The 57,671-nt window shown below is 62.0% G+C and carries 49 protein-coding genes (1 of these 49 only partly in view); 16 read left to right on the top strand and 33 right to left on the bottom strand.

Annotated elements, in window-relative coordinates; genetic code table 11:
• Nucleotides 1-8: 8 nt before the first annotated feature.
• Together BCY88_RS15200 and BCY88_RS15205 are read right to left on the bottom strand one after the other, a co-directional pair.
• Entirely contained in the window at nt 9-353 is a 345-nt protein-coding gene (locus BCY88_RS15200) for a DUF1488 family protein (RefSeq protein WP_120345079.1), read from the bottom strand.
• A complete protein-coding gene (locus BCY88_RS15205; protein ID WP_120345080.1) occupies nt 350-913 on the bottom strand; it encodes a DUF4142 domain-containing protein in 564 nt (187 codons plus the stop codon). The genes BCY88_RS15200 and BCY88_RS15205 overlap by 4 nt, the downstream gene beginning before the upstream one ends.
• A gap of 308 nt (nt 914-1,221) precedes the next feature.
• Between BCY88_RS15205 and BCY88_RS15210 the strand changes: the two genes are divergently transcribed.
• Nucleotides 1,222-1,791, top strand: coding sequence for an FUSC family protein (locus BCY88_RS15210; protein ID WP_120345155.1), 570 nt, complete (start codon nt 1,222-1,224; stop codon nt 1,789-1,791).
• On the opposite strand, the gene BCY88_RS15215 is transcribed toward BCY88_RS15210, so the two are convergent.
• A complete protein-coding gene (locus BCY88_RS15215; protein WP_120345081.1) occupies nt 1,788-2,849 on the bottom strand; it encodes an AraC family transcriptional regulator in 1,062 nt (353 codons plus the stop codon). The genes BCY88_RS15210 and BCY88_RS15215 overlap by 4 nt on opposite strands.
• A gap of 117 nt (nt 2,850-2,966) precedes the next feature.
• Here BCY88_RS15215 and BCY88_RS15220 point away from each other — a divergent pair, with 117 nt between their 5' ends.
• Entirely contained in the window at nt 2,967-3,323 is a 357-nt protein-coding gene (locus BCY88_RS15220; RefSeq protein ID WP_120345082.1) for a carboxymuconolactone decarboxylase family protein, read from the top strand.
• A 30-nt stretch (nt 3,324-3,353) separates the two neighbouring features.
• Here BCY88_RS15220 and BCY88_RS15225 read toward each other — a convergent pair whose 3' ends face one another.
• On the bottom strand, nt 3,354-4,403 hold the full coding sequence (locus BCY88_RS15225) for an aldo/keto reductase (RefSeq protein WP_120345083.1): 1,050 nt from the start codon (nt 4,401-4,403) through the stop codon (nt 3,354-3,356).
• A gap of 339 nt (nt 4,404-4,742) precedes the next feature.
• Here BCY88_RS15225 and BCY88_RS15230 point away from each other — a divergent pair, with 339 nt between their 5' ends.
• The 3 genes from BCY88_RS15230 to pdeR all read left to right on the top strand — a co-directional run bounded on the left by BCY88_RS15230 (nt 4,743) and on the right by pdeR (nt 14,975).
• Nucleotides 4,743-8,063, top strand: coding sequence for an autotransporter outer membrane beta-barrel domain-containing protein (locus BCY88_RS15230; protein ID WP_120345084.1), 3,321 nt, complete (start codon nt 4,743-4,745; stop codon nt 8,061-8,063).
• Nucleotides 8,064-8,262: 199 nt separating this feature from the next.
• On the top strand, nt 8,263-12,741 hold the full coding sequence (locus BCY88_RS15235; protein ID WP_404935694.1) for a DEAD/DEAH box helicase: 4,479 nt from the start codon (nt 8,263-8,265) through the stop codon (nt 12,739-12,741).
• A gap of 230 nt (nt 12,742-12,971) precedes the next feature.
• Nucleotides 12,972-14,975 carry a cyclic di-GMP phosphodiesterase gene (gene pdeR / locus BCY88_RS15240; protein ID WP_120345156.1) on the top strand — a complete coding sequence of 668 codons (2,004 nt, stop codon included), beginning with the start codon at nt 12,972-12,974 and terminating at the stop codon, nt 14,973-14,975.
• A gap of 114 nt (nt 14,976-15,089) precedes the next feature.
• Here pdeR and BCY88_RS15245 read toward each other — a convergent pair whose 3' ends face one another.
• The gene (locus BCY88_RS15245; RefSeq protein WP_120345086.1) at nt 15,090-15,977 is read right to left on the bottom strand and encodes a crotonase/enoyl-CoA hydratase family protein; all 888 of its coding nucleotides are present in this window, start codon (nt 15,975-15,977) and stop codon (nt 15,090-15,092) included.
• 454 nt (nt 15,978-16,431) lie between these two features.
• On the bottom strand, nt 16,432-17,895 hold the full coding sequence (locus BCY88_RS15250) for a M20 family metallopeptidase (RefSeq protein ID WP_120345087.1): 1,464 nt from the start codon (nt 17,893-17,895) through the stop codon (nt 16,432-16,434).
• Nucleotides 17,896-18,082: 187 nt separating this feature from the next.
• Here BCY88_RS15250 and BCY88_RS15255 point away from each other — a divergent pair, with 187 nt between their 5' ends.
• Nucleotides 18,083-18,403, top strand: a complete 321-nt coding sequence (locus BCY88_RS15255; RefSeq protein ID WP_120345157.1) for a superinfection immunity protein — start codon at nt 18,083-18,085, stop codon at nt 18,401-18,403.
• Nucleotides 18,404-18,444: 41 nt separating this feature from the next.
• On the opposite strand, the gene BCY88_RS15260 is transcribed toward BCY88_RS15255, so the two are convergent.
• Nucleotides 18,445-18,864: a winged helix-turn-helix transcriptional regulator gene (locus tag BCY88_RS15260; RefSeq protein WP_120345088.1), complete on the bottom strand. Its 420-nt coding sequence runs from the start codon at nt 18,862-18,864 to the stop codon at nt 18,445-18,447.
• 85 nt (nt 18,865-18,949) lie between these two features.
• On the opposite strand from BCY88_RS15260, the gene BCY88_RS15265 reads away from it, so the two are divergent.
• Nucleotides 18,950-19,267 carry a DMT family transporter gene (locus BCY88_RS15265; RefSeq protein ID WP_120345089.1) on the top strand — a complete coding sequence of 106 codons (318 nt, stop codon included), beginning with the start codon at nt 18,950-18,952 and terminating at the stop codon, nt 19,265-19,267.
• Between the two features lie 40 nt (nt 19,268-19,307).
• Here BCY88_RS15265 and BCY88_RS15270 read toward each other — a convergent pair whose 3' ends face one another.
• From BCY88_RS15270 to gltA, 11 genes are all read right to left on the bottom strand, one after another.
• Nucleotides 19,308-19,580, bottom strand: coding sequence for a YodC family protein (locus BCY88_RS15270; RefSeq protein WP_120345090.1), 273 nt, complete (start codon nt 19,578-19,580; stop codon nt 19,308-19,310).
• A 479-nt stretch (nt 19,581-20,059) separates the two neighbouring features.
• A complete protein-coding gene (locus BCY88_RS15275; RefSeq protein ID WP_120345091.1) occupies nt 20,060-21,604 on the bottom strand; it encodes an MFS transporter in 1,545 nt (514 codons plus the stop codon).
• A 30-nt stretch (nt 21,605-21,634) separates the two neighbouring features.
• Nucleotides 21,635-22,270: a TetR/AcrR family transcriptional regulator gene (locus tag BCY88_RS15280; RefSeq protein ID WP_120345092.1), complete on the bottom strand. Its 636-nt coding sequence runs from the start codon at nt 22,268-22,270 to the stop codon at nt 21,635-21,637.
• A 164-nt stretch (nt 22,271-22,434) separates the two neighbouring features.
• Complete coding sequence (locus tag BCY88_RS15285) at nt 22,435-23,289, bottom strand: isocitrate lyase/PEP mutase family protein (RefSeq protein ID WP_120345158.1); 855 nt, start codon at nt 23,287-23,289, stop codon at nt 22,435-22,437.
• Between the two features lie 190 nt (nt 23,290-23,479).
• Complete coding sequence (locus BCY88_RS15290; protein ID WP_120345093.1) at nt 23,480-23,905, bottom strand: OsmC family protein; 426 nt, start codon at nt 23,903-23,905, stop codon at nt 23,480-23,482.
• Nucleotides 23,906-24,285: 380 nt separating this feature from the next.
• Entirely contained in the window at nt 24,286-24,840 is a 555-nt protein-coding gene (locus tag BCY88_RS15295; RefSeq protein WP_120345094.1) for a carboxymuconolactone decarboxylase family protein, read from the bottom strand.
• Nucleotides 24,841-24,868: 28 nt separating this feature from the next.
• Nucleotides 24,869-26,197 (bottom strand): aspartate aminotransferase family protein, encoded by a 1,329-nt coding sequence (locus BCY88_RS15300; RefSeq protein WP_120345095.1) that lies wholly within the window; start codon nt 26,195-26,197, stop codon nt 24,869-24,871.
• Nucleotides 26,198-26,230: 33 nt separating this feature from the next.
• Nucleotides 26,231-27,286 carry a C45 family autoproteolytic acyltransferase/hydrolase gene (locus tag BCY88_RS15305; RefSeq protein WP_120345096.1) on the bottom strand — a complete coding sequence of 352 codons (1,056 nt, stop codon included), beginning with the start codon at nt 27,284-27,286 and terminating at the stop codon, nt 26,231-26,233.
• Between the two features lie 137 nt (nt 27,287-27,423).
• Nucleotides 27,424-28,278: a MurR/RpiR family transcriptional regulator gene (locus BCY88_RS15310; protein ID WP_120345097.1), complete on the bottom strand. Its 855-nt coding sequence runs from the start codon at nt 28,276-28,278 to the stop codon at nt 27,424-27,426.
• A gap of 110 nt (nt 28,279-28,388) precedes the next feature.
• A complete protein-coding gene (locus BCY88_RS15315; RefSeq protein WP_120345098.1) occupies nt 28,389-30,668 on the bottom strand; it encodes an amylo-alpha-1,6-glucosidase in 2,280 nt (759 codons plus the stop codon).
• A gap of 1,118 nt (nt 30,669-31,786) precedes the next feature.
• Nucleotides 31,787-33,085, bottom strand: a complete 1,299-nt coding sequence (gene gltA / locus BCY88_RS15320) for a citrate synthase (RefSeq protein WP_120345099.1) — start codon at nt 33,083-33,085, stop codon at nt 31,787-31,789.
• 444 nt (nt 33,086-33,529) lie between these two features.
• On the opposite strand from gltA, the gene BCY88_RS15325 reads away from it, so the two are divergent.
• Nucleotides 33,530-33,931 (top strand): hypothetical protein, encoded by a 402-nt coding sequence (locus tag BCY88_RS15325; protein WP_120345100.1) that lies wholly within the window; start codon nt 33,530-33,532, stop codon nt 33,929-33,931.
• Between the two features lie 69 nt (nt 33,932-34,000).
• Here the strand turns inward: BCY88_RS15325 and BCY88_RS15330 are convergent, their stop codons facing one another.
• The 3 genes from BCY88_RS15330 to BCY88_RS15340 form a co-directional block, all read right to left on the bottom strand.
• Entirely contained in the window at nt 34,001-34,786 is a 786-nt protein-coding gene (locus BCY88_RS15330; RefSeq protein WP_120345101.1) for an alpha/beta fold hydrolase, read from the bottom strand.
• A 253-nt stretch (nt 34,787-35,039) separates the two neighbouring features.
• On the bottom strand, nt 35,040-36,092 hold the full coding sequence (gene mreB / locus BCY88_RS15335) for a rod shape-determining protein (RefSeq protein WP_120345102.1): 1,053 nt from the start codon (nt 36,090-36,092) through the stop codon (nt 35,040-35,042).
• Between the two features lie 190 nt (nt 36,093-36,282).
• Nucleotides 36,283-36,942: an alpha/beta hydrolase gene (locus tag BCY88_RS15340; protein ID WP_120345103.1), complete on the bottom strand. Its 660-nt coding sequence runs from the start codon at nt 36,940-36,942 to the stop codon at nt 36,283-36,285.
• Nucleotides 36,943-37,212: 270 nt separating this feature from the next.
• Here BCY88_RS15340 and BCY88_RS15345 point away from each other — a divergent pair, with 270 nt between their 5' ends.
• The gene (locus BCY88_RS15345; RefSeq protein WP_120345104.1) at nt 37,213-38,790 is read left to right on the top strand and encodes a DHA2 family efflux MFS transporter permease subunit; all 1,578 of its coding nucleotides are present in this window, start codon (nt 37,213-37,215) and stop codon (nt 38,788-38,790) included.
• A gap of 100 nt (nt 38,791-38,890) precedes the next feature.
• Nucleotides 38,891-39,805, top strand: a complete 915-nt coding sequence (locus BCY88_RS15350) for a glutaminase (RefSeq protein ID WP_120345105.1) — start codon at nt 38,891-38,893, stop codon at nt 39,803-39,805.
• Nucleotides 39,806-40,219: 414 nt separating this feature from the next.
• On the opposite strand, the gene BCY88_RS15355 is transcribed toward BCY88_RS15350, so the two are convergent.
• The 6 genes from BCY88_RS15355 to BCY88_RS40345 form a co-directional block, all read right to left on the bottom strand.
• Nucleotides 40,220-40,963: a putative type VI secretion system effector gene (locus tag BCY88_RS15355; protein WP_120345106.1), complete on the bottom strand. Its 744-nt coding sequence runs from the start codon at nt 40,961-40,963 to the stop codon at nt 40,220-40,222.
• Nucleotides 40,960-41,151: a hypothetical protein gene (locus BCY88_RS15360; RefSeq protein ID WP_259461408.1), complete on the bottom strand. Its 192-nt coding sequence runs from the start codon at nt 41,149-41,151 to the stop codon at nt 40,960-40,962. The genes BCY88_RS15355 and BCY88_RS15360 overlap by 4 nt, the downstream gene beginning before the upstream one ends.
• A gap of 867 nt (nt 41,152-42,018) precedes the next feature.
• Nucleotides 42,019-42,243 carry a hypothetical protein gene (locus BCY88_RS15370; RefSeq protein ID WP_120345109.1) on the bottom strand — a complete coding sequence of 75 codons (225 nt, stop codon included), beginning with the start codon at nt 42,241-42,243 and terminating at the stop codon, nt 42,019-42,021.
• Nucleotides 42,243-42,503 (bottom strand): hypothetical protein, encoded by a 261-nt coding sequence (locus BCY88_RS15375; protein WP_120345110.1) that lies wholly within the window; start codon nt 42,501-42,503, stop codon nt 42,243-42,245. The genes BCY88_RS15370 and BCY88_RS15375 overlap by 1 nt, the downstream gene beginning before the upstream one ends.
• Before the next feature lie 156 nt (nt 42,504-42,659).
• Nucleotides 42,660-43,562 carry a LysR family transcriptional regulator gene (locus tag BCY88_RS15380; RefSeq protein WP_120345111.1) on the bottom strand — a complete coding sequence of 301 codons (903 nt, stop codon included), beginning with the start codon at nt 43,560-43,562 and terminating at the stop codon, nt 42,660-42,662.
• A gap of 211 nt (nt 43,563-43,773) precedes the next feature.
• Entirely contained in the window at nt 43,774-44,367 is a 594-nt protein-coding gene (locus tag BCY88_RS40345) for a hypothetical protein (protein ID WP_259461409.1), read from the bottom strand.
• Nucleotides 44,368-44,379: 12 nt separating this feature from the next.
• Here BCY88_RS40345 and BCY88_RS15385 point away from each other — a divergent pair, with 12 nt between their 5' ends.
• The 6 genes from BCY88_RS15385 (at nt 44,380) to BCY88_RS15415 (ending at nt 51,615) form a co-directional block, all read left to right on the top strand.
• On the top strand, nt 44,380-45,573 hold the full coding sequence (locus BCY88_RS15385; protein ID WP_259461410.1) for an adenine deaminase C-terminal domain-containing protein: 1,194 nt from the start codon (nt 44,380-44,382) through the stop codon (nt 45,571-45,573).
• Nucleotides 45,574-45,699: 126 nt separating this feature from the next.
• Nucleotides 45,700-46,467, top strand: coding sequence for a YczE/YyaS/YitT family protein (locus tag BCY88_RS15390; RefSeq protein WP_259461411.1), 768 nt, complete (start codon nt 45,700-45,702; stop codon nt 46,465-46,467).
• A gap of 186 nt (nt 46,468-46,653) precedes the next feature.
• On the top strand, nt 46,654-47,730 hold the full coding sequence (locus BCY88_RS15395) for a porin (protein WP_120345113.1): 1,077 nt from the start codon (nt 46,654-46,656) through the stop codon (nt 47,728-47,730).
• Between the two features lie 496 nt (nt 47,731-48,226).
• Nucleotides 48,227-49,237 (top strand): PadR family transcriptional regulator, encoded by a 1,011-nt coding sequence (locus BCY88_RS40350; RefSeq protein ID WP_259461412.1) that lies wholly within the window; start codon nt 48,227-48,229, stop codon nt 49,235-49,237.
• 81 nt (nt 49,238-49,318) lie between these two features.
• The gene (locus BCY88_RS15410) at nt 49,319-50,146 is read left to right on the top strand and encodes a siderophore-interacting protein (protein WP_120345116.1); all 828 of its coding nucleotides are present in this window, start codon (nt 49,319-49,321) and stop codon (nt 50,144-50,146) included.
• Between the two features lie 212 nt (nt 50,147-50,358).
• Nucleotides 50,359-51,615, top strand: coding sequence for an MFS transporter (locus BCY88_RS15415; RefSeq protein WP_120345117.1), 1,257 nt, complete (start codon nt 50,359-50,361; stop codon nt 51,613-51,615).
• A 345-nt stretch (nt 51,616-51,960) separates the two neighbouring features.
• On the opposite strand, the gene BCY88_RS15420 is transcribed toward BCY88_RS15415, so the two are convergent.
• From BCY88_RS15420 to BCY88_RS15445, 6 genes are all read right to left on the bottom strand, one after another.
• Nucleotides 51,961-53,061 (bottom strand): AI-2E family transporter, encoded by a 1,101-nt coding sequence (locus tag BCY88_RS15420; RefSeq protein WP_120345118.1) that lies wholly within the window; start codon nt 53,059-53,061, stop codon nt 51,961-51,963.
• Nucleotides 53,062-53,196: 135 nt separating this feature from the next.
• Nucleotides 53,197-53,442, bottom strand: coding sequence for a CsbD family protein (locus tag BCY88_RS15425; RefSeq protein ID WP_259461413.1), 246 nt, complete (start codon nt 53,440-53,442; stop codon nt 53,197-53,199).
• Nucleotides 53,443-53,509: 67 nt separating this feature from the next.
• Nucleotides 53,510-53,692, bottom strand: coding sequence for a CsbD family protein (locus BCY88_RS15430; protein WP_028194685.1), 183 nt, complete (start codon nt 53,690-53,692; stop codon nt 53,510-53,512).
• Nucleotides 53,693-53,987: 295 nt separating this feature from the next.
• Nucleotides 53,988-55,568, bottom strand: coding sequence for a helix-turn-helix transcriptional regulator (locus BCY88_RS15435; protein WP_120345120.1), 1,581 nt, complete (start codon nt 55,566-55,568; stop codon nt 53,988-53,990).
• Between the two features lie 192 nt (nt 55,569-55,760).
• On the bottom strand, nt 55,761-56,909 hold the full coding sequence (locus BCY88_RS15440; protein WP_120345121.1) for an enoyl-CoA hydratase/isomerase family protein: 1,149 nt from the start codon (nt 56,907-56,909) through the stop codon (nt 55,761-55,763).
• Nucleotides 56,906-57,671, bottom strand: partial view of an enoyl-CoA hydratase gene (locus tag BCY88_RS15445; RefSeq protein WP_120345122.1) — the 3' portion only. Its footprint extends 62 nt past the window's final position; only the last 766 of its 828 coding nucleotides appear in the window; its start codon lies beyond the right edge, outside the window — the gene reads right to left on this strand; it ends in the stop codon at nt 56,906-56,908. Before BCY88_RS15445 ends, BCY88_RS15440 begins: the two co-directional genes overlap by 4 nt.

Raw genomic sequence — 57,671 nt, forward strand, 5'->3', positions numbered from 1 at the left:
CACCCGAATTACGCGGCGCCACCGCGATCGGGTTCCATGCCTTCCACTCTGAACAGTCCACTATGCAACACTACGCCTTCTGCGCCGTTCCGGTCGAGTGCTTCCGCGCAAACTGAACAGATGCGGTTACGCCCCTTGTCGAAGGCCGCCATCAGCGTGGCTTCGAGCGCGGAATCGGCACCGAAATGGTCTTCCAGCGCCTCGGCGGTGATCGCGCACACAACCGCTTCGCCGTCCACCCGCGCCATGAACCGCACGGTCAGATTCGCGCCGTCGAAGACCGGCTGGTCGTCGGGAAAAGTAATGTGCATGCGGGAATCCTCATAGGCCGGCCGCGGCAGGGTCGCGCTCATGACGCCCCCTTCATTGAGCCGGCGAGTTGCTGCGCCATCGCGAGGTGATGCCTGATGGTCGGCAATGCATGCGCGGCCGCCGCTTTCAACTGCGAATCGGTACCGCTCTGGCTCTCCTGCTGGAACAGGTCGACCGCCCGCTGGTGCGCCTCCACTCCGATCTGTTCGACATAAGCCTGATCGAATTCGCGGCCTTTGAGCGTCTGCAGCTTGCCGACCAGTGCCGAATCGGCGGACGGCGTCACGTTGAGCCCTTTCTTCGCAACAAGAGCGGTCATGCCGTGCGAGAGCTTCGTATGGTCGACGATCATTTGCTGTGCGAATTTCTTGACGTGCGAATCGCGCGAATTCGTGAGCGCAACTCTGCTTGCCGCGATTTCCGTGGCGTCGGCCTGCGAGGCATCCTGCACGAACTGCTGATCCGCCGGCGAAAGCTGCGTGCTGCTCATCGGCGCGTCGCTCGCCGGAGCGTCGCTGGCTTGCGCGTATACCGCGCCGGCCGACGCTGCGCCAAACCCGAGCGCAATCGTCATCACTTGTAGGGAATACCGGAATTTCATGCATTTTCTCCCTGATCAACCTATCCATCGAAGCGGGCCGGCGCACCTGGCGGCTAATCGCGCGCTGCCGTCCACGGTGCGGCCCACGTCGTCGTCGACGCTGTCATCGAAGTACATGGCGAAGTACACAGCAAGGCTTATGCCTTGTTGCGCATCTCTTCCTCGCATTTGCTCCTGAAACAATCGAACGATCGATGGAACACCGGTTGCGCAGTCCTCCACACATCGAACCGGTAAAGGAGAAACATCATGGCCAACCTGAATCGCTAGAATACGAGTCCTTCATGCTGCAACAGGCTCCCCATTCGATGACCGCTCCCGACGATTCAAGACGCGCAGCACGGACGAATGCCGCCAATTCGCTATTTGCTTTTCTCAAGTCGCTGCCGCTCGGCGACCGGCTGGCCGAAGGCGGCGTGATGGCCGCGCAGGCGGTGGCCGGCGCAAGCCTCGCTTTCGCGATCGGCCGCTGGCTGCATACCGAGCAGGCCTTCTGGGCCGCGATTACGGCGATCGCGGTGAGCCAGCATAGTTATATCGACACCCGCAACCTGTCGCGCGATCAATTCATTGGCGCGATGGTCGGTGGTGTTTGCGGGCTTGCCGGCGCAACGCTCGGCGGTGGCAATCTCGCGGCTTACGCGGCCACGGTCGCGGTGGCAATCGTCACTTGCTGGGTCGTGAACGTGGGAAGCGCCGCGCGCCTGGGCGGCATTACCGCGACCATCATGCTGTTGGTGCCGGGCACCGGCTCACCGTGGGACAAGGCCCTGCTTCGCCTCGGCGAAGTCACGCTGGGCACCGTCTGCGCACTGCTGGTGACCTGGATCATGTCGTGGATCGAGAAGCGCTGGTTCGGCCGACCCGAAAAGGCCTAGATGCCTTTCTGACCGCTCTCCTGCGGTTGACGCCGGTAACGTCCCGGCGTTACGCCCACGCTCTGCTGAAACGCCTTGCCGAACGCCGCTTCCGATTGATAGCCCACCGCCTCGCCGATCTCCGCGGCGCTACGCTGCGTGCGCCGCAGCAAATCGCAGGCGATGGTCATGCGAATCTGCGTGAGAAATTCCATCACTGTCATGCCCGCGCATTCGTTGAAGTGACGCGCGTACGTGGCACGAGACATCGCGGCCATCTCACCGAGCGTTGCGATTGTCCACGCCTGGTCGGGCGCGCTCAGCATGCCCTGCACGGACGCACCCAGACGCGCATCGGCCAGCAGCGCCAGCACGCCCGAGCCGGATGCATGCCGCTCGCCATGCACGCGCAAGGCCATTGCGAAGAGCGCGAGGCTCAATGCGGTGACGATCGCAAGCGCGCCGGGTTGACGGTGTTCGGCTTCGGCGCGCATCAGCGTAATCACGGTCTGCAACGCGCCGAGCGTTTGCACGCCGCCGAGCGACACGTGAAACGGATCGGGCAGCGCGTTGAGCAGCAACGCGGAAGAACCGGGTGCATGGACGAACCGGCCGCATAGAAGATCCAGATCGACGCCAGCATTGCGCTCGCCATTGGAATGGAGCGCATTGGTGCCACTGCCGAGGTGCTCGCGCGCTGCGCGGCTGGCATCGTTGACGGCGCGATTGTGCCCGGTGTTGTGCCCGGTACTGTGCCCAGCATCGCGTCCGTCATTGCGTCGCACCGGCAGCATACCGTCATGACTCAACGTGAGCGGCGCGCCGCCGGCACTCCGCCCGACATCGCGCACCCGATGCGCGGCGCCGCGCGGAAACAGCATGAAGTCCCCGGCTTGCAATTCAATCTGCGCGCCACCCGCAGTCTCGACAACACAAGCGCCGTCCAGCACCAGATGAAAGGGTGCAATCCCCGCCTCCATCGGTGCGTGATCCATATCGAAGCCGCCTGTGACCAGGCAGCGCAAATCGAGGCTGGCTTGCGGCCGGGCAAGGTCGATCAGCCGGCTGAGTGTGTCCATGAGACGATCGCGCTAAAAGTTGAGCGAATCGAGTATTCAGGATATCGCGGCGCGGCGCAATACTTTGTCCCAAGGCACCGGCATCCGCCGGCTTGCTGCCAACCAAGGAGCGCTGTCATGTTGAACTGGATCGATTACCGCAAAGAACTGTTCGGCCGCATCGGCGAAATCGCCAAACTGTCGCCGGATACCGTGAAGGCCTATCAGGCGATGTCGAGCGCAGGCCAGAAGACCGACCTGCTCGGCGCGAAGACGCGTGAGCTGATTTCGCTCGCGGTGGCCGTGACGGTGCGATGCGACGGCTGTATCACCGTGCACACCGCCGAGGCCCTGAAACACGGCGCGACACGTGAAGAAATCGCCGAAGCGCTGGGCGTGGCGGTCGCCGTGAACGCGGGCGCCGCCCTGGTGTACTCGGCACGCACCATGGACGCCGTGGCCGCGTATCAGGCGGATAGCAAACCCGCAGCTTGAGCGCCGCGGCAACTTCGGGCCCGATGCGCGTTATAGCAGGTGACGCGCCTCTTCGAGCTGCTTGCGGCGCGCCTCCCCTTGACGCTCCAGCATCCAGCCCGGGTACTCGGCCGGCAGCGTGCTGACCTGATCGAGTCTGGCAAGCTCGTCAGCGCTCAGCGCGACGCTGGTGGCTGCAATGTTGTCGTCGAGTTGCTCGATTTTTTTCGCTCCGACGATCACCGTGGTCACGACGCGTTGATGCAGCAGCCACGCGAGCGCGATCTGTGCCACAGAGACATTCTTCGCCTCGGCGATATCGCGCATCACGTCGATGCAGTCGTAAGCGCGCTCACGATTGACCGGCGGAAAATCGAAGGTCGTGCGGCGGCTGCCCGCTTCACCTCGCTGCTCGCGCCCATATTTGCCACTCAGCAAACCACCCGCGAGCGGACTCCACACCATCAGTCCGAGACCTTCGCTGCGCAGCATCGGCACGAGTTCGCGTTCGAGATCGCGTCCCGCCAGCGTGTAATACGCCTGCAGCGTTTCAAAGCGCGCAAGGCCGAGGCGCTCAGCAATGCCCAATGCCTTCGCGATCTGCCACGCGGCCCAGTTCGACACGCCGACATACCGTACATGACCATGCTGAACCAGCGTATCGAGCGCGCGCACGGTTTCTTCGATCGGTGTGGCCGGATCGAAACCGTGGATCTGATACAGGTCGACGTGATCGAGTTGCAAGCGCTTCAAACTCGCCTTGACGCCGTCGATGATGTGATAGCGCGAAGCGCCGCGTGCGTTCGGGAAGGCCGCCGTCGGACCGAATACTTTGGTTGCGACCACAACCTGATCGCGTGGCACTTTAAGATTTTTCAGCGCCTGGCCCGTGATCTGTTCGGACAAACCCTCCGCGTAGACGTCGGCCGTGTCGATGAAATTGATGCCGGCGTCGAGCGCCCGGCCGACCAGCCGCTCCGCATCCCCTTGCTGCAGATCGCCGATCTGCTTCCAGATGCCTTCGCCACCGCCGAAAGTCATCGTGCCCAGACATAGCTCTGAAACAAACACACCAGTACGGCCTAACGGGTTGTATCGCATCGTTGAGACTCCATCATGGATTCGTGAATCGGTGAGTCGTACAGCGTACTGCAGTTGACCGGTTTCGGCAGGCCGCGACACGCCTCGTCAGCCGCCACCGGGCAAACACATGTTTCAAACTCCTTACGAATTGCACCGTTATTACCGAAGCATTTTTCCGGTCCGAATAAATTACCTGCTCCTCTGCAAGCAAGGCGCCATGCGGGTCTCCGGCAAGCGTCGGCGATTCGCCACAGATTCGTATGCCAGGTCCGAGGCATTTGGAAAGTTCTGGTAACACGTGTATAAGTCGGACCATTCCGCTCGTATGGTGTTGTGCCTTTATCAAGGACCGCGCATATGAAGAAGAAGACGTTTGGGATTGGCCTCGGCAGCGTCGTACTGCTCTCCAAAGCACTCACCCCTTCCGCCATGGCCGCGTGCAGCAATACCGCACCGGCATCCAATACCACGGTCACCTGCACGGGCAGCATTTCCTCCGCCGTCGTGGCGCAAACCGGCAGCACCGGTGTCACGATCAACGCCGACAACACGACCTCCGGCAGTTTCGCGCGCACCACCGCCCCAGTCGTCTTCAGCGTCGACACGACTAGCACGATCAACAGCAGCGGCACCTTCTCGCTGACCGGTGGCGGCGGCACGGGCACCGTGCGCGGCGCCGTGCTGCTCGGCGTGGGCAACGGCAATCAGATCACCAACGCAAGCGGCGGCAGCATCACCACGACCGGCGCCTATAACGACGGCATGGCCGCGAACGGCAGCGGCAACACGCTGACCAATCGCGGCTCGATTACGACCAGCGGACCCAACGCCTACGGCATGACGGCCGCGTGGGGACAAACGAATTCCGGGCAACTGAACAACACCTTGATCAACAGCGGCACGGTGACGACCTCGGGCAGCAACGCGCGCGCGGCATCGATTCTGGGCGGCAGCGGCACCATCAATAACAGCGGCACGCTCTCCACCTCCGGCGCGAGCAGTCCAACGGCGTATCTGCAAGGCAATAACGACCAGTTGATCAACAGCGGCACGATCACCGCGAGCGGCAGCGGCTCGGATGCCGTGTTTTCCAATACCGCTGGATCGAGCTTCGTCGCGACGATCCAGAACCTCGCGGGCGGCAGCATCATCAGTCAGAACGGTTCCGGCATCCGCACCCTCAACGGCAATACCACCATCACGAATGCGGGGCTCGTGCAGAGCGGCATCGGCACCGCCATCACGATGGGCAACGGCAACAATACGCTGATTCTGCAGACCGGCTCGGCGATCAACGGCGCGGCGGATGGCGGCGGTGGAGCGAATACCGTGATCCTGCAAGGCTCGGGCACGGCATCGAATGCGTTTACCAATTTCCAGACCTTGCTGATGCAAGGCAGTTTGTGGAACTGGACCGGCACCGGCACCTTCTCGCTCGCGCATGTACAGACCGGCACGCTCAATCTCACCGGCACGCTTGGCGCGAGCGCGACGGCGCTGGTCGATAGCGGCGCGACCTTGCAGGCGAACGCGCAGAACCTGCCGGCCAGCGTCACCGACAACGGACTCGTGCGCTTTGCTCAAGACAGTGCGGGCACCTACGCGGGTTCGATCAGCGGCACGGGCTCGGTCGACAAAACCGGCGCCGGCGTGTTGACGCTTGCTCCGACGGCGGCGAGCGGCAACACCTACTCGGGCGGCACGACCATCGATCAAGGCACGATCGCCGTGGGCGCGGACAATGCGCTCGGTGCGAGCACGGGCGGCCTCACGTTCAACAGCGGCACGCTGCAATTGACATCGAGCTTCGCGCTCGCCGGCACGCGTGCGATCACGCTGGCAGCGGGCGGCGGCACGATCGACACGCAATCGTTCGACACCACGCTCACGCAGGCCGTAAGCGGCAGCGGCGCGTTGACGAAAGCCGGCAGCGGCAGTTTGCTGATGACCGGCGTAAGCACCTATAGCGGCCCGACCACGGTCGCGGCGGGCACCCTCGCAATCGGCGACGCAGCCCATGCGAGTGCCGCGCTGACCGGCGGCGGCGCCACCACGGTGGCCGCGGGTGCAACGCTCGGTGGCTATGGCAGCGTGACGGGCGCCGTCACGAACAACGGCACGCTGGCTGTGGCGAATGCCATGCCGTCGTTGGCAAGCGAAGGGACCGGCGCATTCTCGATCAACGGCTCGCTCGTGAATGCGGGAGTCGTGCAGATTGGCGGTCCTGCCGGTGCGGGTGCCGGCAATCTGCTGAACGTGACGGGCAACTACATCGGCCAGAACGGCACGATCGGAATGAACACCGTCGTCGCCGGCGACGGCGCGGCGTCCGACCGCCTCGTACTGAGCGGTGGTACGGCCACCGGTTCAACGCGCCTGCAAGTCACGAACGTGGGTGGCCAGGGCGCACAAACGCTGGCGGACGGCATTGAAGTGATTCAGGCGGTGAACGGCGCCACCACGAATTCGAGTGCTTTCACACTGGCCACGCCGGTGAAGGCCGGCGCGTATTCCTATTACCTCGCCAAAGGCGGTGTAAGCGGCGGCACGACGGACAACTGGTATCTGCGCAATACAGTTGCGCCGCTGCCGCCCACCACGACGCCGGGCGAGCCGCCTGTCACGCCTGGCCAGCCGCCCGTCTCCGAACCCGGCGAGCCGATTGCCGCCGAAGGCACACCGCCCTTGCCGCCCGCGCCGCCGCCCGGCTCGACCGCCACGCCGCTGTATCGCGTCGAAGTGCCGATCTATGCAGCGGCGCCCGGCGTCGCGCGCGAGCTCGGCCTGATGCAGATCGATACGTTCCATGACCGCCAGGGCGATCAGGCCTTATTGAGCGAAAGCGGCACTCTGCCTGACGCATGGGGCCGCGTGTGGGGCGGCCATAGCGTATTGAGCCAGAACGGCACGGCCAGTCCGCAATTCGACGGCTCCGTGTATGGCATTCAGGCCGGGCAGGATCTTTACGCCGATCACAGCGCGAGCGGCCAGCGCAACCACTACGGTGTGTTCGTCGGTTTCGCGCGGGCCACCGGCGACGTCGACGGTTTCGCGCTCGGCATGCCCAATCTCGCCGTGGGCCACCTGGCGATCAATGCGTATAGCCTCGGCGGTTACTGGACGCATATCGGCCCGGGCGGCTGGTACACCGACGCGGTGCTGATGGGCAGCTCGCTCACGGTCGATCCGCTCTCGCGCGACGGCGTCGGCACCACGACGCATGGCAACGCGGTGACCGGCTCGCTCGAAGGCGGCCTGCCGATTCCGCTCGGCGCGGGGCTCTCGCTCGAACCGCAAGCGCAACTCGTGTGGCAGCACCTGACGCTGTCCGATTTCAACGACGGCGTGTCGAGCGTCGGCTTCAACAGCGGCAATACTTTCGTCGGACGAATCGGTGCCCGCCTGCAAGGCCAGTTCGATGCCTTCTCGACAGCATGGCGGCCTTATCTGCGCGTGAGCCTCTTACGCGAGTTCGGTTCGGACGACAAAGTCACCTTCGGCGGCGGGACCGTCATGCAGGGCACGGTCGGGCAAACGGCGGCGCAACTCGGCGCGGGTGTGGTCGGCAAATTCAGCGCGTCAGGCAGTGTGTTCGCGACGCTCGGCTGGGTGACGAACCTGGGTGGCGCACACCAGAGAACCGTGACAGGCGATGCGGGGGTGCGCTGGGTCTGGTAGTTTTTTCGTAGTGCTGGATACCGGTGCGGCGTGGTTGTCCCCGCACCGGTGCTGATTACCGGCTCGTTCCGCGCCAATCCCCCTGCGTCTTCCCTCCGCATAACCAGCAAAAACCTGCCAGACTGATCGCTGACCTTCGTAACAGGGCGGCGCTTGCCGCCCTCTGGATATGGCACGCCGCGCCCCCACTTATGCCAGCATGACTTCGGCCTCGACATCCGCGACCGCCTTGCACGCGCCCTCCGGTTCTTCATGCCTCGCCCCCGCATCGCGGACGGCGCCTGGCGCCGCTTCGGGTCACGCTTCCGGGCTTCCAGGGGCCAGCGTGCTGGATGACTTCCATCCCGCGGTCGCCTGCTGGTTCCTGAAGACCTTCCCTGCCCCCACCGACGCGCAGACGGCCGCCTGGCCACAGATTCGCAGCGGGCGCTCGACGCTTGTCGCCGCGCCCACCGGCTCGGGCAAAACCCTCACTGCTTTCCTGTCCGCGCTCGACGAACTGGTTCAGCAAGGCCTTGCCAACCACGGCGCGTTGCCCGACGAAACCCTGGTGGTCTACGTCTCGCCGCTCAAAGCGCTTTCCAACGACATCCGCATCAACCTGGACGTGCCATTGCAGGGCATCGCCGCGGAGCTCGACGCGCTCGGCCTGCCGCCGCTCGAAATCCGCACCGCCGTGCGCACCGGCGACACCACGCAGCAGGAGCGCAACGCGCTGAAAAAGCGCGCGCCGCACATTCTCGTGACCACGCCGGAATCGCTGTATGTCCTGCTCGGCTCGGATTCCGGCCGGCGCATGCTGTCGACCGTGCGCACCGTGATCGTCGACGAAATTCATGCGCTCGCCGGCAGCAAACGCGGCAGTCATCTGGCGCTCAGTCTCGAACGGCTCGACGCGCTGTGCGAACGGCGCTTGCCCCGGATCGGCCTGTCGGCTACGCAAAAACCCGTTAGCGCGGTCGCGCGTTTTCTGGTGGGCGGCGCAAGCATCGAAAGCGCCCTGCCCGCGGACTGCGCGATCGTCGACGTGGGACACATTCGCGAGCGCGATCTTGCGCTGGAAATTCCGCCCGTGCCGCTCGAAGCGGTGATGCCCAACGAAGTGTGGGAACGCGTTTACGACCGGCTCGCCGAACTGGTCGCGATGCATCGCACCACGCTGATTTTCGTCAACACGCGCCGCATGGCCGAGCGCGCCGCGCGCCATCTGAGCGAGCGCCTGGGCAAGGACGTGGTCGCCGCGCATCACGGCAGTCTCGCCAAAGAGCATCGTTTCGACGCCGAGCAGCGCCTCAAACGCGGCGAGTTGCGTGTGCTGATCGCCACCGCCTCGCTGGAACTCGGTATCGATATCGGCGACGTCGATCTGGTCTGCCAGATGGGCTCGCCGCGCGCAATCGCACCGTTCCTGCAACGTGTGGGGCGCTCGGGCCACCATGTCGGCGGCATGCCGAAAGGCCGGCTGTTCCCGGCCTCGCGCGACGATCTGATCGAATGCGCGGCGCTGCTCGACTGCGTGCGGCGGGGCGAACTCGACGCCTTGCGGATTCCGCGCGCGCCGCTCGACGTGCTTGCCCAACAGATCGTCGCCGAGGTATCGAGCGCCGAATGGAGCGAAGACGCCCTGTTCGGGATGCTGCGGCGGGCGGCCCCCTACGCTGACCTCGAACGCGAGCAGTACGACGCCGTGCTGCGCATGCTGGCTGTCGGCTACACCAGCCGCAACGGCCCGCGCGGCGCCTATATTCATCGCGATGCGGTGAGCGGTACGTTGCGCGGCCGGCGTGGCGGCAAACTGGTCGCCGTGACCTCGGGCGGCACGATTCCCGAGAACGCCGACTATGCGGTGATCCTCGAACCGCAGGCAATCAATATCGGCACCGTCAACGAGGATTTCGCCGTCGAGAGTCTTGCCGGCGATGTGTTTCAACTCGGCAATGCGTCGTACCGGATTCTGCGCATCGAGAGCGGCCGCGTGAGGGTCGAGGACGCGCAGGGGCAACCGCCGAATATTCCGTTCTGGCTGGGTGAAGCGCCGGGACGCAGCGATGAACTGTCGTTCGGCGTGGCGCGCTTGCGTGAGCAGATCGAGCACCTGCTCGACGGCAAAGCGGACGATGCCGGCTCCGTCGCCGCGCGTCTTCAGCGCGCGGTCGACTGGCTCGTCGACACCCTCGATCTCGACGAAGCCGCCGCCCGCCAGATCGCCGACTATCTCGCCCGGGCACGCGCGGCGCTAAGCGTGCTGCCGACGCAAAACACGCTGGTCATGGAGCGCTTTTTCGACGAATCCGGCGGCACGCAACTCGTGATCCACGCGCCGTTCGGCAGCCGCGTGAACCGCGCGTGGGGTCTCGCATTGCGCAAGCGTTTTTGCCGGACCTTCAACTTCGAACTGCAAGCCGCCGCCACCGAAGACGCGATCGTCCTCTCGCTGACCGGCAGCCATTCGTTCGTACTCGACGAAGTGTGGCGTTATCTGCACTCGAACAGCGCCGAGCATCTGCTGATCCAGGCACTGCTCGACGCGCCGCTCTTTGGCGTGCGCTGGCGCTGGAACGCGACCACCGCGCTCGGCTTGCCACGCTATACGGGCGGACGCAAAACGCCGCCGCAATTGCAGCGCATGCGCAGCGAAGATCTGCTGGCGAGCGTGTTTCCAGAGCAAGCCGCGTGCCTGGAGAACATCGTCGGCGAGCGGGAACTCCCGAGCCATCCGTTAGTGGACCAAACCGTCGACGACTGCCTGCACGAAGCGATGGACACCGACCGCTGGCTTGCCCTGCTGCGTCGCATTGAACAGGGTGACGTACAGCTGATCGCCCGCGATCTGCCGGCGCCCTCGCCGCTTGCCGCCGAAATCCTCAATGCCAAGCCGTACGCCTTTCTCGACGACGCGCCGATCGAGGAGCGCCGCACGCAAGCCGTGCTGAACCGGCGCTGGAGCGATCCGACCAGCGCAGACGACCTGGGCGCGCTCGACGCCGACGCAATCGACAGCGTGCGTGACGAAGCGTGGCCGCAAGTGCGCAGCGCCGACGAAATGCACGAAGCGCTAACGGGCCTCGCCTGCATCACCGGGACCGAGGCAGGCAGCAATGAAGGCTGGCCGGCGTGGCTCGCGCCGCTTGCCGAATCCGGCCGCGCAACCCGCCTGCGGATCGCCGGGGGCGACACGCTGTGGCTGCCCGCCGAGCGCCTGACCTGTTTCCAGGCGCTCTATCCGGATGCTTCTTTCGAACCGCCGCTCGCGGCACCCAAGGGCTTCACCGACGCCTGGAGCGCCGACGACGCCCTGCTCGACGTGCTGCGCGCCCGGCTGACCGGTTTCGGCCCGCTGCCGGTGCACGCGATCGCACAAGCGCTGCGGCTGCCGGCGGCATCCATTGAACAGACCTTGACGCGCCTCGAGGCGGAAGGCTACGTGATGCGCGGCCGTTTCTCGCCGGGCGCAACCGAAGAGGAATGGTGCGAGCGTCACCTGCTTGCGCGGATCCACCGTTACACGGTGAAACGCCTGCGACGCGAGATCGAACCGGTGGAACGGCACGACTTCATGCGCTTTCTGTTCGAGTGGCAACATCTGAGCCCGGACACCCGCAGCGAGGGACGCGACGCTTTGGCCGCGGTGCTCGAGCAGATGGAAGGTTTTCAGGCCGCGGCGGGCGCATGGGAAGAAGACATTCTGCCGGCGCGCGTGAAGGCGTATGCGAACACTTCGCTAGACGAACTATGCCGGGCCGGCAAGATCGTCTGGACCCGCCTGACCGAACGGGCGCGCGGCACGTCCGGACCGGTGCGCAGCACACCGATCGTGCTGGTGCCGCGCGCCCGGATACGCACATGGAGCGCGCTGATCGACCCTTCGAAACAGGCGGAGCTATCGGCTCGCGCGCAACGCGTTCATGACACGCTATCGCAACATGGCGCGATGTTCTTCGACGAACTGCTCACCGAAGTAAGCGGCTTGCGCATGGAACTGGAAAACGCATTAGGCGAACTGGTTGCAGCGGGCCTCGTGAATTCCGACAGTTTCGCCGGCTTGCGGGCGCTGTTGAAACCGGTCGCCAAACGCAGTGCCCATCCGGGCAGCCGGCGTGTCAGGTCGAGCGCATTGATCGGAGGAATGGACGACGCGGGACGCTGGGCGCTCGTCAACCGGCAAGCCGTTGCTGCCGCGCCGGAAACTTCGCCCGCGCGCCGCCAGCCGCTCGCGCCTGAAATACTCGAACACGTCGCGATGACTTTGCTGCGCCGTTACGGCGTGGTGTTCTGGCGTTTGCTCGAACGCGAGGCCGAATGGTTGCCGCCGTGGCGGGACCTGCTGCGTGTGTTCCAGCGGCTCGAAGCGCGCGGCACGGTTCGCGGCGGGCGATTTGTGAACGGCCTCGCCGGCGAACAGTTTGCGCTGCCGGAAGCGATTCCGTTATTGCGTGAGGTTCGCCGGCATGCGAACGACGGTGCATTTGTGTGCGTCGCCGCAAGCGATCCTTTGAATCTTGCAGGCACGTTGCTGGTTGGCGAACGGGTGCCCGCTGTCGCGGGTAATCGGATTCTGTATCGGGATGGTGTTGTTATCGCGACACTGATTGCCGGGGCATTCTGGTTTGCCCCCGCCGTTGAAGCCATTCCGGCGCAACGGGAGCACGCTCGAAGCATATTGGCCCACCGTTTCTGAAACGATTTTGATTCGGTTTTGAAACAATTTCTATGCGTTTTCGTGAGCTTCGCACCAATGCGCGTCGAAACAAAAAATTAAAGAGAAAGACCATTCGGATCGTTAACCTTTTATAGGCCCGAACACCAGTTGCTTCGCTACAATGAGGCCAGTCTTTAAGTATGATGAAGACTGTTTGCCGCCAATCCACCCTCATGGTGGGGCCCATCGGCACACCGCCCGGGGATCTCATGAATGACGACCAACACGATCAGGTGCTTTTTGCGCAGTTCGGCACAAGCAGCCCTTGCTGGCGTCTGTCGAACGACAGCAACGCATTGGAACTCACGCCTGTCAGCGGCGACGTGCCGGCCAATGTCGCGATTCCATTGAATCCTCAGCAGGCCTCGCAAATCCGCTGCCTCACCGGCATCACCTCGCATCTTGTTCTCGACGTGCGGTTGTTCGGCGAACCGCTGCGCCTGCACCTCGTCGGTAAAAAACTCGCCAGCAATACGTGGGCAGGCACCGCTTCGGCCTACGACGACACGGAGTCCGTCGCGCGCGATCTGGTCCACGGCCTGTCTTTCGCCGAACAGGTCGTCTCCGAAGTCAATTCGGTCGTGGTCATCGTCGACAGGCACGGCCGGATACAGCGCTTCAACCGCCTTGCCGAGGAACTCACCGGCGTCAAGGAGGAAGACATTGTTGGCCGCAATGTGTGGGCATTGTTCATGAGCACTGAATCTGGCGCGGCGTCGAGCCAGAACATCACGGGTTTCTTCAATCGCGGCGTCTCGTACGAAGTCGAACGGCGCGTGAAAACGCTGCGCGGCGAACGGCTCTTTCTGTTTCGCAACAAGTTCGTTCACAGCGGCAGCGGCGTCGATGAACAGTTTCTGATCTGCTCGGGCACCGACATCACCGAAGAACGGCTTGCGCAGGAACGGCTCACTGAACTGGCAAACACCGATTCACTCACCGGCCTCGCCAATCGCAACGCGATCCAGGACAAGATCCGCGCCGCAATCGAAGAAGCGGGACCCGGCGAATCGGTCGGCGTGCTGTTTCTCGATCTCGACAACTTCAAGAAGGTCAACGACCACTACGGTCACGTTTTCGGCGACCGCCTGATCTGCGACGTATCAGCGGCCATCGGCACCTGCCTGAACGAAGGCGACGCGCTCGCGCGCCTCGGCGGCGACGAGTTCATTGTGCTCGCAACCAAAGGCACCGCGCACGACCTCGAAGCAACCGCGCAGCGCATTCTCGAGCGCCTGCGTACGCCGTTCAGCCTGGGGCTCGTCGAGGTCTACACCGGCTGCTCGATCGGCATCGCGCTCTATCCCGAACACGGCAACAACCTCGAATCGCTGATCCGTTCCGCGGATACGGCGATGTACGTCGCCAAAGATGAAGGCAAGCGCACCTATCGCGTGTTCTCGCCCGACATGAACCGCAAGGTGGCCGAGTACATGTGGCTCGACACCAACCTGCGGCGCGGTCTCGAAGAAGGCCAGTTGACGCTGCACTATCAACCCAAGCTCACGCTCGCCACGGGCGCCGTGCAGGGCGCGGAGGCGCTGGTGCGCTGGAACTCGCCGGAGCGCGGCCAGATCATGCCGGCGGAGTTCATCCGCTATGCGGAGGAATCCGGGCTTATCGGCGTGCTCGGCCGCTGGGTCATGGAAACGGCAGCGCGGCAAGCCGCCAAATGGAAGGCGGACGGCTATAACCTGCGCGTCGCGATCAACGTGTCGGCACGTCAACTGGTCGATACCGCCGTGGTTCGCCATTTCAGCGAGGCGCTGCAGCGCGCGGATCTCGATCCATGCCTGATCGACCTGGAACTCACCGAGAGCTGCCTGATCGAGGACGAAGCGGCAGCGATCGATCTGATCACGCAGTTCCGCCAGCTCGGCGCGCAAGTTCACCTGGACGACTTCGGTACCGGCTACTCGTCGCTCTCGCAACTGGGCCGCATTCCACTCGACGTCATCAAGCTCGACCGCAGCTTCGTCCGCTCGATCAATGCCGACACCAAGGCGCAGGCACTCGTGCGCTCAATGGTGGCGGTCGCGCAGGAACTGAATTTCAAGGTGGTCGCCGAAGGCATCGAAACCGAGTCCGAAGAGGTGTTCATGAGGGGGCTGGGCGTCGAATACGTGCAGGGCTTCCTGTACGGTCAACCCATGCCGGTCGCGGAGTTCGAACGCTGGCTGCAGGATCGGCAGAAGCTCAGACTGATTGCCTGAGCTTGCGCACGACCTGCGCCCCGCGGGATGTTCCCTGCGCCCCGGAAGAAGTTGCCCTGAAGGATTGGCGGGCCGCGCCCGCTGCAGCTCGATGTCGTCGGGACCCGGATCGATTCAGGCGAAATTGGCCGCACTGGAAGCCGTCTGGCGCAAATTTGAATGACGGCGGTTTTGCAGCATCACCAGCCGCTCCATGAAGGCGAGGTCCTTCTCCTCGATCATGAAGGCTGCGTTCACCCAGTCCTCGGTAATTTCCATCAACTCGGCGCGCGAGAGTTGCAACACGCGCTGGCGCGCCCGCAGCATCGCGCGGATTCCGTTCATCTTCGGCTTGAGCGTGTCGATGAAGGTGCGCGTCGCCATATAGGCCTCGCCCGGCTCGAACAGATGGTCGACGAGCCCCTTGCCGAAGTGCCACTCCGCGGTGTGCGATTCGCCCACGCCGATCAACTCCTCGGCCAGACGCATGCCCACCTTGCGCGCGACCAGTGAATAACCGCCCATGCCGGGGAACAGGTTGAATGCGATCTCCGGAAAGCCCATACGCGCGTCGTTCTGCGCCAGCACGAAATGGTGCGCGAGCGCCGCTTCAAAGCCCCCACCCAGCGCCGTGCCCTCCACCATCGCGATCGAAATGGCCCCCGTGTCGAAGCCGCGCGCCGCCGCGTGCACGCAATCGACACAGGCTCGCGCGTACGACATCAGCGCCTGACGCTTGCCCGAGCGGATCGAGTCGGCAAAGAAATCGAGGTCGCCCCCGACATTGAACATGGTCGGAATCAGCGAACCCGTTACCCAGAAATCGATTGGCAAACCGGATTCCCGTGCTGCCTGCGCGAGCCCCAGAATGTCGTGCACCAGATCGAGATTGAAACAGGGACGCGGTTGGGCCCGCAGCATCATCCACATGATGTTGCGGCCTTCTTCATAGTAAGCGGAGATTTGCGACAAATTGCCGGCCTCGAGGAACGGACGGCAGGCGTGATGGTTATGCAGATTCATTTTGAATGGTCCTTTTAAGGTTAAACACTGGCATTGCAATGCGAGCCTAAAGCAGACCGGAATCGGATGGGAGCGGGGTAACCAACAGATGAATGCAACACGCACTTGAAGCCACGTCAGATGGTGCTCTGGCGGGTGGCAAAATAGAAGGAGAAAAGATGCGCATGCGCAAACGCTTGCGCACCGAAGATGGGCGAAATTAGCTCTGGATTGGACAGTCGGCCGCAATAAATTAGCGAGCGAACAGAGTTTGAATTTCGTGCGGAATCTGAAAGAAAAAGAAATGGCTTTCGATTAGGTAATGCAATCGAAAATAGTGTTTGCGCAGCTTTGCTTTCTGATTTGTGGGCTAACAGACGGACTATTCAATTCGCATAATAAAAAGCGGGCGCCTTATAGCGCCCGCTGATTCACCCGCAATGCTATTGCAAGAAAAGTGAAGGCGAAGTGCGCATCAAGGCGCTGCCGCGATCACCTGTGCAACGGCTGCCGTCAGTTTCTTGCCGTACGGCACGTGCAGGAACTCGTTCGGTCCGTGTGCGTTCGACTTCGGCCCGAGCACGCCGCACACCATGAACTGCGACTTCGGGAAACCCGACTTCAACACATTCATCAGTGGAATCGTGCCGCCCTGCCCCATATAGGCAACGTCCGCGCCGTAGTGGGTGCGCGACGCGTCGTTAAGCGCGGTGGCAAGCCACGGCGCGAGATCGGGCGCACTCCAGCCGCTCGCCGCACCGGCATCCGGCTTGAACGTGACCTTGGCGTTATAGGGCGGATCGAATTCGAGCAGCGCCTTCAGTTCGGCGACGGCCTTTTCCGCTTCGATCATCGGCGGCAGGCGCAGCGAGAGCTTGAACGCCGTGCGCGGACGCAGCACGTTGCCCGCATCGGCGAGCGCGGGCAAGCCGGCCGCGCCGGTCACCGACAACGAAGGACGCCACGTCGAGTTGAGCAAGGCTTCTTGCGGATTAGTGGTGGTGGGCAGCACCTGACGGCCGTCCTGGCCGCAGGCCCACGGCAACTTCTTCCAGACGTCGTCGCCGAGAATCTGCGCGGTCGCTTCCGCTTCGCGCAGACGATCCGCCGGAATCTGAACGTGGAAACCCTTCGGCAGCAAGGTGCCGTTGGCCGAGTCTTCGAGACGGTCGAACAGTTGCCGCATGATGCGGAAGCTCGACGGCGCAATGCCGCCGTAGCCGCCCGAGTGAATTCCCTCGTCGAGCACCTGGACTTCGAGGTCGCCCGCCACCAGCCCGCGCAGCGACGTGGTGAGCCACAGTTGATCGTAATTGCCGGCACCCGAGTCGAGACACACCACGAGGCCGACTTTGCCAAGCCGTTCGCGCAATGCGTCGACATACGGCAGCAGATCGTAGCTGCCCGATTCCTCGCAGGTTTCGATCAAGCCGACACAGCGCGGACGCTCGATACCTTGCGCGTCCAACGCGGCCAGCGCCGTGAGACTGGCATAGATCGCATAGCCGTCGTCAGCGCCGCCGCGGCCGTAGAGCTTGCCGTCTTCGAGCTTCGGCGTCCACGGGCCGAGATCGTTGCGCCAGCCGTCGAATTCAGGCTGCTTGTCGAGGTGGCCGTACAGCACGATGGTTTCGTCGCTGCCCGAACGGGTCGCGGCCGTTTCGAAGAAGATCACCGGCGTGCGGCCCGGCAAGCGGACCACTTCGAGTTTCAGACCGCGCACGGGTTGCTGCTCGGCCCATTGCGCCGCGTCGGTAATCACGCGCTCAAGATAGCCGTGCTTGACCCACTCGGGATCGAACGCCGGACTCTTGGCCGGCACCGCGATGTAGTCCGTGAGCGCGGGCACGATCTCGTCGTTCCATTTGCGGTCTACGAATTCGCGTAGCGTGTCCTGGTTGATGCGCTGGGTCTGCTGGGTCGTATCGTCGGAGATCATGGTGGGGTGGTCCGTGGCGGATCTGGTCGGTCGAAACATGCATGATAGTCCTGATGCGCGATGCACTGAACCCCTCGGCATGCTTGCAGGCGCACAAACGCCGTTCACGGCCGCCACTGCGCGAAACAGACAATCGCGCGACAATCGCAGCATAGGTCGCGTCCTGGGGAGGCAAACTATGACGACTATAGGCGGCAACGTCGTGGTTCAGGCCATCGCCGCGGTGCTCGCGCTGGCGCTGTATTTTCTGCCGAGTATTCTCGCGGACCGGCGCAAGCGCCATGACGTGCTGACGCTGGCGCTCTTCAATGCGTGTCTCGGCTGGACCGGCTTTGGCTGGCTGCTGGCGCTCTACTGGTCGTTACAGCCGAACCCGCCGAAAAACGTGGCCGGCGAAGTCGTGGAGACGCGCAAGATCGTGCGGATGCGGGCCTTTTCTTCGGCGCTGATGATGCGCGTACAAAGGCGCGCCGCGGCGCGTGAGCACCCGGAAAACAAGCGGCCGTAGGGCACAGGCCACAATCGCACGCGGCAACTGCAGGCAGCCGGTTAGCGGTGCGTTTGCTGGCGCGCGTCATAGCGTTCACGGGCAGCGTCGAGTTCGGCCGCGTGATTCTCGGCCCAATGATCGAGCGCCACCAGCGCATCACTGAGCGTTCGCCCCAGCTCGCTCAGCCGATACTCCACGTGCGCCACCGCACCCGGCTGCTCCTCGCGGATCACCAGACCGTTGCGCTCGAGTTCCTTGAGCGTTTGCGTGAGCACCTTCTGCGAGATGCCGCCGATCTTGCGCAGCAGCGCGTTATTGCGCATCGCGCCGGGCAACAGCGCCGGCATGATGAGCAGCGTCCATTTTCCTGCGATCAGTTCGAGCGCGAGGCGCGACGAGCAGGCGGCGTCGAAAACGTCACCGCGATAGGGCCGTTCGGTCGATGCGAGGGGCGCGCTGGCGGACTCGGGGAATGCCATGGTTACCAGTGGGTAAGTAATGGTGAGCGCATCACTATAGCCCTAAGCTGGCCGCTCATTAACCACTCACTGATGGGGGCTCACGATGGCATGGCTCATTCTGCTCGCTGCAAGCGCGGTCGAAATCCTGATGGCCTTGGCGTTGAAATATGCAAACGGATGGACACGTCTGTGGCCGAGCATCGGCGGCGTTGCGGCCGCGCTCGGCAGCGTGTTTTTACTGACGCTCGCGATGAAGCATTTGCCGGCCGGTACGGCTTACGTGGTATGGACAGGGATCGGATCGCTCGGCATCACGGTGCTGGGCGTGATGCTGTTCAACGACCCGGTTTCCGCACCCCGCGTGATTTGCATGACCTTGATCGTGCTCTCGGTGGCGGGGCTGAAACTGATCGACGGATAAATCGGTTCACAGGGCTAATACGTGCGCCGGGCCGCTCTTCTCAAGCTGCCCTGCCCATCCTGCCCCACGTCACCGAACCGGCAGGAATGGAACGCGGCTCAACCCGCACGCTCTCGTACGCGAACATCTCGCGGCGCAGTTCGCCGTGTTCGTCGAACCATTCGCAAATCAGCCATTCGCCAGGATTGAGCGCCACCGGACCCGCGTAGGTCACGGTCATGCGCGGACCGCCCTCCTTCAACGTAACGACGTCGCCCACGTTGAAACGGGCGGATGGCGGTGTTTCAAATGCATCAATGGTAGCGGTCAGCATATTCAGTCCCCCGGAACCCGTTGAGCGGAATTAAGTTATCGCCTGGTGCTTTGCAACATCGAACTACCGAAGGAAAACTCCAAAAAGCTGGCCAAGATTAACAATCTGAATTAATCACGGCAAGTGCTTTTTATTGATACCGTTTTCATCGGATCTGGAATAGGCTTTTCAGGCGGATCGCCAGGAGAAAAACTGGTAAAAACCCTCAACCCCATACCAGTCGGCCATCCCAGCAACACGCCCCGGCTGCAGGAATTACTCTGGAAAACCCGAATCTCAAGTAGAAAATGCGGGCTGCATTTGTCATATTTAATGCGCGTCTGACAAACCGATTCCGAGTTATTCCAATCAGCTTAAAACCAGAATTACCAGTGAACAAAGAACCAGCCGGTAAATTCGTGCACCGCGAACCGGATCTGGCTCAACGGCATGAAAGCCTGCGGCGGCTTCCGTTGAAAACGATCTCCGGCGCGTTATTTTCAAACCGGCTGTACGCCGCGGCGCAATGCCAACTGTTGATGCCGCACCAGCAGCACGCTCAAGCCGATACACACGAACATCAGACACGCGTTGATCGCGAGGCTGTACTGGAACGCGTGCGCATAGGCATCCGGCGTCTCGCGGCCGCCGATCACGCCGAAGAACGCGCCGCTGATGGCCGCCGTGCCGAACGCCGAGCCGATCTGCAGCGTCGACGACACCACGCCCGAAGCGAGCCCCGCCTTCTCCGGGATGACTTCCTGCAGCACGATGCGCATGATCGACGGCAGCAGCAGGCCGTGACCGACGCCGGCGCATACCAGTCCGCAATAGAACAGCAGATCTGGCGTGGCGGCGTGGGTCGCGGACCAGCCGGTGACCGTGAAGCCGACGGTCATCATCGAGAAGCCAAGCGCCAGCACATGGCCGCCGATGCGTTTGACCACCGCGGGCGACGTCAGCGGCCCGACCACGAAGCCGATCGCGAACGGCATGATGGCCATGCCGGAGGCAAGCGGCGTCCAGTGCAGACCGGTTTGCAGGAAGATCCCGTAGGTCAGGAAAAACGCGCTGTTGCAGTAGAACAGAAACGCGAGCACGAGACCCAGTGCGAAGGCCGGATTGCGGAACAATTGCAGGTCCACCAGCGGATGGCCGCCGCCGCGTTCGACGCTGCGCTCGGTCGCCACGAATAGCGCGAACACGGGCACGGCAAGCGCGAACATCACGAAAGTCCACACGGGCCAGCCGGCTTCACGGCCATGCGTCATCGGATAGATGACCAGCAGCAGCACCATGGAAAGCAGCGCGACGCCCTTCAGGTCGATGCCGGTTTGCGTGGCCGGCTGATTTTCCGGCACGAACTTCCAGGTGCCGATGAAGGCGACGATACCGATCGGAATGTTGATGAGAAAGATGATGCGCCAGTCGAGTCCGAACGGGTGATAGGTGATCAGTGCACCGCCGCCCAGCTGGCCGACGATCGACGAAAGTCCGAACACGAAACCGTACAGGCTCATCACCTTGGTCTGCTGATGCAACGGGACAACCGCGCGAATCGTGGCGAGCACTTGCGGCGCCATGACCGCCGCCGCGATGCCCTGCACGATTCGCGCGATCACCAGCATGTGGCCGCTGGTGGCGAAGCCGCACAGCGCGGAGGCGACCACGAACGCCGCCATCCCCGTCATGAACATGCGCCGCCGGCCGAACAGGTCGCCGAGGCGCCCGCCTGTGATCAACAGCACGGCATAAGCGGACGCGTAGGCGGACACCACGAGTTGCAGTTGCGCGTCAGTGGCGTTCAGGCCGGTGTGAATCGACGGCAGCGCGAGGTTGACGATGAAATAGTCGAGTGGCGCGAGGAAGGCGCCCACGAACAGCACGGCGAGCGCGAGCCCCGGGCGCTCGAAGCCGGCCGCAGACTTCCCGGCGCTTGCTGCCGTGCGGGCGGCAACCGCACCGACACCAGGACAAACGGCAACGGCCCCGCCTTCGGCGCCAACGCGTGCCGCCGAAGCGGGCTTGGTGGCTTCTCTATTCATGACTGTTCGTTCAAGAAATTGGTAAAAAAATTAGACGAGCGCTCGCATGGCGACGTCCACGATTCCAATCAGCGCATCTTCCGTGTGGGCGACTCGCCCCAGCACACGCAGTCCTTGCATCAGGCATAGCAGGAAATCGCCGGCGGCTTTTTCATCAAGCGTGGAATTGAAGGCGCCGCTCGCCTGCCCGCGAATCACCGCTGCCGCCAGCAGGGTGGCCATGCGGCGTTGAATTGCCGCGACGCGCGCGCGCAGTGTCTCGTCGTCGCGCGGCATCTCCAGTGTGGTGTTGGTGATGAAGCAGCTGCGTTCGCCGCTCAGCGCGCAAGCCACCCGGGCGTAATGCAGCAAGGCGTTGCGCAACGCCTCTTCCGCCGGCACCGGCGCGTTCAGCCGATCAGCCAGCCGCGCGACCGAGCCTTCCGCGTAATGATCGAGCGCGGCGAGCATGATGCCGTGCTTGTCGCCAAACACGCCATACAGACTGCCACGCAGCAAACCGGTGGCCTTGCAAAGGTCGTCGATCGAGGTCGCATGGTAGCCGTGATGCCAGAAAACCTGGCTCGCGCTCGCCAGAACCGTGTCCGTATCGAACTCGCGAGGGCGCCCCCGGGCGGCCTCGCCGCCCTTTTTCACGGATTGCTTCCAGTTGCCAGATTGCGTCATGCACTGGATATTATGACTAAGCGTTCAAGAAAGCAAGTCGAGATTGAACGCCGGGACTGTCCGCCACCGGATCGAAGGGAAGTAAGCCGATTCATCCGCACGGCCGGACTTCGTCGAACGGGGTTACGAGGCCACGCGCGGTCAGCCAGCCGCGCCATCTCCTCTCACTCGCCCGTCTGCTTACCCCACTTCTGTGCGGCGGCGGTGAAGAGCTGGTTGATCTCATTGCCGCTGGCGGCCTCCTTCGTGTAGTTGAAGGTGCCGTGATCGCGCATTTCGTGCGCGGCGCGAAGCAATGCACCCAACGCCGCGCGCGCCAGCGAACCGCCCACGCTGACACGCCGCACACCCAGCGAACGCAGGTCGTCGAAACTAAGCAGCACGCCCTGCAGCCCCATCAGCACATTGACCGGCCGCTCAAGTGCGCCGACCACCGCGGCGATCTCTTCGCGCGTCTTGAGGCCGGGCGCGTAAAGCACGTCCGCCCCAGCCTCCTCGTAGGCCTGCAAACGCCGGATCGTATCGTCCAGATCGGGCCGGCCCACCAGATAGTTCTCAGCGCGCGCCGTCAGCGTAAATGGGAACGGCAAGGTGCGCGCCGCAACCACCGCCGCGCGCACGCGCTCTACAGCGGCTTCAAACGGGTAAACAGGTTCGTCGGCACGGCCCGTGGAATCCTCGATCGAACCGCCGACCACGCCCGCAGCCGCGGCCTGCCTGATCGTTTCGGCGCAATCTTCTGGGGCGTCGCCGAAACCATTTTCCAGGTCGGCGCTGACGGGCAAATCCGTCGCCGTGGCGATTTCGGCGAGGTGCACCATCATCTGCGCGCGGCCAATGGCGTTATCCGGCAGGCCGCGCGAAAACGCATAGCCCGCGCTACTGGTGGCGAGCGCCTTGAAACCAGCCAGCGCGAGCAGCCGCGCGCTGCCGATGTCCCATGGATTCGGGATGATGAAGGCCTCGCCGGCCGCGTGATATGACTGGAATTGCCGTGCTTTTTCGATTTGCGTTGTCATTGACGGTCCCATCAAAAACGGCGCCCGGCGTGTCGCACCCATGCGTGGCCGGATCGTCGTCATCCTGGTTAGATTACAAATGAGTTAAACGAACTGAACTGAAAGCGGCAGCCGGCGGCCGAAGATCCTACCCCTGCCCGCCGGCCCTGCATGCATCTCCAGCGCGCGAACCGCGGCACAAACCGCGTGCTCAGGTTTCGAGCTTCGCGTCCATCGTGATGGCGGCGTTGAGCACCTTGGATACCGGGCAGCCCGCCTTGGCGTCCGCGGTGGCCTTTTCGAACGCGGCCTGGTCGCCGCCGGGGATTTTCACGGCCACATCGAGATGCACCGCGGTAATCGAAAATCCGCCGCCGTCCTTGTCGAGCGTGACGGTTGCCGTGGTGCCGATACGTTCAGGCGTGATGCCGGCCTTGCCCAGTTCCGCCGACAGCGCCATCGAGAAGCAACCCGCGTGCGCGGCCGCAATCAGCTCTTCCGGATTCGTACCGATGCCGTCCGCGAAGCGTGTGGAAAACGAGTATTGGGTTTCCTTGAGAACGCCGCTGTCGGTGGAAATCGAGCCTTTGCCGTTCTGCAGGCCGCCTTGCCAGACTGCTGATGCCTTGCGCTTCATTGCTCTCTCCTGTTTGTGCCCTGCTTCGTGCCGCTCCGCAACCCTACGTGATGCCGCCCGCAACGGTCCAGCCCGGATTCTCGTGGTGTCGGCATCGGTCGCGAGTCGCCCGGGAAGACTTCCTTTGGGGGCGTGCCGCGCGGCGCAAAAGGCGCGGGCGTGGACCGAACTTCATCATAGGCGCTTCCGTGTGCCAGTGTCGTGACGACGCCAGCTTACGGTTCGCGGTCGCGGTTCGCGGTTCGCGGTTCGCGGATTGCGGATTGCGGATTGCGGATTGCGGAGGACATTGGAAGGCACAGCGCCGCCGCGGCGAAGATCGCGGCGGCGGCGCCTTGAGGCGGAAACGTCGGGATACGGGGTGAAAAGCGCTGCAGACGCTACTCGGCGAACGGCAATCGCTCCTGCCCCACGGCCCGCATGTCGAACACGTTCAGCGTCATTGCCACCAAAGCATAGTAGCCGAGCAAACCGACCAGGTTGATTACCACCTGATGGCCAAAGCGCGCGATCGCCTGTGCGTAAGTGGCGTCCGAGACGCGCTTCGTGTCGTAGAGTTCGCTCGCGAAGTCGTGAATCAAGGCATCGTCGGCATCGGCGAAAGACGGCCGATGCCCCTGGCGGATCGTCTCGGCATCCGCTTCGGCCACGCCCGCTTCGAGAGCGATCGGATAGTGGATGTACCACTCGGCCTGCGCCTGCCACCGTGCCGCGGTCACCAGAATCGCCAGCTCCGAGAGGCGCAGCGGCAAGCCGGTGCGATAGCGGCAGAACGCGCCGAGCCGTTGCGCCTGCTGCGCCAACTCCGGACTATGAATCCAGCCGAGAAACGGCCCGTTCAGATTGCCGCGCGGACCCGACAGGATTTCGTCGAGCACGGCCTTCTGTTCGGGCGTGGCATCGGACAGTTCGAAGTGAGGCAAACGCTCGGTCATCGCAAATCTCGCAGGAATGGAAAGGGTGTCAGATGGCGCCCAGCGCGCCTTCAATCGCATCGGTCAGACGGTTGACGATCTCGTCGATGTCGCGCGCGGTGCAGATAAACGGCGGCGCCAGCAGCACATGATCGCCGATCTTGCCGTCGACCGTGCCGCCCATCGGATACACCATCAACCCGCGCGCGAAAGCCTCGCGCCGGATCGCGGCGTGCAGTTTGAGCGTGGCGTCGAACGGGGCCTTGGTGGCGCGGTCCTGCACCAGTTCCACACCGACGAAGAGGCCCCGCCCGCGAACGTCGCCGATATGCGGATGCTGCGCGTAGTGCTCGCGCAGCCGGCCACGCAACTGCTCGCCACGCGCCTGTACGTTCGGCAGCAGCCGGTCGTCCGCGATCACACGCTGCACTTCGAGCGCCGCAGCACAAGCGGTGGCATGGCCGATATACGTATGTCCGTGCTGAAAGAAGCCCGAGCCGCCGACGATTGCCTGGTAAATCCGGTCGCTGACCAGCGTCGCGCCGATCGGCTGATAGCCGGCGCCGAGCCCCTTGGCGATGGTCAGGATATCCGGCGCGACGCCGTCTTCCTCGCAGGCATACAGGAAGCCCGTGCGGCCCATGCCGGACATGATTTCGTCGAGAATCAGCAGCACGCCGTAGCGATCGCACACCGCGCGGATCTTGCGGAAATACTCGCGCACCGGCGGCACGGCGCCGGCCGTCGCGCCCACTACCGTTTCGGCGACGAATGCAGCCACCGTGTCGGCGCCGAGTTCAAGAATCTTCTGTTCGAGTTCATCCGCGAGACGCTGCGCGAACTGCTCTTCGGTTTCATCGGCATGCTGTTCGCGATAGGCGTAACACGGGCTTACGTGATGCGCCTCGATCAGGATCGGCAGAAATGGCTCGCGCCGCCACGCATTGCCGCCGATCGCGAGCGCCCCCAGCGTATTGCCGTGATAGCTCTGGCGCCGCGCGATGAAGTGACGGCGCTGCAATTCGCCCTTCTCGACGAAGTACTGCCGTGCCAGCTTCAGCGTGGCCTCAATCGCTTCCGAGCCGCCCGACACGAAGTACACGTGTTCGAGCCCTTGCGGCGCGCTCGCCACCAGACGGTCGGCGAGTTCTTCCGCAACCTGGGTCGTGAAGAACGACGTGTGCGCATACGGTAATTGCTGCGCCTGACGCTTGATCGCGTCGATCACGCGCTGATTGCTATGACCGAGGCACGAGACGGCTGCGCCGCCCGAGGCGTCGATATAGCGCTTGCCGGTGGAATCGATGATTTCGATGCCGTCGCCGGCAACAGCCGCAGGCAGAGACTGCTTCGGCGAGCGATGGAATACGGTGGACATGGTTTCCTTTTCCTTTGTATTGGCGACGGCCGCTCAGGCGCGAGGCTGCGCAGGCAGCTCACGTGCGATGACCGTATCGAATGCGCATTGACCCTGTCGATAAACTTTCATCGATACGCTGTCGCTGCCGATGTCGAACAGCGCCGTGGCAAGCGTGTTTTCGTCGTCGGGATCGAGCGGGTCGTCGCGGTAGATCGGCAAGCCCTCGGGTGCGCGATCCTGCAACACGCCGAGCAAGGCGGCCTGATTGGTTGGCGCGGAGCGCGTGCTCAACAGGTGTTCGACGCGAGCCTGCCTGTCACGCGAAGAATCCGTGACGATTTGCGCCTCGGCTTCGCAACCCGGATGAATCAGATGATTGGCATGGCCTGCGATAGTGGCTACCGTCTGCACGGAGCATCGCCGCGCGCTGGCTTCTACGCTCAGAAGACGCTCGTCGCCCGCACCGCCGAGCGTGTGATGAAAACCGCTCGCAGCCGGTGTGTCGCGCAGAATGCGCAGCGCCTCATCGAGCGAAGCCGCATCGAGCACCGCGCGCGCGAGAATCATTCGCGGCACGCCAATTGCGGGTACGCGAATCCGCAGATTGTTGATGGCTTGCACGAGACCAGCGCGGGTGGCCGCGAAGGTATGCCCCGGCAACGATCCTGGGTAGTAGAAGCTCACGAAGCCGGGCTTGCCGGCCGGGTGAACCTCGACTAGCGCGCAACGCTCGCGCAGAAACGGATCGCCGTCTTCATTGTGGGCAATGAAACGCGCATCGCCTTCTACGGCGGCCAACGTCGTGCAGCCGTCCGGCGCGTTGTGAATCAACTCGCCGCGGCAATTCCACAGAAAGAGGTCTTCCACCGCCCAACCGAGTCCTGCCGCCATGCCGTCGAGCTCGCTCAGCAAGGCCGGAAAATGCGCCCGGGCTGCATCGCGCAGTTGCTGCACGAACGGCTTTCCGCGCCAGCGCCGGACCGCCCGCCACGCAATGCTTTGCTCCATGTATTCGGTGAATACCGGTCTCGCGAGTTCGCCCAGCCGGTAGCCGATGTCATACGGCTCACCGCTCACCTGAAAGAGACTCAATTCCTGCTTCGACATCACGGCTCGCACCCATTCAACAATCGGTACGCATTTATACTTCCAAACAACATTTGTTGTCAAACGGTGTGACGATGAACCAAACGCAGCGGCGCTGCGCAACGCGCCGGCTACCTGTCTGACTCAGACGACGAATCTCAAGGCACGTAGGCGCCCTTGTCATGCAGCGATTGCTCGGCAATGCCGAGTTGTTCGACCGCGCCTGCCCCTTCCAGCGCGAGCAGGTGCGCGACCAGCGATTCGGAAATCGCCGTGGCCGCCACCAGCGAAGGAAAGAACGACGGGCTTTCGTGCGAAAAGATCAGCACCTTGTCGGCGTTCAACGCGATCGGCGAGACCGCGCTGTCCGTGATCGCGATCAGCTTGCTGCCCTTTTCCAGCGCGGCCTCGGCTACGCGCGCCGCTTCGACAGAATACGGCGCGAAACTGATGACGATGGTGGCGCTGTCTCGCTCCACCGTGCGCAGTTGCATCTCGAGCGTGCCGGCTTCGCCGTTGAGCAGCGACACCGACGGGCGGAACAGGCGGTAGCCATAGACGAGGCCAAACGCCACGGCATAACAGGAGCGAAAGCCCGCAACATGCACATGCGGCGCACGCCGCAGCACACGTGCCGCTTCCACGATCACGCGCCCGTTATGCGCCGCGGTGACTTCAAGATTGTGTTGTTGCGCGACCAGCAGGTCGTTGGCGAGCGCATCTTTCGATTTGACGAGCGAGCGCGCGCGGCTCGTGAGCGGCTCGGGCCGCGTGCGCACGCGCGCGACGAACAGGTTGCGCAATTCGTTCCAGCCGGGAAAACCCAACTGTTGCGACAGGCGCACCAGCGAGGCCGGTTGCACTTGCGCCCGCTCGGCCACTTTGCGCATTGACGAGACCGCGACTTCGTCGGGATGGTCGAGCAGGAACGCTGCGCCCATCTGGAACTGCGGACTCAGTTCGGAGAAGCGCGCCCGGATCAGGGCGGCAAGCTGGTCAAAACTGTCTGGCATGCGATGGTCCGGGTGAACGGCCGATAAGGATGACAACAAATGTTACCACCCGGTGCCTCGCAGCCAACAGAACTTCCAGCGTGCGCCTCATGCCCCGCCAAGGCGCGGATTTAAAGAAGCGCGACCACCCGCACGTCGCCCTGCTCGGCCGACGCGACCACTTTGTCGCCGATGCGCCGGAACGTGATCGACACGGACGAGTCGCCCACCTTCAGATCGCCGACTTCGAGCCAGTCGATGCCCTCGGGCAGCATGGGCTGTTCGATCACGACTTCGCGCCGCTCGGCATCGATCGTGATGCCCAAACAGGCTTCGAGCATCATGAACGGCGAACCCGCCGCCCATGCTTGCGGCAGACAGGCGACCGGATAGGCGGTAGGCGGCTCGCCGCGCCGCCGCGGGAAACCGCAGAACAGCTCGGGCAGGCGCATGTCGAAATTGACCGCCGCCTGGAATAACGCCTGCAGCAACCGCACGGCCGCCGCCTTGCCGCCATAGTGCGACAGGCCACGTGCACAGAGCGCGTTGTCATGCGGCCAGACCGAGCCGTTGTGGTACGCCATGGGGTTGAAGCGCGCCTGGCTCGCGGCCAGCGTACGCACGCCCCAGCCGGTGTGGAACAGCGTGGAGTCGAGCGCGCGCACCACCGCTTCGCCACGCTCGCGCGAGGGCAGACCGAAGGCCAGCAGGTGGCCCGCATTCGACGCCATGACGCGGCACAGTTCGCCGTGGCCGTCGAGCGCGATGCCATAGAAGCCGGACTCTTCCATCCAGTACTTTTCTTCGACGCACTGACGGATTTTCTTCGCGCGCTCGCTGTACTGCTTTGCCTGATCGTGCAGGCCGCGCAGCTTGGCGAAGTGAGCCATCGTGTCGAACGCGGCGCTCGCATAGGCCTGCACTTCGACGAGCGCGACCGGACCGTCGGGGAAACGGCCGTCGGCGTGGAAGACCGAATCGTGGCTGTCTTTCCAGCCCTGGTTGGCGAGGCCGCCATCGGACTCGCGCTGATAGTCCAGCAGACCATAGCGGTTCTTGTCGCACACGCCCGCCACCCATTGCGCCGCACGTTCCAGCGCCGGCCACAACTCGTCGATCAGCGCGAGGTCATTCGTGCGGGCCGCATAGGCGCCGGCCAGCACGATGAACAGCGGCGTCGTGTCGACGCCGCCGTAGTACAGCGCGAACGGCACTTCGCCGGTGGCGGCCATTTCGCCCTTGCGCATCTCGTGCATGATCTTGCCGGGCGCGGCGTCGCGAAACGGCGAATTCTCGCGCGCCTGATGTTCGGCGAGAAAACGCAGCACGCCTGCGGCGAGAGTCGGTTGCAGCCACAGCGTCTGCAACGACGTGATGACGGCGTCGCGCCCGAACGGCGTGGAGAACCACGGGATGCCTGCGTAGGGGTACGGCCCCGTGGCGAGATCGGTCGTCAGCAGACCGAGGTCGGCCAGCGACCGGTCGATCCACGCGTTGAACAGCGGATTGCTCGAACGCACGCGCGCCGTGACGCGGCGCCGTTCCCGCATCACCAGGTGGGCGTCGACGAGAGCCGCGCGCACCGCAGCGCGCCCGACGCGCGGGCGCTCCGCGTCGATTTGCGACAGATGGGCTTCACTCACTGCGTGCGTGGGTTGTGCGACGCCCGCGGCCGGCTTGTCGGCCTGCGGAACTACCTGCACCGAGACAGACAGATAAATCGACACGCACGCTTGCGCCGGCAGTTTCACGGTGTAATCCGCGCGATCGGCGAAGAGCTTGTCCGGTTCCGGCGAGAAGGCGATCTGCACATTGCGCGCCACGTCATCGAGACCGATATAACCGAGCAGCACCTCGCGGTTCTCGACACGCGCGGGTTCGACACGGCCCTGTTTGTCGCGCTTGAGCCCGCGAACTTCGAACATGTCACGGAAATCGCTGGCAAAGGAAATCGACAGCGGCACGACTGCATCGCTCGTGCCGTAGTTGGTGAGTTCAATGGCTTCGTTGAGCACGGTGCCCGAGAGCACGCGCACCCGTTCGACGTGGATCACGCCTTCCGGCGTGCTGTCGCCGCCGAGCGGCGGCAGCGGGCGATTGGTCAGATGCGCGGTGAACGACGTGTTGTCGCTGCTGACGCTGCCTGACAGCAGCGACGGCGCGCGGCCGCCGAAGGTGAGGCGCAGTGCGGAGAGAACGCGGGTGTCGTTGACGAACAGGCCGTCGTCATGGCCGGTGATATCGCCGAGGGGGTCGTTGACGATGAAGGTGTCGCCAGACTTCAGCACATGCTGGGTCGCGCTCGCGACGTTGAGATTTTCCGTCGGAATGAATGCGCCGTCCGGCTCGGGTTCGTGGTGATCGATTCCACCCGAGTGGGACAGGCCGCCGAGGGCTTCTGGCTGCTGCATCAGGGTCGCTCCTGTGATGTTCGCTTTCGTGGTTCGGCTGGCAGCCGGGGCTGCGCGGTCGTTTCCGATTGTAGAAGGTCTGCACGCGTCAGACGAACTTATCACATGGGAGTTTCGGGTTTGGGGTTTTTGTTTTCCCTGCGGGAGGGGATGCTTGGTGTTTTGGTTGTTTGGTTGCCTGCGGCGTTGGGGTTTTCTTGGTTTGTTCGTGGTCTGTTCTGTCTGTACGCCTGCGGCGTTGGCCTTTCCTGGTTTTGTTCGTGGTCTTTTCTGTCTGTGCGCCCGCGGCGTTGGCCTTTCCTGGTTTTGTTAGTGGTCTATTGGTGTTGCCCCTGTGCGGGGCGGCACTTACTTTCTTTGCCGCCGCAAAGAAAGATAAGCAAAGAAAGCGGCTCACACCGCCAGCTCATAAGCGGGTCCCCCGCGCAGCTACGGTAGTGGTGCATCTGGAATCCGTGTTCTCGCACACTTCGCGTTAGCGGCACAGGGCTCATCAGCTCCCACTCCGCACTGCGTGCGTCGCGGATGGGTCTGCCAGGGAAACCAGCGGTTTCGCTTCGCGCAGCGAGAGCCATCGGCTTCGCCTCGGCGAAATGCTTTCGCACTCATCGGTGAACCCCACCTCAAATGAAATGTCGATGCGCTGCATTGGCTGCATTGGCTGCATTGGCTGCATTGGCTGCATTGGCTGCATTGGCTGCTTTCGCTGCTTTCGCTGCTTTCGCTGCTTTCGCTGTATTCGCTGTATTCGCTGCACGACGGCTGCCGTGGTTGTGCCAACGTGGTGATGCAACGACGATCTGGGAACGGGGCGAACGGAGGGAGCGAGCGCGTGGTGGGTGGTTTTATGAACTGCGCATCGGCGCGCGCAGCGCCGCCGGAAGTATGACTGCTGTGTCACCCACGCGGAGTGTGCGAGGACACAGATTCCAGATGCACCACTACCGTAGCTGTGCGGGGGACCCACTTATGGGCTGGCGGTGTGAGCCGCTTTCTTTGCTTATCTTTCTTTGCGGCGGCAAAGAAAGTAAGTGCCGCCCCGCACAGGGGCAACACTAATAAACCACTAACACAACAAGGAAAGGCCAAAGAAGCCAGAGCAAGAAAAGGCCAAACCTCTACCGCCTGGCAAGCGGCCGAGCCTCCCGCTGACTCTCCCCAACAAACAACTGCCGCGGCCGCCCAATCTTCTGCTCCGGATCGGCAATCATCTCATTCCACTGCGCAATCCATCCAACCGTCCGAGCCATAGCAAAAATACACGTAAACATCGCAGTCGGAATCCCAAGCGCCCGCTGCACGATACCCGAGTAAAAATCGACATTCGGATACAGCTTGCGCGAAACAAAGTACTCGTCCTCAAGAGCGATCTTCTCAAGCGCCATGGCAAGCTTGAACAGCGGGTCGTCATGCAGTCCCAGCTCTTCCAGCACTTCATGGCAGGTCTCACGCATCAGCTTCGCACGCGGATCGTAATTCTTGTAGACGCGGTGACCGAACCCCATCAGCTTCACACCCGAGTTCTTGTCCTTCACCTTCGCGATGAACTCAGGAATGTTGTCGACCGAACCAATCTCCTCCAGCATGTTCAAAGCCGCTTCATTCGCGCCACCATGCGCCGGGCCCCACAAACACGCAATGCCCGCTGCAATGCAAGCAAACGGATTGGCACCCGACGAACCCGCGAGGCGCACCGTCGAGGTCGACGCATTCTGCTCGTGATCCGCATGCAAAATCAGAATGCGATCCAGCGCGCGCACCAGCACATCGTTCACTTCGTACTCTTCCGCCGGATTGGCAAACATCATCCGCATGAAGTTCGCGCTGTACGACAAGTCGTTCTTCGGATAAACAAAAGGCTGACCCACGGTGTACTTGTACGCCATCGCCACCAACGTCGGCAGCTTCGCAATCATGCGGATCGCGGATACGTCCCGGTGCTGCGGATTGTTGATGTCGAGCGAGTCGTGATAGAACGCCGACAATGCGCCAACTGCCGCCACCAGAATCGCCATCGGGTGCGCGTCACGGCGGAAACCGCGGAAGAAGAAGTGCATCTGCTCATGCACCATCGTGTGCTGTGTAACCGTGGTGACGAACTCTTCCTTCTGCTGCGCATTCGGCAATTCGCCCTTCAGCAGCAAATAGCAGGTTTCAAGGAAGTCGGCGTTTTGCGCCAGATTGTCGATCGGATAACCGCGATACAGCAGCTCGCCTTTGTCACCGTCGATATACGTGATTTCGGAATTGCATGCCGCCGTGGACATGAAGCCCGGGTCGTACGTGAACTTGCCAGTCTGGCCGTACAGCTTGCGAATGTCGATGACGTCCGGCCCGAGCGTGCCCTGGTAAATGGGCAAATCAATCGTTTGATCGCTGTCGGAAAAGCTCAGCGTTGCGTGTGTCTTCGAGTTCATCTACACGTTCCTTTTACTTTCACATCGCACACATGCCGGCATGCTCGATCATCGGATCACCGCTTGGCATGCTCAGGCTCCGCTTCGCATTCTACGGTCCGAAGAGGCTTTGATTGCGTCGATTGGCCGCAACAATCCATCTCGACTGGCGCAACATTCATTGACCAAAAAACAAGCGCCATCGCCTGAAACAGCCTGAAACACGCAGCAACAAACGGAAAGTACGCAGCTCGAAAAAATGCTGCACCCGCTCAACAACGTTGCCAGCCAAATGAAAGTTAGCGCGCTTACTGCAACAATGTTTTGCGGCAGTCAAGCTGCACAAGCCACGCTGCTCTGCCATACTGAATCCGTGTTTTGCTTCCCCTGCGAACACATCGCTGTCTTTGGCCCGCCGTTCTACGGTGGGCCTTTTTAATCAGCCAGAAGAACAGGAAGGACCAGATGAACGCCTCGCTCGAAATGCTGTTTCCGGATCACGTCCACAACGAAGACAACATCGTCACCGCACTGAATCACCAGGACATCGTCGTGGCGTTGTCGGCGGCACTCACGGCGCAAAACGTGGCGGTGCTGCACATGCTTTATCCGCGCACCGACGCGCGTACCCATCACAGTCTCGACGCACTCGTGAATGTCCTGCACGGCCATGGCCTGCATGAAGTCGCGGATCTGATCGCGCAGGAAGCGCACTATCTGCTCTTCAAAGACCCCGTGAAAGCATGGAAAGCGTTCCACGAGATTCGCAACGACTCCCTCGCGATCGGCGTGCATCTGTATTACCACGGCCTCGTTGGCGAAGCTGCAGAACACGCGCTCGATAAAGACGCGCATCGCAAGGCCTGAACCGCATCCCTTGATCAATTGCGAGTGCCCAGCCTCTCAGGCGGGCACCAGGCGGTCGTCGCGCGCTTATCAAACGTCCATTGAGCGAATGAATTCGTCGACGTAGCGATTGAACGCTGCCGGATGCGCGAGATTCATCCCGTGCGAAGCGCCGCGCACCGTCTCGCGGCGCGAATCCGGCAGCCATGTTTGCAGCGCCGTCGCCGTGCGGCGAAACATGTCGGGACTCTTCTCACCGTCGATCAGCAAGACCGGGCAACGCACCTCGGCTGCCTGCTCGGGTACATAAGCCGGCAACGGGTCGCGAAATTGACGCGCAAGCGTGTGAGCGTTGTCGGTCGCCATCCTGCGAAAACCCGGCGTGCTCATCGCCCAGAAACCGGGCCGGCTCACCGAATCGACGAACAGCTGCAAGCCCGCCTCCACCTCCCCTGTTTCGATCAATTGCGCGGCCTTCGCACGCAATGCGTTGACGGTCTCCGGCAGACTCGCCGGCGGCCGGCCGGCAATCTGCAACGGGCCGCCCGGGTCGGCAAGCGTCAAGGTGCGCACGTACTGCGGGTGACGCCGCGCGAAATGAAATGCCACGCAGCCGCCACGCGAATGGCCCACTACGTGCGCCGGCCCGGCGCCGAACCGATCGATGAATTCAGCCACGTCGTCCGCATGTTCGCTCCAGCTGAACGGCTGGTCAGGCTCGCTATCCGTCACGGGCCAGTAATGCGTGAGACTCACCGAAACGCAGCGGTATTGCTTCGACAAACCCGCCAATTGCGGTTGCCAATAGCGGTAATCGCACAGCGAGCCGTGCACGAACAGCAGCAGTTCACCCTCCCCGGCTTCCACGTAGGGCATGCGCAGGCCGCTATGCAACTCGATAAAAGACGGGGATGCGGAAGAGGACGAAGCGGAAACGGATTGATTCACAGGTGGTTCACAGACAGCGCGGCCGCGGCTGAACCTGTCAGCGGCACCGGCTAGAAATGGATTCGGAGAAGAAAGCGAGTTCGCATCCCTGAAATTGGGATGCGAATCGTATTGTCACACAGACGTTGAATATCCGCCGAGGCTCGTTCGAGGGACGTGCCGCGACTTGTGCCGAATCAGATCACTCGTAGGCGCTGTCGTCGAGCAAACCGGCGGCAACGGCCGCGCCCGCACCGCGCACCGCGCAAGTGAGCGGTTCATCGGCGACGCAGACTTCGAGCCCGAGTTCGTGGGTCAGGCGGCGGCCCAGATTGCCGAGCAGCGCGCCGCCGCCAGTCAGCACGATGCCGCTGTGCGCGATATCGGTCACCAATTCGGCCGGCGCCGTTTCAAGCGCGCGTTTCACCGCGCCGATCACCTGACGCAGCGGACCTTCGATCGCATCGGCGATATCGTGGTTGCTCAACTGAACGGTACGCGGCAGGCCGTCGTCGACGCTGCGCCCGGTTGCATTCATATGTTCGAGCGGCACGTCGCGCACGGCTGAACCAATACCCTTTTTGACGTGTTCGGCGGTTTGCTCACCAAGCAGCACGCCATACAGGCTGCGCACGTAACTGACGATTGCCATGTCGAAACTGTCGCCGCCCACGCGAACCGAGCCGCTATAGGCGAGGCCGCCGAGCGAGATCACGCCGACTTCGGTCGTGCCCCCGCCGATGTCGACCACCATCGAGCCGACTGCATCCGAAACCGGCAGGCCCGCACCGACCGCCGAGGCCAGCGATTCGCCGATCAGACTGACCTTCCATGCGCCGGCCGCCACCGCGGCTTCCTTGATCGCGCGACGCTCGACCTGGGTCGCGCCCGCCGGCACGCACAGGGTAAAGGCGGCACGCCGGCTGAACAGCGGCCGCGGGCGCGCCATATCGACGAATTGCCGGATCATCTGCTCGGCTGCGGAAAAATTGGCGATCACGCCATGGCGCATCGGCCGCACGGCTTCGACGTTGCCCGGCGCGCGGCCGAGCAGCTGGCGCGCTTCGGTGCCCACGGCCGCCACGCGTTTTTGCCCGGCGCCGGACTGTTTCTGGAACGCCACGACAGACGGCTCGTTCAGCACGATGCCGCCGTTGTCGGTATAGATAAGGGTATTGGCCGTGCCGAGGTCCACCGCCACGGAATGACGGAACAGTCGATCAAATATCGGGTAATGCGGCGTCGGTCTGGCCATAGGAAGGCTCTGATGTGTCGTTATCCGCCCTGAATGGGCAGTCTGAAAATGCGCCCCCGGTTACCCGAACCGCTTGGCACGCCCAGGCGGGCGTTGCGCAATCCGCGCGGCGGGGGTGATTTTCATACCAATGAGCAGTTAACGGCAAGCAAATCAGAATCTTTAGGGCCACTTTTTAATTCTGGGCGAGTCAGTCGCGCAACAAACCGCCCAAACCATGCTCCAGCGCCTGCTTGCCGAGCTCAACACCGTCCGCGTTAATCGTGTGACCAATACCGGGCAAAGCATAGGCATCGACCGCGTAGCCGGCGCTGCTGAATGCCTCCGCGGCGTATTCCAGCTCCGCTACCGGAATCACTTCGTCTTCCTCGCCATGCACGAGCGTGAGCGGCGTGCCGTTGCGCGCGACGATCACCGAGGCGAGCCGCCCCGAATACGCGACGACGGCGGCAGCACCTTCCGCGCTTGTCGCCACGTGATGCATCGCCATGATCGAGCCCTGTGAGAAGCCGACCAGCGCAAGGCGATCGAAAGGAAGCTGCCAGTGGGCCAGTTCCGCCTCGAGCACGCGTCGCAACGCCGGGTAGGCGGCAGCGACACGGGTCTCGCGATTGCCTTCGTTGACATCGCGCAGGCTGAACCATTGGCGCCCGCCAAAGCCGCCGTCGAAGGCGTCGGTACCGTCCAGCGAGGTGAACGCCACCTCCGGCAGGCTCTCGCTCCAGATGTCCGCGAGCGGCATCAGATCGCGCGCATTGCTGCCCACACCATGCATCAGCACCACCAGCGCTCTCGCCGGCGCTGTCGCCGGCGCGCGCCGCCAGCCGTGTTCGAATTGCTCCCATGCCATAGTCAGACCCTCTCTCTGTATTCGCTGTACTTTCGGTTCGTGTTTCCGCGCACGGCCAGCCTGGCGGCAAAGAGCGATTCTCCGCGGCGCCTCAGCCGGGAGCATACGCTGCCGGATCGGTTCCTGCCGTCGGATCTGCATGGCTCGACGACGCCAGAACGTGAATACAGGTATGCTTTTCTCAGCTTGCGACCGGCCGCCTGGCTGATTGCCTGGGCAGTGACTCACGTTGTTTCAAACATCCGTCGCACCGCAATCCGGAGAATCGTTTTGAGCCAGCCCTCTTCCTCACCTGCGGCCACGCCACCGGCACCACCGCCGCCGCTGCAAGGCGGCAAACTGGTTCTGGCGACCATCGCCGTCGCGCTCGCCACCTTCATGAACGTGCTGGACACGTCGATTGCGAACGTTGCGATTCCAACCATTTCGGGCAACCTCGGCGTCTCGGTCGATGAAGGCACGTGGGTCATCACCGTGTTCGCCGCGGCCAATGCCGTCTCGATTCCGCTGACTGGCTGGCTCACGCAACGCATCGGCCAGGTCAAGCTGTTCGTCGGCGCGATTCTGATGTTCGTGCTGGCTTCGTGGTTGTGCGGCATTGCGCCCACGCTGCCGATCCTGCTGATCGCGCGGGTGTTTCAGGGCGCAGTGGCCGGCCCGCTGATTCCGCTCTCGCAAGCCATTCTGCTCGGCTCGTATCCGAAGGAGAAATCCTCGACCGCGCTCGCGTTGTGGGCCATGACGGCTACCGTCGGCCCGATTGCGGGCCCCGCGCTCGGCGGCTGGATCACGGATAGCTATAGCTGGTCGTGGATCTTCTACATCAATATTCCGGTGGGTATTTTCGCGGCCGGCGTCACGTGGATGATCTATCGCACGCGCGAATCGGCGACCCGCAAGCCGCCGATCGACGTGGTCGGGCTAGGCCTGCTGGTTACGTGGGTGGCGTCGCTGCAGATCATGCTCGACAAGGGCAAGGATCTCGACTGGTTCTCGTCGCCGGTGATCCTGATTCTCGGCATCACCGCGTTGATCAGTTTCGCGTTTTTCCTCGTGTGGGAATTGACCGAGGAAAATCCGATCGTCGATTTGCGGCTATTCAAGCAGCGCAATTTTCTCGGCGGCACGATTGCGATTTCAGTGGCGTACGGCGTGTTCTTCGGCAACCTGGTGCTGCTGCCGCAATGGATGCAGGAGTATCTGAACTACCGCTCCGTGGATGCCGGCCTCGTTACCGCGCCGCTCGGCGTGTTTGCGGTGATTCTCGCGCCGGTGATGGGCCGCGTGCTGCCGCGCTCGGACGCACGCATCATCGCGACGCTCGCGTTTGTCGGCTTTGCGATCGTGTTCTATATGCGCTCGAAGTACGTGATCGAAATCGACACGTGGCACCTCGTGCTGCCCACGCTGCTGCAAGGCATTCCGATGGCGCTTTTCTTCGTGCCGCTGACGGCGATCATTCTCTCCGGGCAGCCACCGAACAAGATTCCGGCGGCCGCCGGCCTGTCGAATTTCGCACGGGTGTTCTGCGGTGCGGTGGGCACCTCGATCGCCGGCAACGAGTGGAATAACCGCACCGTGCTGCACCATGCACGGCTTACCGAGCAGGCCAGCATCAACAATCCGCTATTCAACCAGCAGATCGACGCGACCCAGTCGCTGCTGCAGTTGAATCCGCAGTCGGCGCACGCGCTGTTCGATTTCACGGTGAACACCCAGGCCGCGATGATGGGCCTGAACGACATCTTCTACGTGTCGGCGATCATTTTTATCCTGATCATTCCGCTGATCTGGATTACGAAGCCGGCCAAGGGCGGTGGCGGACCGGGTGCCGCGGGCGCGCACTGATTTTTCCGGCGACGGCGCTGCCGTGCGTGCGCTCACGCCAGCACCTCTCGAATTCGCCTCAGGATGCCAGTAGAATCGCGGCTTCAACGGTCCGAGCCCAATGAACTACGCATCCATCCTCGAACAGATTCACCGCGATCTGCAGCCTTACCTGGGCGCCGGCAGGGTCGCCGATTACATCCCCGAACTCGCGAACGTCCCGGCCGAAAGTTTCGGCATGGCGATCGTCACGGTTTCGGGCGACGTGTTCCGTACCGGCGCCGCCGACACGCGCTTTTCCATTCAGAGTATTTCCAAGCTATTCGCCTGCACCCTCGCGTTCCAGTTGCTCGGCGATGCACTGTGGGAGCGCGTCGGGCGGGAGCCGTCGGGCACCGCGTTCAATTCGCTCGTCCAACTCGAAAGCGAGCGCGGCAAACCGCGCAATCCGTTCATCAACGCGGGGGCACTGGTCGTCACCGACGTGCTGTGCCGCCGCTTCGTGCAGGCCGAGACGGCGCTGGTGGAATATATGCGGCGGCTCACCGGCGAGATCACGATCGACTACGATTTGCGCGTCGCGCAGTCGGAGCTGCAACATGCGCACCGCAACCAGGCGATGGCGCACTTCATGGCGAGCTTCGGCAACATGGAAATGCCCGTCCACGCGGTGGTCGACGCCTATTGCCGGCAGTGTGCGATTTCGATGAGCTGCGTCGAGCTGGCCAAGGCGGCGCTATTTCTGAGTAACGGCGGCGTGGTGCCGTCAACCGGGGAGCGCATCCTCGACAGCAGTTCGACCAAGCGTCTATCGGCCTTGATGCTGACCTGCGGCACCTACGACGCCGCCGGCGACTTCGTCTTTCGCGTCGGCTTGCCAGCCAAGAGCGGCGTCGGCGGCGGGATTGTTGCGGTGTTGCCTGGGGAAATGGCGGTCTGCGTGTGGTCGCCTGGGCTCGACGCAAACGGAAACTCCCTTGTCGGCGGCCGGGCATTGGAACAGTTGACCACGCTTACCGGGCAGTCGATTTTTTGAGCGTGCAGGACGAAGGACATCAGTTGATATTGACTCTGTGCTAGCGTGACCGATGCCGACTGTTTCCTCTGGCAGGAGCCGCCCCCGATCTACCATATTGGGTAAATGCGCGGAATGGCGGGGCGTTTGCGCCGATGTGGTGAGCGGGCGCTTGTTCGCCAGCTCCGACCCAGAGAAAATTTCTGCTAACGCGACACGAAAAAGCCCTGCATTTGCGGGGCTTTTTTTTCGCTTGATCAATCCAGCAGCGACAAAACCAACCGGCAGAAATCGACCCTGAGCGGTCCCTCAGCTTTCTCCATAACGGCCGTTCGCTATCGAGCAGAACGAGTGCCGACGGCTCAGATACAGGCGGCATCAATTCATCGCCCTCAATGATGACGTTCGGCTTGACGTCTGTCAGCGGTAATGTCGTCAATAGCGGAAATACAGCACGCCCAGCGCGCCGGGATCGCCCGGCTGTTTGCTCTTCTTCGTGATCGCAGGTAGATCAATGTTCTTGACGTCATTCCAGCCGAAGGCTTGAAAAATCCCCTCGGCCAATTGCACAAATCCCATCATCTTGCTTGCCATCCGGTACGCGATAAAGCCGGAAATCACCAGAAAGCCGCTTCCCACGACGAGTACGAAGAACATTAACATCGATAGGGCCGCCTTGATGCCGTCGTCAAAAAGGGAGAAGCCGGACGTGATAATCCCACCGGTTAAAATCAGAATCGCACTGATGATGATCCACCACCGGATCGTATTCTTGTAGTGCGCGTAGCGCCCCCTGCTGCAATGAGGGTGAAGGGCCACGATCTTGTCGTTGAGCCGGCGTAAGCCAAACGCCTGCCAGGTGTCGCCGAGTCGCTCGACAACCACTTCCACTTCATCCCCTTCCTTGAATACCGAGGACCATACCCACGCCTTGATGGGCTTGCCATCGAGTTCGAATTCCAGCAGATCGGCTTCCTCCCGGGTGTCCGTTGCCATACCGGCGAGACCCGTAGCAATGCCGCCTAGTCCAGCGAGCCCCGCGGCGATCGCTGTCGCGCCCATCTTTTCGCGATCTGCGTTGGTGAAGAAAAAATCCTGACTTCGGCGTGACTTGCGCAAATTGTTGATGCTTCCACGCAATAGCTGTGTCGCCGGTGTCTTTGCTGCTTCAGTAATCATTCTATGCCCTCGCTCGCGTGCAAACCGACCGACGCTAATGCCTTCTCAAACTCTTCGTGCTGCTTGCCAGCGCCGCAAGGCGGACTGTTGGGCGATTTTCCAAATGCACACTTCTCGAACCAGGTCGGCAGATCGTTGTCGGAGAAATACCAGATCAACACCTGAATAATGGTGATAACGACGGCCACTTCCCATCCAGACAGAAAGAGTGCCGTTCGATAAAACGCTGATAGGGTCACTCATCAGTAGTTGCCCTGTGGGTATGGTCTTGATGGGGACACTGCCGCGCTTCGGCGTCCGGCCTCAACTAGAGACAAATCGTCGACGATTTACGAAGGAGCGTCAAATGTCTCATTCTGGCCGAACCCGGTCCGAACCAATCTTCACTCGCTCGCTACTGGCGAGTTCGAAAGTCGCGCCGCTATCGCACGCCGCTTCGGTGTATCACGAACGTTTCGGTGCGGGAACCATACCACTTCGTGACTTCTGCGTCCGTCATGAGTCTGGACGATTTCAGGATGGGACTTACCACCACATACAGTCGATCTGAATCAGGGCCGTACATATACAAATAACCGTCGTTACCATCCAGGTGTAATTCGGTCTCACCGAGTTCGCCAACAGCCGCGAGCTTTATCGCGCTTGCTAGCCGATGTTCCAGAACGTGAATTCGCGGCAGGTCCTTGGGGTAGTAATCGAAATGGACCATCATTACTGGTCCTGGTGGCCTCTGTGACTGCTCCGAAGCGGCTGCGTTGCCCGCAAACAAAGCGATGCACAGGAAGGTGAATGCTCTTCTTCTCAGCATGGGCACGATATCATCAGCGCAATGAACATCAATTGTCGACGATGTGGGCAGCCCCGTCGAGCATCACTTTGTGGCCGAACCCGGCCCGATGCTGAAGGACCCAGTTCGCCCCTTCTCCGCCGTCCAATCTGAAGAAAGTGAATCCCCCTTTCGGCAGTCGGAGGCGGCCATTCACGATCCTTGGTCCTATGCAGTCGGGCCTGATGCCTAAAAGTTATTGCTGTTCGTCGAGGACGAGGCGCAGCGTCTACTTCGGTGGCTTCCACTCGCCAGCCCATAGGTCGAAATGTTCAAAGGCTGAGATATACCCGAGCACGACTTGCTCACCAAGATCGCCGACGACTTTGAATGGGATGGATATTCCGAAAACGCCTCCCTGCAATGGAAAGATCTCGGCGAATGGAGCCGCGCTGCGCAATTTTTCAGCTACTTCTGCCAGGCTCCTGGCCACAACCACGACTTGAATGCCCATCAGCGCTTGAACTCCACCGTGGCTACGTCGCGGAGTTCTGCTCTGACTTGATCAATCGTCACTTCGCTCACCGATTGCCCACGGACGTCATAGACGAGTCGGCATTTCCAGGACTCCAAAGGCAGGTGCGGCCGACCGTGCACGATGCGTGCACGGTTGTACTCGATGCTTAGATGAACGGCCTCCGCCGATTCCAAGCTGTGGTTGGCTACCAGCACAAACTCGCCCAGCTCTTCGCTTACAAATTCTGGTGTGAACATGTGAGTCCTCTGTGCGACAAGGACGCCATTTTACTCAGCCCGTCTGATCCGTTCACGATGCGCCCGCGAGAAGTCCGGATCGCTATTCGTGTCACCCCAGCGTGCTGGAGATACGGCAGATTCCGATCCGAAAGCAGGCACTAGAACGCCCCACGCTCAACCGCTCATCGCTCCCAGGACGGCCATGATTTCGTCCGCGAGCAGCAGGCTCGCAAGACCGTGTCCGTGCTTTTCGCGGCGAACGAGAGAAAGGACGTTCTTGCTGAAAGCGCGATCACGAATCTGCCGGTAAGTGAGGACCTCCTGGCGATACTCCTCCGCAATATCGAACTTGCTAAGAAAAGCAATGCTCTCGCTCGCCGCTGCGAGGCGCTTCATCGTTTCGATCGAATTCGTTCGAAAGGCCGGTTCGACGCTGAGTCCCGCTTCCGCGAAGGTATCGGCGACGATGCCGTGAATCAGCATGGAGCGGTCGGCAAAGATGAGCGGATAAGACGTGCAGTAAGCAAGCGGTATGGACTCCATGCGCGCCAGCGCATGCTTCGGTGAGATCACCGCACCGAGGCTCGTATCCATCTCCCAGAGGCTTTCGAGTTGTGGCGACGGCGCCAGGTTGAAGCCCAGACCCAGATCCGCTTCGCCGCTGACCAGCGCATTCAGGATTTCGCGCACGAACATGACGCGGATCGAAATCTTGATATGAGGGTGCTGCGCGGAAAAATTCGCCGCCGCAGTGGAGGCGATTCCGCTGGCAAGGCCGGTCACGGTGGCAATGATCACCTCGCCCTTCTGCAGCGTCTTGAGATCGCGTATCTCGGCTTCGACCTGGCGGTATTCCAGCATGGTTTTGCGCACATGGGCGAGCAGGATTTCGCCTGCCGGCGTAGGTCGCAGCCCGCGCGGCAGGCGCTCGAACAGCGGCTCGCCGATCTCCTCTTCGAGGAGCAGCACATGCTTGTTGATGGCAGACGGGGCGACGTGCAACTTCTCTCCGGCAGCCCGGATGGAACCGCAACGTGCAACCTCGTCGATGTAACGCAGCAATCTTGAATGCAGCATGCTCGTGCGCCTCCCTGGCCGCACAGCGTACTCGAAAAGCGCACGCTCCGCGCAGAAAACGCTTCTTTTTAGAATCGGTCATTTCGGTTTTCATTACGCCAGTCGCGTTCGTTGGCGATTGGATCTGAAAAGGGCCGATTAAACACGCTCTCGACTGGCTGTTCCGCACATATCGTTTTTGCATCTCGTTGCGGCGCGGCAAAAAGCAGGCTCAAACTAATTGATGAAAGAGAGACAAGCCATGTATCAAGAAGTCAGCGAGAGAAACGTCACAGCATCCGGACACCGTGACCAGGTGACTACCCAGTACAACCACGTGAGAGCGATCTTCGATGTGCTCAACGGGAAAAAGGAAGCCGATCTCCTGCTGAAGAATCTGAATATCCTCGACGTCCACAGCGAAACCGTCTATCAAGGGTCCATTCTCATTTACGATAAGCGCATCGTCGCGTTGAATCCCGACGAAGCAGCTATCAAGGTGCGTCAGGTTTTCGACGGTGAAGGTCTTTATGCCATTCCAGGGCTGATCGACGCTCACATCCACTTCGATGCTCAACTGGCCCACCCGGCCGCGTTTGCCGAGGCCATCGTTCCCTGCGGCACCACCACGATTTTTTCCGAATGCCTCGATTTCGTCAGCGCGGCGGGCACGGAAGCGGTTCAGGCGACCGAGCAACTGTTCAAGGACCATGAGCGCCTGCCCTATCGGGTGTACGCGTTTGCCCCAGGCAAGAAAACGTCCGTGGAGGTCACCGACGCGCTGCTGAAGATGGATCCGGTAATCGGCCTGGGCGAACTCGCGCATCTGACCTACAGCGTGGGCAACGACGACGATTTCCGCAAATCGGCGTTGGGGCGGGCCAAGGGCGGTTTCATGAACACGCACTGGGGCGTGACCGCGCTGTCGGACATGATGCTGAACTACATGCCCGCAATCGGCGCCTTCGCCAACCATGATGTCTGGAAGGAGGACGACATCGAAAAAAGCGTCCGCTACGGCCTTCAGACGCAAATCAAATTCGGGGTCGGCAGCAGCGAGGTCATCAAAATCATGCTGCGCGCGCTGGTCAAGCGTAAGTGGCCTGCCGAGAACTTCCAGCTGTGCGCGGACAATATCTCGGTCGACCGCCTGCTGACCCGGGGCCATATGGACTGGGTCGTTTCGCTGTGCGCCGAGATGGGCATCGACCCGATCCAGGCCATCAAGATGGCGACCCTCTACACGGCGCGCGCATTCCGGATGGACAACAAGTTCGGTTCGCTGACGCCAGGCCGGTTCGCCGATATCGTGCTGACCGACAGCCTGTCGAAGATCAACCCGCGCTTTGTGTTCAAGGATGGCGAACTGGTCGCGAAAGACCGCACGCTGTTGAAGCAAGCCGATGTCGACTATTCCGGCATGGTGAAAAAGCCGGTTCCCGGTCTCGGCAATCTGACGCCGGAGCAACTGGACCTCGTCCCGCTGGAAGTCTCGGCGGATGGCAAGCAGGCGAAGGTGTACCTGTTCGACGTCTATGGCCGCGGCCACGAGAAGTTCTTTCAGGAAGTGTGGGTGCCGTTGCAGGACGGAAAAGTCGTCCCTGAGGTGGACGGTGTCAGGCTCAACCGCATTTCGGTCGTACAGCGCTATGCCAACGGCAAACGCCACGTGGTCAACGGTCTGTTCAAAGGCGTGTCCATCGATCGTGGCGCCGTGGCGACGTTCTGGCCGGCGCCCAAAGCCTACTTCGTCGCGGTCGGACACGACAGCGCGGAAATGTGCCACTGCCTTCAGCAGGTCGACACCTACGTAGGCGGCTGCATCGTGACAGAAAACCGGGAGGTAAAAGCGGTGCTGCCGCTGGACATCTATGGCGTGATGGCCAACATGAGCCTTTCGGAACTGCTCACCGCAACCCGCGCCATCGACGCCGCGTTGGAGGCAATGGGCAACCGCAATGAGGGCGAGCCAGTTGTGAACAAACTTTTGACGCTGTTCATCTCGCTGGATCGTTTCGGTTTCATGGCCTGATGCCAGGCCGATAGGAGGAGACGGCCGGCGGGCTGCCTGAATGCCCGCCGGTCAGGAAGCTGCGGACGGAGCCGGCGCATTAGTCTGGTACGCCGCTGAAAAATCCCCACAATAGCGCGGCGCCTCATGAGCAAAAAGGCGATCAGTACCGCACAAAAGCAGGACGACAATCAAGGGACAGTCATGGCGCACTATGCAAGGGAAGCGGAAGTCATTGATACCGGCAGCCTGAAACGGCGCTGGATCACATACGTCGTGGGTATTTACATATTGACCATCGGTATCAGTCTGGCCATCCGGGCCGGCATAGGCATTTCACCGCAAAGCAGCCTGACCCGGACGATGACCCTCGTGTACCCGCGTCTGAGCCAGGGGACATACAACTTCATTCTTGAGTTGTTCATGCTGTTCCTGACTTACCTGGTCTTGCGCAAGGATTTCAAACTGAAGAACTTCGCCGCCTTGATTCCGGCATTCGTGCTGGCCTCATGCCTGGATCTGAACCTGATGCTGACCCGGTCAATCGTTATTCAGGACTATTTTCTGAAACTCTCCTTGTTGGTTTTCGCCGATGCGGCGCTCGCATTCGGCCTGTTTCTGATGATTCGGGCGGATCTCGTGCTGATGCCAATCGACATGTTCGTCAATACGATTTTCAAACGCACCGGATGGAAATGGGGGGACATCAAGACGAGTTTTGACTGCACGCTTTTAGTCGTCAGTGCCACGATCGGTCTCGCCTTTCTTGGCGGGCCTAAATTCATCCGCGAAGGCACCTTCATGAACGCCATTCTGGTGGGGCAATACGTCAAGCTCTATTTCTTCCTGTTCAGGAAAATCAAGGTTTCAGTGGCGTCGTACCACCGGCGCTCGCTGGAACACCGGCCGAATTAGCGCCTGCTAACGCCGGCGGCTGCCGGCGACCGGATCGACATCAACCGTCAGAGCTTCGCGTGTCGCGTCGGAAACGACGCTGCCCACGCGTCGGCACGCCCGCAATGAACACCCAACTTCGAGACGTCCATCGTGACGTCGGCGTCCACTCATCATTAAAAAAGTGAAAGGGGCAACAATATGCTTATGGAATCTGCTTGCATTGCCATGCTGAAAAGAATCTGCCGAATTACTGCGAGTATCGCTCCCATGGTGATAAGCGCCCATATATATGCGCAATCGAGCGTGCAGTTATACGGCATCGTCGATGCGTGGGCCGGTTACCAGCGGATCCCCGGAAATTCAGGCGCCGCAGAATTGGGCGGAGGCGGTTTGTCGACCTCATTCTGGGGATTGGGTGGCCAGGAAAACCTGGGCGGCGGTTACAAAACCGTTTTCGTATTGGAGGGTTTCCTTCGTCCGCAAAATGGTCAGTACGGCTCGTTCAATGGCGACTCATTCTTTTCTCGCAATGCCTATGTGGGTATCGCCTCCCCTTACGGCACGTTGACGTTGGGGCGGCAAAGCAGCCTGCTCTATTTGCAGTCAGCACAGTTCAACCCGTTCTATGCCTCGTTCACTTTTTCACCGACCATCAATCAGCTGTATTCCGGTTTAGGCACCTATCCGGGCTACCCTACGAATCAAGGTATTCCCGGCGGAACGTCGTGGAGTAATGCGATTCAATATGCGACACCCGGCTTCAGTGGTTTGAGCGCTCAACTCATGTATGCGCCCGGCAATCAGGCAAACGACGACAGCTCCAAAAAATTCTCGGCACAGACAACGTTCACGCGAGGCTCGCTCGCAATCGGGGCAACCTATCAATACCTGAATTTCAGCTCCACGCCGGGCGACCTCGGCAATCTGCTGAAAGGATTTCAAAGCCAGACGGCGGCGCAACTCGGCGTGTCGTACGACATGCGCGTCGTGAAACTATTGGGTGAATACACATATACCGGCAACAAACTGCTCACCGGCAGTTTTCACGTCAATATGCTCCAGGGCGGCGTGGCGATACCGGTCGATGTCGGCAGGGTATTGGCTTCATACGCGTATTCGCGCGACAACAGCATCCTGAACCAAACGCGCCAGACGGCTACGCTTAGCTATGACTATCCGCTCTCAAAGCGCACTGACATATATGCCGGCTATATGTACGACCACGTCTCCAATCTGTCGACTGGCAGCACCTTTGGCGCAGGCATTCGAACGCGATTCTGAGTATTTTCGCCCCTGACTTTTACTGACGCAGCCGCTTTTTACCGCATCTCAGGCGGCTGCTCCGGTGAGAGGAATGCAACTTAAAACAAACCGCCGTAGCGGATATTCCATGGCCGGTGGCTGCAGCTAGTCAGAATCGTCATTCTCGCCTTATCGAATCCACGTTCCCCGCTTTTCCAAAGATAGCTCCGCCGCAAACGAACGCGCGGACGCGCACCATTGCATGACGCTCGACGGGGCAAGCCCATCCGCGTCTCAATCAGGCCGATCCCGCCGACCTTCTCGTCATCCGCGCGCTTGCGCTAACTCTCCAACAGCCCCTTGCCGCGAGGCTTCCTGCCCCTCCTCGCTCGCATGCTGCATGCCCCGGCTAGCGAACTGACATTTAGCGACAGACCAGCGCGGATGTGTCCGTCGTGCCAAAAATAAGTTTGACAAACTATCTTTAGATATATATCTTACGATGCATCTTAAGACACAAGTGGGAGTACCCAAGATGCGTCATCACCATCGTTTCTCCCGTTCGCGTAGCGCGGACGACGGTTTCTTCGCCGGGCACGACCGCCCGTCCCTACATGAGCTTTGGCATGCATTCGCCGGTCACTATGAGCGCGGCAGCGAGCCGCGCGACGACGAAGGTTTCGAACGCCGTCACGGCGGCCGCGGCGACTGGCACGAGTTTCGTGGCGAAGAGCGTGGCCGCGGCGGCCGGCACGAGTTTCACGGCGGCGAACGTGGCCATGGCCGTCATGGCCACCACGACGAGCGCGGCGAAGGCCGCGGCGGCCACGACGGCTACCACTTTGGCCGCTTCGGCTACGGCCGCTTCTCGCTTCACGCGCTGTGGCACGCGATGAGCCGTGATCATGAGCATCGCGGCGGCGGCCGTGGTGGCCGCTTCGGCGGTGGTCCCGGCGGCTTCGGTGGCGGCCCGGGCGGTTTCGGCGGCGACGGCGACGGTTTTCCGCGTGGCCGCAAATTCAGCTCCGAAGACCTGCAATTGCTGCTGCTCTCCATGATCGACGCCCAGCCGAGCCATGGCTACGAACTGATCAAAGCGCTCGAAACGCGCTCGAACGGCTTCTATAGCCCGAGCCCGGGGATGGTCTACCCGGCGCTCACGTATCTGGAAGAACTCGGCTACGTGACCGTGCAACTCGAAGGCAACCGCAAGCGTTACGAACTGTCGGAAGCGGGTCGCGAATACCTGAATGCCAATCGCGACCGCGTCGAACTGATGCTTGCCAAACTGACGCATATCGCCCGCAAGATGGACTCCGTGCGCCGCGCGTTTGCCGGCGAAGAACCGGCCGACATCAGCGAAGGCGGCTGGTTGCCGGAACTGAGCCAGGCGCGCCGTGCGCTCAAGCATGCCCTGCTGCGCCGGGACAACGTGCCGGCCGATGAGCAACGCCGCATCGCCGCCATCCTGATGCGCGCGGTCAATGAAATCGAAGGCAAAGACAATCCCGGCAGCGACGCAGCGAGCGACGAACCAACCGTTTGAGATCGCGCGACCGGCACTTGCGCGCGAAGCCGCCCATGCAAACCTTCGCGCGCCAATTCAACCCAAAGGAATGACACCCTTATGCTGACAAATGACAACCGGGCCGATCTGGCAGTCCATCGCGTGCGGCATCCGCTGAAGTTCCGTCTGTTGCAGGTCAAAAAAGTACACGCACTGAATCCGCATCTGATTCGCGTCACCTTTACCGGCGAGGATCTGCACGACTTCGTCTCCGCTTCATTCGACGATCACATCAAAGTGTTCTTCCCCGAACCCGGCGCCGACAAACCTGTGTTGCCGCAAGCCGGTCCTGACGGCCCCGTGTTTCCCGCCGGGCAGCCGCGGCCGATCGCCCGCGATTTCACACCGCGCCGCTTCGACCCTGAGGCGCGCGAACTGGACATCGAATTCGCCATGCACGAGGCCGGCCCGGCTGCAACGTGGGCGGCGCAAGCCCAGGCGGGCCAGTACCTCGGTATTGGCGGCCCGCGCGGCTCGCTGGTGATTCCGACCGGCTTCGACTGGCATCTGCTGATCGGCGACGACACCGCGTTGCCGGCGATTGCCCGCCGCCTTGAAGAACTGCCGGCCGGCACACGCGTCGCTGCGGTAATCGAAGTGGCCGATCCGTCGGCACAGATCGAATTCGCGACGCAGGCCGAGTTGCACATGGTCTGGCGCCATCGCAGCGAATCGGCCTATCGCGGCGAGGCCTTGCTGCAGGCCGTACGTGAAATCTACTTGCCGGACGACGGCGAGGGCTACGTATGGGCCGCCGGCGAATCCGCGACGATGCGGGCGGTGCGCTACCACCTGTGCACGGAGCGCGGAGTCGACAAGTCGCGCATTCGCGCAGCCAGCTACTGGAAACAAGGTGCCGAAGCGGTGCACGAATCGCTCGACGATTGACCGTTCACGGCGTGCGCGCAGCGAACTGCATACGTCGGTCGAATCGTGTGAGCCGAGTAAACGGTATGAACGGCGTGGGTCGCGCGAGACGGAATCGCGCGAGAAGCGCGGGCCGCGTGGGATGCGCACACCGCCTCGGCCCGATGAGCGCTGCACGAGGCGAGAGCCACGACAGGCGGCATGCTCTGAACCAAAAAACAAGGAATTGACCGATGTATTCAATTAGCACCAGGCACGAGCGCCGATTACTGTGGCTGCTTGCGCTCACGCAGTTCACCATCATCATGGACTTCATGGTGATGATGCCGCTCGGCCCGCAGATCATGCACTCCTTCAGCATCACGCCGGCTGCGTTTGCGACGGCCGTATCCGCGTATTCGTGGTGTTCGGGGCTGTCGGGCTTGTTCGCGGCGACCTATATCGACCGCTTCGACCGGCGCCGTTTGTTGTTGACTGTCTACGCGCTGTTCGCCCTGTCGAACCTTGCGTGCGCGTTGGCGACCAGCTTCCCCCTGCTACTCGCCGCGCGCGCATTTGCGGGCATTACGGGTGGCGTGTTGGGCTCGGTGATCATGGCGATCGTCGGCGACGTGATTCCGGTGCAACGCCGAGGGGCTGCGACCGGCACGATCATGACGGCATTTTCATTGGCCGCGATTGCCGGCGTCCCGGCCGGCGTGATGCTGGGTGCGCACTTCAACTGGGCCGCGCCGTTCTATTTGCTGGTGGTGCTATCGCTGCTCGTGTGGGTTGCCGGCTGGCAACTGGTGCCTTCGCTTGCAGAGCACCTGAGCCGCCGCCAGCCGGCGTTGGGCGAGGTGCTGCCTGACTTGTGGCGACTGTTGAGCAACCCGCGGCATATGAATGCGTTTGCGCTGACGTTCATGATGATGATCGCGCACATGCTGGTGATTCCGTTTATCTCACCGGTCCTGGTCGCCAATCACGGCGTGGCGCCGGAGCAGTTATCGTGGCTGTACATGGCCGGTGGCGCGGCAACTTTCTTCACATCGCGCCGGGTGGGCAAGCTTGCTGACCGATTCGGCACACGCCGCGTATTCCGGATAGCGGCGGTGCTTTCGTTCCTGCCCGTCCTGTTCGTGACGCACCTGCCGGAACTACCGTTCTACGCCCTGGTGATGTTTTTCCCATTTTTCATGGTACTGATGTCCGCACGCATGATACCGATGCAGGCGCTGCTAACAACCGTACCCGAGCCAACGCGCCGGGGCGCGTTTCTGAGCGCCAACAGCGCGCTGCAAGCGGTGGGCACAGGCTGCGGCGCATGGATTGGCGGCTTGATGCTGAGCAGTTCCCCGACGGGCCAGATCGCGGGATACGGAACGGTCGGATGGGCGGCGATCGCCGTTGCATTGATTGGGGTGTTCTGGGTATCACGGGTTCACGGGGCGAAAACCGCGTTACCACCAACGGGCGCACTGGGAGGCAACACAGTCGGAGAAAGCTGACGTAGCAAAAAACAAAAAAAACGAACAAACGAACAAACGAACAAACAAACAAAAAATGGACCAATAAGCCCAGGAAGCAGCACCGCGTCGGCGCGCGCAGCGCCGCCGGAAGAATGACTGCCTTGTCACCAGGGCGGAATGTGCGAGAACACAGATTCCAGATGCACCACTACCGTGGCTGCGCGGGGGACCCGCTTAAGAGCTAGCGGTGTGAGCCGCTTTCTCTTGCTTACTTCTCTTTGCGGCGGCAAAGAGAAGTAAGTGCCGCCCCGCACAGGGGCAACACTAATAGACCACAAAGAAAACAAGGAAAGGCCAACACCACAAGAGCACAAAAGAGAACTGCTAATCAACCTCCCCGACCAACCCTCGCCGCGCAGCCTCCCCCTTCGAAGAAGAAGATGAAGAGGAAGAAGAAGAATAAAAACCCCTGGCTCTCCCAACAACAATCTTCAACATGGCAATCACCGGCACAGCCAGAAAAATCCCCGCCACCCCTCCAAGCTGATCCCCAGCCAGCAACCCAACAATCACAAGAAACGGACTAACCTCAACCCCCTCACTCATCAAATAAGGATTCAGCACATAGTCCTGAAACACCCTGTACAGGGCAATAAAAATCACCAGCCAAAGCAGATGCGGATAACCGCTAAAAACAGCAACCACAAGCGTAATAGCAACCGCCGCTAGCGGCCCGGCAAACGGCACAAACTCCAGCAGCCCCGCGCTGACAGCGAGCAAAAACGCATACGGCACACCCAGCAGCGAAAAAACCACCCCATAACAGATCAACGTCGCCAGCGACAAAAACAGCAACGCCCGCACATACTTCGACAAAAGCACATTCAGATCCGTGACGATCTCGGCCCACAACACCCGATGCCGATCGGTGAGCAAATCAAGAAACGCTTTGCGCATCTGCGGACCTTCCTTGATCAGCAGAAAGCTCAGAATCGGAATCAGCACGAGGTAAATCAGATTGCTCGCCGCGTGCACCACCCCAAGACCGACACTACGCGCCATCGGCACAGCCTTATCGGAACCGGTCTCAATCTGGCCGCGCACAAAATCCACGATCCGCTCGCGCAACGGTTCGAGAAAATGCGGCAACGGAAGACGGTTGGGCACATCGGATTTCATCAATTCGGGCAATTGCGCGAACAGATGCGTGGCCTGGTCCTGCAACTGAACACCGAATAGCGAACCCGCTACCGCGATCACCGCGACCACCACCACGAACACCAGCGCAATCGACGCTACCCTCGGCACACGGCGCGGCCGGAAGCGATCGACGAAATCGACCATCGGGTAGATCAGATAGCTGAAGAAAACCGCGAACACGACTACCAGCACCGTAGACGACGCGGTATAGATCATGAACAGCAACAGCGCAATCAGAAACGCAGTCCAGACTTTCCTGGCTGTGCAGACGTCGAATCCCAGCATGAACCTTCCTCGAAAGACAGCGAGAACCGGCGCCCGAAAGACGCCGGCCACATTGGACAACCAGGGCGCCCACGGGGCGAAAAACATGTGCCTGTCACGCAATGAACCCTGCGTCACAAGCGACGGCGAACCGACCTACATCAGCTTGCCCAGCAGAAATCCGACACCGAGCGCGATCAGCAACGCACCGAGCGGATTGTTGCGGGCGCTCTCGGCAACCTGATCGACGCTATCGCCAACCTTCGCCTGGGCCTTGCCGGCAAGCTGGCGGGCCTTGCCTTCAGCCTGCAGGCCGAGATCGCCGGTCAAACCACCGACCGCGTCCTGCACCTTGCCTGCCGCATCTTTCACGGTTCCTTCGATCTGATTTGAATTCATCATCGTTCTCCTTGAACAGAGTGAGCGGGCAAGCGTGCGCCGCGGCCGGCGTTTTACGGTTGCCGCCTGGTTACTTCTTCACGCGATCACGGACCGCATCCGCAGCTTCACCGACTTTCGACTGCACCTTACCGGCGAGCTTTTCGGCCGCGCCTTCGGCCTGGGTCGTCCGGTTGCCGGTGACCTTGCCGATCGCTTCCTTGACGGAGCCTTTGACCTGTTTCGCCGCACCTTCGACACGATTCTTGTCCATGACGATTTCCTTGAAAGATTGAGTTGTGCACCAAAGACGTCGAGCGCTTCGTGCCTGAAGAACCTGAGCGCATGCACACGGGTACTCGACGCAGGATTTCATTGTCCAGGTTCATGGCATCTGCCGACAGGCGCGAATGCACCGGATCGCCTGGTGCATTTGAACCGCACGCCAACGCGCCTGAATCCGTGGTTCGCCTTGCTCCGGTTCATGACGGCCCCCGTCCAGACGAAGCTCAGCAGCACGGTTCGTTCCCGGCCGCGTTGCCGGCGGGAAATGCGTGGCGCAAACGTGCCTAAGCGGTCTTCGAACCCTTGCGGCGCGGCGCTTTGGCAGGCGCGAGACCAAAGTGGCCACGGCTTTGTGCCCACACGATCGCCTCGCTGCGGCTATGTACATCGAGCTTCGCGTAAATCGTGGCGACATGGTTGCGCACCGTGTTCGGCGCGAGCCCGAGCTCTCTGGCGATTTCCTTGTCCGCCAGACCGGCGCACAGGCAGGAGAACACATCCCGCTCACGCGCGGTCAGGTCGGCGAGGTGGCCGCCGGCGTCGGGCGCGTTCGCGCGCCGCACGTTGACCAGCTTTTCGATCAACGTCTGGCTGAACCAGGAGGCGTCCTGCATGACGGTTTCGATCGCCGTCACCAGTTCCATTTCGGAGCGCTTGCGCTCGGTGATGTCGAGCAAGGTCATCAGCACGCAATCCTTGCCGTGGATGCTGACCGCTTCGGCGGACACCAGACAGTTCAGCTGGTCGCCCGCATGGTTGTTCACCTGGAATTCGACGTTGCGCAGGCTGCCTGACTCGCGCAACGCCTCGCTGATCCGCGCATACGCGTCGCCGTTCCACAGCCCGCTCTGGTCCAGCGGCTTGCCCAGCAGTTCTTCGGAGGAAAAACCGGTGGTCGCGGTGAAGGCGTCGTTGATATCGAGCGTCATGTAGTCGTCGGCGACAAACAGCGCGGTGGGGACCGGTGTCATCCGGAACGACTTCGCGAAGCGCTCCTCGCTCTGCCGCAGCGCGCTCTCGGCGCGCTTGCGCGGCTCGAGATCCATGAAAGTGAACAACATGCACGCTTCTTCGCCGATGTCGATCGGTTGTCCCGCCACCACCACGAACTTATTGCCGCCTTCGGGCAAGCGCAGCAGCGCCTCCATCTGCGGAATGGTTGCGCCTTCGCTGAGCCGCTCGATGGCGAGTTCGCGCTTCTCCGCGCCCTCGAACACATCGAGCTCGTACACCGAGCGGCCGATGACGTTCTCCCGCACGTAACCGGTCATCTCCAGAAAGCCCTGATTGACCTTGATGTAGCGCTGATCGCTGAGGCGGCAGATGACAGCCGGCGCGGGGTTGGCGTTGAAGGTCTTCTCAAACCGCTTTTCGGCGCTCGCCCATTCGCTCGCGTCGTGCAGGATCAGGGCAAGGCAGTCGGGTTCGCCGCGGGCGTTGGTCAGCACGAGGCTGCGCACGCGGTGCACCCAGTTCACGTCGTCTTCATGCGCGGGAAAAACCTCGACCACCACGTCGCTGAAGCACTCGCCCGCCACCACGCGTTCGATCGGGTAGCCGCCCTCGGGCAGCGGGTGATTGTTGCGGTAACGCAGCCGGAAGCGCTCGCGGTATTCGGTGACGTCCGCGCCCAGTTGCGCGACCTCGGTGATGCCGTGTATCTGCAACGCGGCCTGGTTCGCCCAGACGATGGTCTGGTCCGGTTCGACGAGAATCACGCCCTCGGTCAAGCCCGTGATGATCTGCTGCAACTGGCGCCGATCGGTCTGCGTGCGCAGCACCTTGTCGTCGGCGGGCGGCTGGGCGCCGTCTGAACCGTCGGTTTGCACTGGTGGCGAGGGTGCGGCAGAAGGTGTTGCGGTCATTATTGTCGGCACGCGGGAAGCGCGCGAGAGCCTGTCCAGACCGCAGAATCGCTTAAATCGCGCCGCCGCGCCAATGGTCAATGCACCAGGCGCGCTGGTGCACTTGCACCAGGTGCAGGGGTCAGGGGGCAAAAAGCGCCCGCCGCCAGGTCAAGCGGCACGGCAGACGCAAGCTGCGTGGAGGCCAGGGCCTTAACCTTCTTCCGCCCCCAAAGCAGCCAGCGGATGGGTTTCCCGCTTCCAGGGCGACGCCAGGAAATGCCGCACCCGTTCCGGCCGCACTTCCGCGAGCGTCGCGGGCGCCCACCGGCTCTTGCGATCCTTGTCGATCAGATGGGCCCGCACACCTTCGCAGAAATCGCCCTCCTCGATGACCCGCTTGACGATGCCCAGCTCCATCCTGAAGCACTCCGCCAGGGTCATCTGCCGGCCGCGCAGCAAGGCCTCACGCGCGACATACAGCATCGTGGGCGAATGCCCGGTCATGGCGTCGTAAGCAGACTGCAGCCACTGCCTCACCTCACGCGGCGGCTCGCGCTCCAGATCCTGGCGCAACGTCGCGACGATCCGCTCGACACTCGAGCGCCGGTCGAAATGCCTCAGCATCAACGGGGTAAACGCCCCCAACGCAGCGTGCGGAACGATGTTGCACGGCGGCTCGAACACCCCGCGCAAGGCAGTCAACAGGTCGCCCGCGTGCGACATGCGCTGCAGGCGCTCTTCGAACGTCCCAAGCCACTCGGCCGGCACGCACAGATCCGCCAGTTGCAGGCGCAGCGCATCCGCGCCGGATAAGGTCGCGCCGGTAAGCCCGACATATAGTTCGACCTCTGCCGGCATCACGCTCAGGAAACGCGTCGCGCCGACGTCGGGCAGAAAGCCGATACGCGTCTCCGGCATCGCGATCTTGCTGCGCTCGGTGACGATGCGCAGCCGCGCCCCCTGACCGAGCCCCATGCCGCCGCCCATCGAAATGCCGTCGAGCAAGGCGACCACCGGCTTCGGAAACCTGTGCAGCGCGTAGTCGAGCCGGTATTCGTCGACGAAAAACGCGAGCCACCGGCTGTCGCCATTCTTCGCGAGCCGATGCACCTCGCGCACGTCGCCACCGGCGCAAAAACCCTTGGCGCCCGCCCCTCTCAGCACGAGGGCAACGATGCCGTCATCGGTACGGCAATGCTCGACCAGCACGGCAAGTTCGCGCACCATCGCATGCGATAGCGCATTGAGCGCGGCAGGCCGGTTCAGCGTGATGATCGCCACGCGATTGACCACGCGAAACAGAATCTCGCGTTCCGCTTCGGCGCTCGTATCGGTTGCGATGCTCTGCAAGGCGCTCATCGAGGGTTCTCCTGCCCGGCGTTCCCTGCCTGCCCAGTCTGCTCCGTCTGCGTCACCTGCCAGCGTGGCGCGCGTTTCTCGAGAAACGCATTGACGCCTTCGCGCTGATCGGCGCCGTCGAACAGATCGACAAAGCGTTCCCGCTCCACCGCGAGCGCCGCCGCGCGCGGCACGCCGTTGCGGCTCTGATGAATCAGCGTCTTGCTGAAACCGACCGCTTGCGGACTCAATGTCGCGACACGCGCCGCCATGGTCAACGCGGCCTCGCGCGCGGCGCCCTTTTCCACCACTTCTTCGACGAGCCCGATGCGCAACGCGGTCGCCGCATCGACCCGTTCACCGGTCAGGATCATCCGCTTGGCCCAGCCTTCACCAACCAGCCAAGGCAAGGTTTGGGTGCCGCAGCCACAGGGCAGCAAACCCACCGCCGTTTCGGGCAACGCCATCACGGCATGCTGTTCGGCGATACGGATATCACACGCCAAGGCGCATTCAAGGCCGCCGCCCATGGCATAACCGTTGATCGCCGCGATCACCACCGGCCGCGCGTTCTGCAAGGTCTCGAACGCCGAGCCGAAGCGCGTTGCCGCCGTGCGCGCGACCTCGCGATTGCCGTCGGCGAACGTGTTCAGGTCGGCGCCCGCGCTGAAAAACTTCGGGCCGTCGCCGGTGATCACGATGGCACGCACACGCGCTTCGCCATTCAGACGCTCGACAGTCTGCTGCAACATCAGCAGGCCGTCCGGCGTGAATGCGTTCGCG

This window comes from Paraburkholderia fungorum (genome assembly GCF_003610895.1).
Taxonomy (GTDB): domain Bacteria; phylum Pseudomonadota; class Gammaproteobacteria; order Burkholderiales; family Burkholderiaceae; genus Paraburkholderia; species Paraburkholderia fungorum_B.

Excerpts from the sequence above, each read along its gene's own strand:
- BCY88_RS15200 (WP_120345079.1), bottom strand. The coding sequence starts at position 353 with ATGAGCGCGACCCTGCCGCGGCCGGCCTATGAGGATTCCCGCATGCAC.
- BCY88_RS15205 (WP_120345080.1), bottom strand. The coding sequence starts at position 913 with ATGAAATTCCGGTATTCCCTACAAGTGATGACGATTGCGCTCGGGTTT.
- BCY88_RS15210 (WP_120345155.1), top strand. The coding sequence starts at position 1,222 with ATGACCGCTCCCGACGATTCAAGACGCGCAGCACGGACGAATGCCGCC.
- BCY88_RS15215 (WP_120345081.1), bottom strand. The coding sequence starts at position 2,849 with ATGGACACACTCAGCCGGCTGATCGACCTTGCCCGGCCGCAAGCCAGC.
- BCY88_RS15220 (WP_120345082.1), top strand. The coding sequence starts at position 2,967 with ATGTTGAACTGGATCGATTACCGCAAAGAACTGTTCGGCCGCATCGGC.
- BCY88_RS15225 (WP_120345083.1), bottom strand. The coding sequence starts at position 4,403 with ATGCGATACAACCCGTTAGGCCGTACTGGTGTGTTTGTTTCAGAGCTA.
- BCY88_RS15230 (WP_120345084.1), top strand. The coding sequence starts at position 4,743 with ATGAAGAAGAAGACGTTTGGGATTGGCCTCGGCAGCGTCGTACTGCTC.
- BCY88_RS15235 (WP_404935694.1), top strand. The coding sequence starts at position 8,263 with ATGACTTCGGCCTCGACATCCGCGACCGCCTTGCACGCGCCCTCCGGT.
- pdeR (WP_120345156.1), top strand. The coding sequence starts at position 12,972 with ATGAATGACGACCAACACGATCAGGTGCTTTTTGCGCAGTTCGGCACA.
- BCY88_RS15245 (WP_120345086.1), bottom strand. The coding sequence starts at position 15,977 with ATGAATCTGCATAACCATCACGCCTGCCGTCCGTTCCTCGAGGCCGGC.
- BCY88_RS15250 (WP_120345087.1), bottom strand. The coding sequence starts at position 17,895 with ATGATCTCCGACGATACGACCCAGCAGACCCAGCGCATCAACCAGGAC.
- BCY88_RS15260 (WP_120345088.1), bottom strand. The coding sequence starts at position 18,864 with ATGGCATTCCCCGAGTCCGCCAGCGCGCCCCTCGCATCGACCGAACGG.
- BCY88_RS15265 (WP_120345089.1), top strand. The coding sequence starts at position 18,950 with ATGGCATGGCTCATTCTGCTCGCTGCAAGCGCGGTCGAAATCCTGATG.
- BCY88_RS15270 (WP_120345090.1), bottom strand. The coding sequence starts at position 19,580 with ATGCTGACCGCTACCATTGATGCATTTGAAACACCGCCATCCGCCCGT.
- BCY88_RS15275 (WP_120345091.1), bottom strand. The coding sequence starts at position 21,604 with ATGAATAGAGAAGCCACCAAGCCCGCTTCGGCGGCACGCGTTGGCGCC.
- BCY88_RS15280 (WP_120345092.1), bottom strand. The coding sequence starts at position 22,270 with ATGACGCAATCTGGCAACTGGAAGCAATCCGTGAAAAAGGGCGGCGAG.
- BCY88_RS15285 (WP_120345158.1), bottom strand. The coding sequence starts at position 23,289 with ATGACAACGCAAATCGAAAAAGCACGGCAATTCCAGTCATATCACGCG.
- BCY88_RS15290 (WP_120345093.1), bottom strand. The coding sequence starts at position 23,905 with ATGAAGCGCAAGGCATCAGCAGTCTGGCAAGGCGGCCTGCAGAACGGC.
- BCY88_RS15295 (WP_120345094.1), bottom strand. The coding sequence starts at position 24,840 with ATGACCGAGCGTTTGCCTCACTTCGAACTGTCCGATGCCACGCCCGAA.
- BCY88_RS15300 (WP_120345095.1), bottom strand. The coding sequence starts at position 26,197 with ATGTCCACCGTATTCCATCGCTCGCCGAAGCAGTCTCTGCCTGCGGCT.
- BCY88_RS15305 (WP_120345096.1), bottom strand. The coding sequence starts at position 27,286 with ATGTCGAAGCAGGAATTGAGTCTCTTTCAGGTGAGCGGTGAGCCGTAT.
- BCY88_RS15310 (WP_120345097.1), bottom strand. The coding sequence starts at position 28,278 with ATGCCAGACAGTTTTGACCAGCTTGCCGCCCTGATCCGGGCGCGCTTC.
- BCY88_RS15315 (WP_120345098.1), bottom strand. The coding sequence starts at position 30,668 with ATGCAGCAGCCAGAAGCCCTCGGCGGCCTGTCCCACTCGGGTGGAATC.
- gltA (WP_120345099.1), bottom strand. The coding sequence starts at position 33,085 with ATGAACTCGAAGACACACGCAACGCTGAGCTTTTCCGACAGCGATCAA.
- BCY88_RS15325 (WP_120345100.1), top strand. The coding sequence starts at position 33,530 with ATGAACGCCTCGCTCGAAATGCTGTTTCCGGATCACGTCCACAACGAA.
- BCY88_RS15330 (WP_120345101.1), bottom strand. The coding sequence starts at position 34,786 with ATGCCCTACGTGGAAGCCGGGGAGGGTGAACTGCTGCTGTTCGTGCAC.
- mreB (WP_120345102.1), bottom strand. The coding sequence starts at position 36,092 with ATGGCCAGACCGACGCCGCATTACCCGATATTTGATCGACTGTTCCGT.
- BCY88_RS15340 (WP_120345103.1), bottom strand. The coding sequence starts at position 36,942 with ATGGCATGGGAGCAATTCGAACACGGCTGGCGGCGCGCGCCGGCGACA.
- BCY88_RS15350 (WP_120345105.1), top strand. The coding sequence starts at position 38,891 with ATGAACTACGCATCCATCCTCGAACAGATTCACCGCGATCTGCAGCCT.
- BCY88_RS15355 (WP_120345106.1), bottom strand. The coding sequence starts at position 40,963 with ATGATTACTGAAGCAGCAAAGACACCGGCGACACAGCTATTGCGTGGA.
- BCY88_RS15370 (WP_120345109.1), bottom strand. The coding sequence starts at position 42,243 with ATGGGCATTCAAGTCGTGGTTGTGGCCAGGAGCCTGGCAGAAGTAGCT.
- BCY88_RS15375 (WP_120345110.1), bottom strand. The coding sequence starts at position 42,503 with ATGTTCACACCAGAATTTGTAAGCGAAGAGCTGGGCGAGTTTGTGCTG.
- BCY88_RS15380 (WP_120345111.1), bottom strand. The coding sequence starts at position 43,562 with ATGCTGCATTCAAGATTGCTGCGTTACATCGACGAGGTTGCACGTTGC.
- BCY88_RS40345 (WP_259461409.1), bottom strand. The coding sequence starts at position 44,367 with ATGCGCGAGTTCGCCCAGGCCGATTACCGGATCCATCTTCAGCAGCGC.
- BCY88_RS15390 (WP_259461411.1), top strand. The coding sequence starts at position 45,700 with ATGAGCAAAAAGGCGATCAGTACCGCACAAAAGCAGGACGACAATCAA.
- BCY88_RS15395 (WP_120345113.1), top strand. The coding sequence starts at position 46,654 with ATGGAATCTGCTTGCATTGCCATGCTGAAAAGAATCTGCCGAATTACT.
- BCY88_RS40350 (WP_259461412.1), top strand. The coding sequence starts at position 48,227 with ATGCGTCATCACCATCGTTTCTCCCGTTCGCGTAGCGCGGACGACGGT.
- BCY88_RS15410 (WP_120345116.1), top strand. The coding sequence starts at position 49,319 with ATGCTGACAAATGACAACCGGGCCGATCTGGCAGTCCATCGCGTGCGG.
- BCY88_RS15415 (WP_120345117.1), top strand. The coding sequence starts at position 50,359 with ATGTATTCAATTAGCACCAGGCACGAGCGCCGATTACTGTGGCTGCTT.
- BCY88_RS15420 (WP_120345118.1), bottom strand. The coding sequence starts at position 53,061 with ATGCTGGGATTCGACGTCTGCACAGCCAGGAAAGTCTGGACTGCGTTT.
- BCY88_RS15425 (WP_259461413.1), bottom strand. The coding sequence starts at position 53,442 with ATGATGAATTCAAATCAGATCGAAGGAACCGTGAAAGATGCGGCAGGC.
- BCY88_RS15430 (WP_028194685.1), bottom strand. The coding sequence starts at position 53,692 with ATGGACAAGAATCGTGTCGAAGGTGCGGCGAAACAGGTCAAAGGCTCC.
- BCY88_RS15435 (WP_120345120.1), bottom strand. The coding sequence starts at position 55,568 with ATGACCGCAACACCTTCTGCCGCACCCTCGCCACCAGTGCAAACCGAC.
- BCY88_RS15440 (WP_120345121.1), bottom strand. The coding sequence starts at position 56,909 with ATGAGCGCCTTGCAGAGCATCGCAACCGATACGAGCGCCGAAGCGGAA.